General features: G+C 74.6%; 52 protein-coding genes (2 of these 52 running past the window's edge). 20 read left to right on the top strand and 32 right to left on the bottom strand.

Annotated elements, in window-relative coordinates:
* A protein-coding gene (locus MICAU_RS13620) for an SAM-dependent methyltransferase (protein ID WP_013285896.1) crosses the window boundary here: on the bottom strand, positions 1-382 show its 5' portion. Its footprint begins 86 nt before the window's first position; only the first 382 of its 468 coding nucleotides appear in the window; it begins with the start codon at positions 380-382; its stop codon lies beyond the left edge, outside the window.
* Between the two features lie 100 nt (positions 383-482).
* Here MICAU_RS13620 and MICAU_RS13625 point away from each other — a divergent pair, with 100 nt between their 5' ends.
* The 4 genes from MICAU_RS13625 (at position 483) to MICAU_RS13645 (ending at position 3,494) form a co-directional block, all read left to right on the top strand.
* Positions 483-1,340 (top strand): PhzF family phenazine biosynthesis protein, encoded by an 858-nt coding sequence (locus MICAU_RS13625; protein WP_013285897.1) that lies wholly within the window; start codon positions 483-485, stop codon positions 1,338-1,340.
* Positions 1,341-1,610: 270 nt separating this feature from the next.
* Positions 1,611-1,979 (top strand): YciI family protein, encoded by a 369-nt coding sequence (locus MICAU_RS13635; protein ID WP_013285899.1) that lies wholly within the window; start codon positions 1,611-1,613, stop codon positions 1,977-1,979.
* A 351-nt stretch (positions 1,980-2,330) separates the two neighbouring features.
* Positions 2,331-3,077, top strand: a complete 747-nt coding sequence (locus MICAU_RS13640; RefSeq protein WP_013285900.1) for a dienelactone hydrolase family protein — start codon at positions 2,331-2,333, stop codon at positions 3,075-3,077.
* 9 nt (positions 3,078-3,086) lie between these two features.
* Complete coding sequence (locus MICAU_RS13645) at positions 3,087-3,494, top strand: VOC family protein (RefSeq protein WP_013285901.1); 408 nt, start codon at positions 3,087-3,089, stop codon at positions 3,492-3,494.
* Positions 3,495-3,584: 90 nt separating this feature from the next.
* Here MICAU_RS13645 and MICAU_RS13650 read toward each other — a convergent pair whose 3' ends face one another.
* The gene (locus MICAU_RS13650; protein ID WP_013285902.1) at positions 3,585-3,974 is read right to left on the bottom strand and encodes a VOC family protein; all 390 of its coding nucleotides are present in this window, start codon (positions 3,972-3,974) and stop codon (positions 3,585-3,587) included.
* Between the two features lie 26 nt (positions 3,975-4,000).
* Entirely contained in the window at positions 4,001-4,195 is a 195-nt protein-coding gene (locus MICAU_RS13655; RefSeq protein ID WP_013285903.1) for a helix-hairpin-helix domain-containing protein, read from the bottom strand.
* Between the two features lie 214 nt (positions 4,196-4,409).
* Between MICAU_RS13655 and MICAU_RS13660 the strand changes: the two genes are divergently transcribed.
* The gene (locus tag MICAU_RS13660; RefSeq protein ID WP_425311449.1) at positions 4,410-5,801 is read left to right on the top strand and encodes an alpha/beta hydrolase; all 1,392 of its coding nucleotides are present in this window, start codon (positions 4,410-4,412) and stop codon (positions 5,799-5,801) included.
* A gap of 12 nt (positions 5,802-5,813) precedes the next feature.
* Here the strand turns inward: MICAU_RS13660 and MICAU_RS13665 are convergent, their stop codons facing one another.
* From MICAU_RS13665 to MICAU_RS13685, 5 genes are all read right to left on the bottom strand, one after another.
* Positions 5,814-6,881, bottom strand: a complete 1,068-nt coding sequence (locus tag MICAU_RS13665; protein WP_013285905.1) for a hypothetical protein — start codon at positions 6,879-6,881, stop codon at positions 5,814-5,816.
* Positions 6,882-6,914: 33 nt separating this feature from the next.
* Positions 6,915-7,235 (bottom strand): PadR family transcriptional regulator, encoded by a 321-nt coding sequence (locus MICAU_RS13670; protein ID WP_013285906.1) that lies wholly within the window; start codon positions 7,233-7,235, stop codon positions 6,915-6,917.
* Positions 7,236-7,276: 41 nt separating this feature from the next.
* Positions 7,277-7,774 carry a YcxB family protein gene (locus MICAU_RS13675; RefSeq protein ID WP_030269040.1) on the bottom strand — a complete coding sequence of 166 codons (498 nt, stop codon included), beginning with the start codon at positions 7,772-7,774 and terminating at the stop codon, positions 7,277-7,279.
* Between the two features lie 95 nt (positions 7,775-7,869).
* On the bottom strand, positions 7,870-8,613 hold the full coding sequence (locus MICAU_RS13680; protein WP_013285908.1) for an SAM-dependent methyltransferase: 744 nt from the start codon (positions 8,611-8,613) through the stop codon (positions 7,870-7,872).
* Positions 8,614-8,666: 53 nt separating this feature from the next.
* On the bottom strand, positions 8,667-9,443 hold the full coding sequence (locus MICAU_RS13685) for a hypothetical protein (RefSeq protein ID WP_030269041.1): 777 nt from the start codon (positions 9,441-9,443) through the stop codon (positions 8,667-8,669).
* Positions 9,444-9,749: 306 nt separating this feature from the next.
* Between MICAU_RS13685 and MICAU_RS13690 the strand changes: the two genes are divergently transcribed.
* Complete coding sequence (locus tag MICAU_RS13690) at positions 9,750-10,625, top strand: alpha/beta fold hydrolase (RefSeq protein WP_013285910.1); 876 nt, start codon at positions 9,750-9,752, stop codon at positions 10,623-10,625.
* Positions 10,626-10,649: 24 nt separating this feature from the next.
* On the opposite strand, the gene MICAU_RS13695 is transcribed toward MICAU_RS13690, so the two are convergent.
* The 3 genes from MICAU_RS13695 to MICAU_RS13705 all read right to left on the bottom strand — a co-directional run bounded on the left by MICAU_RS13695 (position 10,650) and on the right by MICAU_RS13705 (position 12,514).
* Positions 10,650-11,255: a YdeI/OmpD-associated family protein gene (locus MICAU_RS13695; protein ID WP_013285911.1), complete on the bottom strand. Its 606-nt coding sequence runs from the start codon at positions 11,253-11,255 to the stop codon at positions 10,650-10,652.
* Positions 11,256-11,284: 29 nt separating this feature from the next.
* Entirely contained in the window at positions 11,285-11,695 is a 411-nt protein-coding gene (locus tag MICAU_RS13700) for a hypothetical protein (RefSeq protein ID WP_013285912.1), read from the bottom strand.
* A 162-nt stretch (positions 11,696-11,857) separates the two neighbouring features.
* On the bottom strand, positions 11,858-12,514 hold the full coding sequence (locus MICAU_RS13705; RefSeq protein WP_013285913.1) for an HAD family hydrolase: 657 nt from the start codon (positions 12,512-12,514) through the stop codon (positions 11,858-11,860).
* Positions 12,515-12,576: 62 nt separating this feature from the next.
* On the opposite strand from MICAU_RS13705, the gene MICAU_RS13710 reads away from it, so the two are divergent.
* Entirely contained in the window at positions 12,577-13,158 is a 582-nt protein-coding gene (locus MICAU_RS13710) for a carboxymuconolactone decarboxylase family protein (RefSeq protein ID WP_236619308.1), read from the top strand.
* A gap of 234 nt (positions 13,159-13,392) precedes the next feature.
* Positions 13,393-14,037: an alpha/beta fold hydrolase gene (locus tag MICAU_RS13715; protein ID WP_013285915.1), complete on the top strand. Its 645-nt coding sequence runs from the start codon at positions 13,393-13,395 to the stop codon at positions 14,035-14,037.
* Between the two features lie 17 nt (positions 14,038-14,054).
* On the opposite strand, the gene MICAU_RS13720 is transcribed toward MICAU_RS13715, so the two are convergent.
* A complete protein-coding gene (locus MICAU_RS13720; protein WP_013285916.1) occupies positions 14,055-15,293 on the bottom strand; it encodes an MFS transporter in 1,239 nt (412 codons plus the stop codon).
* Between the two features lie 112 nt (positions 15,294-15,405).
* On the opposite strand from MICAU_RS13720, the gene MICAU_RS13725 reads away from it, so the two are divergent.
* Positions 15,406-16,332: a LysR family transcriptional regulator gene (locus tag MICAU_RS13725; RefSeq protein ID WP_174361709.1), complete on the top strand. Its 927-nt coding sequence runs from the start codon at positions 15,406-15,408 to the stop codon at positions 16,330-16,332.
* On the opposite strand, the gene MICAU_RS13730 is transcribed toward MICAU_RS13725, so the two are convergent.
* The 3 genes from MICAU_RS13730 to MICAU_RS13740 are packed head-to-tail and all read right to left on the bottom strand — an operon-like array spanning position 16,333 to position 18,454.
* Positions 16,333-17,100 (bottom strand): class I SAM-dependent methyltransferase, encoded by a 768-nt coding sequence (locus tag MICAU_RS13730; RefSeq protein WP_013285918.1) that lies wholly within the window; start codon positions 17,098-17,100, stop codon positions 16,333-16,335.
* A gap of 32 nt (positions 17,101-17,132) precedes the next feature.
* Entirely contained in the window at positions 17,133-17,903 is a 771-nt protein-coding gene (locus MICAU_RS13735; protein ID WP_013285919.1) for a maleylpyruvate isomerase N-terminal domain-containing protein, read from the bottom strand.
* Complete coding sequence (locus tag MICAU_RS13740; RefSeq protein ID WP_013285920.1) at positions 17,900-18,454, bottom strand: P-loop nucleotide/nucleoside kinase family protein; 555 nt, start codon at positions 18,452-18,454, stop codon at positions 17,900-17,902. The genes MICAU_RS13735 and MICAU_RS13740 overlap by 4 nt, the downstream gene beginning before the upstream one ends.
* A gap of 37 nt (positions 18,455-18,491) precedes the next feature.
* On the opposite strand from MICAU_RS13740, the gene MICAU_RS13745 reads away from it, so the two are divergent.
* Positions 18,492-19,256 carry a class I SAM-dependent methyltransferase gene (locus MICAU_RS13745; RefSeq protein ID WP_013285921.1) on the top strand — a complete coding sequence of 255 codons (765 nt, stop codon included), beginning with the start codon at positions 18,492-18,494 and terminating at the stop codon, positions 19,254-19,256.
* A 4-nt stretch (positions 19,257-19,260) separates the two neighbouring features.
* Here the strand turns inward: MICAU_RS13745 and MICAU_RS13750 are convergent, their stop codons facing one another.
* The 10 genes from MICAU_RS13750 to trxA all read right to left on the bottom strand — a co-directional run bounded on the left by MICAU_RS13750 (position 19,261) and on the right by trxA (position 27,655).
* A complete protein-coding gene (locus tag MICAU_RS13750) occupies positions 19,261-20,352 on the bottom strand; it encodes a winged helix DNA-binding domain-containing protein (protein ID WP_013285922.1) in 1,092 nt (363 codons plus the stop codon).
* Positions 20,353-20,507: 155 nt separating this feature from the next.
* Complete coding sequence (locus MICAU_RS13755) at positions 20,508-22,187, bottom strand: long-chain-fatty-acid--CoA ligase (RefSeq protein WP_013285923.1); 1,680 nt, start codon at positions 22,185-22,187, stop codon at positions 20,508-20,510.
* A gap of 100 nt (positions 22,188-22,287) precedes the next feature.
* Positions 22,288-22,467, bottom strand: coding sequence for a hypothetical protein (locus MICAU_RS13760; RefSeq protein WP_013285924.1), 180 nt, complete (start codon positions 22,465-22,467; stop codon positions 22,288-22,290).
* Between the two features lie 72 nt (positions 22,468-22,539).
* Positions 22,540-23,250: a polyamine aminopropyltransferase gene (locus tag MICAU_RS13765; RefSeq protein WP_013285925.1), complete on the bottom strand. Its 711-nt coding sequence runs from the start codon at positions 23,248-23,250 to the stop codon at positions 22,540-22,542.
* An 82-nt stretch (positions 23,251-23,332) separates the two neighbouring features.
* Positions 23,333-23,941: a class I SAM-dependent methyltransferase gene (locus MICAU_RS13770; RefSeq protein ID WP_013285926.1), complete on the bottom strand. Its 609-nt coding sequence runs from the start codon at positions 23,939-23,941 to the stop codon at positions 23,333-23,335.
* Complete coding sequence (locus tag MICAU_RS13775) at positions 23,880-24,776, bottom strand: sulfite exporter TauE/SafE family protein (protein ID WP_013285927.1); 897 nt, start codon at positions 24,774-24,776, stop codon at positions 23,880-23,882. Before MICAU_RS13775 ends, MICAU_RS13770 begins: the two co-directional genes overlap by 62 nt.
* Entirely contained in the window at positions 24,773-25,357 is a 585-nt protein-coding gene (locus MICAU_RS13780; RefSeq protein WP_013285928.1) for a rhodanese-like domain-containing protein, read from the bottom strand. Before MICAU_RS13780 ends, MICAU_RS13775 begins: the two co-directional genes overlap by 4 nt.
* Positions 25,358-25,442: 85 nt before the next feature.
* A complete protein-coding gene (locus MICAU_RS13785) occupies positions 25,443-26,843 on the bottom strand; it encodes an MBL fold metallo-hydrolase (RefSeq protein WP_013285929.1) in 1,401 nt (466 codons plus the stop codon).
* A 138-nt stretch (positions 26,844-26,981) separates the two neighbouring features.
* Positions 26,982-27,251, bottom strand: a complete 270-nt coding sequence (locus tag MICAU_RS13790; RefSeq protein ID WP_013285930.1) for a metal-sensitive transcriptional regulator — start codon at positions 27,249-27,251, stop codon at positions 26,982-26,984.
* Positions 27,252-27,304: 53 nt separating this feature from the next.
* Positions 27,305-27,655: a thioredoxin gene (gene trxA / locus MICAU_RS13795; RefSeq protein ID WP_013285931.1), complete on the bottom strand. Its 351-nt coding sequence runs from the start codon at positions 27,653-27,655 to the stop codon at positions 27,305-27,307.
* 258 nt (positions 27,656-27,913) lie between these two features.
* On the opposite strand from trxA, the gene eccB reads away from it, so the two are divergent.
* Positions 27,914-29,323 (top strand): type VII secretion protein EccB, encoded by a 1,410-nt coding sequence (eccB, locus tag MICAU_RS13800; RefSeq protein WP_013285932.1) that lies wholly within the window; start codon positions 27,914-27,916, stop codon positions 29,321-29,323.
* A gap of 39 nt (positions 29,324-29,362) precedes the next feature.
* Here eccB and MICAU_RS13805 read toward each other — a convergent pair whose 3' ends face one another.
* From MICAU_RS13805 to MICAU_RS13825, 5 genes are read right to left on the bottom strand one after another with little or no spacing between them, the layout of a single operon-like run.
* Positions 29,363-29,968 (bottom strand): class I SAM-dependent methyltransferase, encoded by a 606-nt coding sequence (locus MICAU_RS13805; protein ID WP_013285933.1) that lies wholly within the window; start codon positions 29,966-29,968, stop codon positions 29,363-29,365.
* A 32-nt stretch (positions 29,969-30,000) separates the two neighbouring features.
* Positions 30,001-30,603 (bottom strand): phosphatase PAP2 family protein, encoded by a 603-nt coding sequence (locus tag MICAU_RS13810; protein WP_013285934.1) that lies wholly within the window; start codon positions 30,601-30,603, stop codon positions 30,001-30,003.
* 22 nt (positions 30,604-30,625) lie between these two features.
* Positions 30,626-31,492, bottom strand: a complete 867-nt coding sequence (locus MICAU_RS13815) for a carbohydrate ABC transporter permease (RefSeq protein ID WP_013285935.1) — start codon at positions 31,490-31,492, stop codon at positions 30,626-30,628.
* Positions 31,492-32,451 carry a carbohydrate ABC transporter permease gene (locus MICAU_RS13820; protein WP_013285936.1) on the bottom strand — a complete coding sequence of 320 codons (960 nt, stop codon included), beginning with the start codon at positions 32,449-32,451 and terminating at the stop codon, positions 31,492-31,494. Before MICAU_RS13820 ends, MICAU_RS13815 begins: the two co-directional genes overlap by 1 nt.
* Entirely contained in the window at positions 32,448-33,839 is a 1,392-nt protein-coding gene (locus MICAU_RS13825; RefSeq protein WP_013285937.1) for an ABC transporter substrate-binding protein, read from the bottom strand. Before MICAU_RS13825 ends, MICAU_RS13820 begins: the two co-directional genes overlap by 4 nt.
* A gap of 121 nt (positions 33,840-33,960) precedes the next feature.
* On the opposite strand from MICAU_RS13825, the gene MICAU_RS13830 reads away from it, so the two are divergent.
* From MICAU_RS13830 to MICAU_RS13840, 3 genes are read left to right on the top strand one after another with little or no spacing between them, the layout of a single operon-like run.
* Positions 33,961-34,998, top strand: a complete 1,038-nt coding sequence (locus MICAU_RS13830) for a zinc-binding dehydrogenase (RefSeq protein WP_013285938.1) — start codon at positions 33,961-33,963, stop codon at positions 34,996-34,998.
* Entirely contained in the window at positions 34,998-35,816 is an 819-nt protein-coding gene (locus MICAU_RS13835) for a sugar phosphate isomerase/epimerase family protein (protein WP_013285939.1), read from the top strand. Before MICAU_RS13830 ends, MICAU_RS13835 begins: the two co-directional genes overlap by 1 nt.
* On the top strand, positions 35,813-37,150 hold the full coding sequence (locus MICAU_RS13840; RefSeq protein ID WP_013285940.1) for an MGH1-like glycoside hydrolase domain-containing protein: 1,338 nt from the start codon (positions 35,813-35,815) through the stop codon (positions 37,148-37,150). The genes MICAU_RS13835 and MICAU_RS13840 overlap by 4 nt, the downstream gene beginning before the upstream one ends.
* A gap of 47 nt (positions 37,151-37,197) precedes the next feature.
* On the opposite strand, the gene MICAU_RS13845 is transcribed toward MICAU_RS13840, so the two are convergent.
* Both MICAU_RS13845 and MICAU_RS13850 read right to left on the bottom strand, forming a co-directional pair.
* Complete coding sequence (locus tag MICAU_RS13845) at positions 37,198-37,902, bottom strand: CBS domain-containing protein (protein ID WP_013285941.1); 705 nt, start codon at positions 37,900-37,902, stop codon at positions 37,198-37,200.
* 94 nt (positions 37,903-37,996) lie between these two features.
* Complete coding sequence (locus MICAU_RS13850) at positions 37,997-40,111, bottom strand: molybdopterin-containing oxidoreductase family protein (protein ID WP_013285942.1); 2,115 nt, start codon at positions 40,109-40,111, stop codon at positions 37,997-37,999.
* Positions 40,112-40,259: 148 nt separating this feature from the next.
* Between MICAU_RS13850 and MICAU_RS13855 the strand changes: the two genes are divergently transcribed.
* The 6 genes from MICAU_RS13855 to MICAU_RS13880 form a co-directional block, all read left to right on the top strand.
* Positions 40,260-40,652, top strand: a complete 393-nt coding sequence (locus MICAU_RS13855; protein WP_013285943.1) for a DUF2267 domain-containing protein — start codon at positions 40,260-40,262, stop codon at positions 40,650-40,652.
* 329 nt (positions 40,653-40,981) lie between these two features.
* Positions 40,982-44,443: an AMP-binding protein gene (locus tag MICAU_RS13860; protein WP_013285944.1), complete on the top strand. Its 3,462-nt coding sequence runs from the start codon at positions 40,982-40,984 to the stop codon at positions 44,441-44,443.
* Complete coding sequence (locus MICAU_RS13865) at positions 44,440-47,550, top strand: thioesterase domain-containing protein (RefSeq protein ID WP_013285945.1); 3,111 nt, start codon at positions 44,440-44,442, stop codon at positions 47,548-47,550. Before MICAU_RS13860 ends, MICAU_RS13865 begins: the two co-directional genes overlap by 4 nt.
* Positions 47,547-49,850: a lantibiotic dehydratase gene (locus MICAU_RS13870; RefSeq protein ID WP_013285946.1), complete on the top strand. Its 2,304-nt coding sequence runs from the start codon at positions 47,547-47,549 to the stop codon at positions 49,848-49,850. Before MICAU_RS13865 ends, MICAU_RS13870 begins: the two co-directional genes overlap by 4 nt.
* Positions 49,847-53,350 carry a non-ribosomal peptide synthetase gene (locus MICAU_RS13875; RefSeq protein WP_013285947.1) on the top strand — a complete coding sequence of 1,168 codons (3,504 nt, stop codon included), beginning with the start codon at positions 49,847-49,849 and terminating at the stop codon, positions 53,348-53,350. The genes MICAU_RS13870 and MICAU_RS13875 overlap by 4 nt, the downstream gene beginning before the upstream one ends.
* 29 nt (positions 53,351-53,379) lie before the next feature.
* Positions 53,380-56,826, top strand: the 5' portion of a protein-coding gene (locus MICAU_RS13880) for a type I polyketide synthase (RefSeq protein WP_013285948.1). The gene runs 2,004 nt beyond the window's last position; 3,447 of the gene's 5,451 nt are visible here — the first part of the coding sequence; its start codon is at positions 53,380-53,382; its stop codon lies beyond the right edge, outside the window.

Here is a 56,826-nt window from a genome sequence, read left to right on the forward strand (position 1 = left end):
TCAGGTCGATGACGGGCGTGCCTGACACGGCGTCGAGGCCCACCACCGTCAGTTCGCGGCCGTCGACGGACTCGATCCGGCAGCACGTCACGCCGATCCGGTTCGGCCGGCGGGGGCCACGGCCGGCGAACACGCCCATCGGCGGCAGGTCGGCCCGGCCCCGGTAGGGGCGGGGCTCGCGGTGGTCGCCGTCGTCCGGGAACCGGTCGAAGACGAACAGGACCTCCACGTGGGAGAACTCCTCCAGGCCCTGGAGACATGCCTCGCCGAAGCGCTCGTCGACGACGATCGTGCTGCGGACGGCACCCCAGTTGTCGCTGTGCTGGATGTCCGTCCGGTCGTTGCGGACCGTGCCGATCGCAGTGATCTCGAAGCCGCTCATGACCGGAGACTAGTTCCGCATCGATCGCTCCGGGGCCCCGTGTCGCCGTGAGCCGGTCACGGGGCACACGAGCCGGACGGCCGGCGCTAGGCTCATGATCATGGACGTTCTCCGATACGCGGCGTTCACCGCCGACCCCGCCGGTGGCAATCCGGCCGGTGTCGTCCTGGACGCCACCGGTGCGGGCGACGCCGAGATGCAGCAGGTCGCGGCGCAGGTCGGCTATTCCGAGACGGCGTTCCTCGTGCCCGCGGGCGGGGACGGCCGGTTCACTGTGCGCTACTTCAGCCCGAAGGCGGAGGTGCCGTTCTGCGGCCACGCGACGATCGCGTCGGCGGTCGCGTACGCCGAGCGGCACGGCCCCGGCGTGCTGCACCTGGACACCCGCGCCGGACTGGTCGAGGTCGCCACGAGCGTGCAGGCCGACGGCACCACCACCGCCACGCTGACCAGCGTCGCGCCGCGCACCGAGCCCATGAGCGCTGAGGACCTCGCGGTGCTGCTCGCCGCACTGCGCTGGTCGCCGGACGATCTCGACGCGACGCTGCCGCCGCGTGTCGCGTACGCCGGGGCCTGGCATCCGATCGTGGCCGCCGCGACACGGCAACGCCTGGCGGACCTGGACTACGACATGGCGGCGTTGAGCGCGCTGATCGCCGACCGTGACTGGACGACGATCGACCTGGTGCACCGGGAGTCCCCGCTGGTGTTCCACGCGCGCAACCCGTTCCCGCCCGGCGGTGTGGTCGAGGACGCCGCGACCGGGGCGGCGGCCGCCGCGTTCGGCGGCTACCTGCGCGAGCTTGGCCTGGTGCAGCCGCCCGCGACCGTGACCGTGCGGCAGGGCGAGGACATGGGGCGTCCGAGCCTGCTCACCGTCGGCATCCCCGCCGGACAAGGTGCCGGGATCGCGGTGACCGGCACCGCCGTGCCCATCCCTGAGGAGGACGTGCGATGAGGCCGGACCACTACGGCGGTTTCGTCACTTCGACGGGCAGCGGGCCACGCTCACCTACTGGCACCGGCCGTTGCACGCGATGACGAAGGCGTTCACCGGCGCGGGTTTCCGCCTCTCGGTGATCAGCGAACCGCCCTCCTCACCCGACACCCCGCGCCGGTCGCAGAGCGACTGGACCCACTGGGTCCATGACGTCGGATACCGGGCGGCTCGTTCGTAGTACGGGTGAGAGGCGGCCTGACCGGGCCGCCCGGACAAGGGAGTCATGGCATGCCGCGGTACCTGATCTCGTTCAACGACGGCGCGATGGACCACATCCCCGTCGAGGAGATCCCCGAGGTGGGCAAGGACGCGCACGCGGTCATCCAGGAGGCCGTGAACGCGGGCGTGTTCGTGTACGGCACCGGGCTCGAACGCCAGCAGGCGAGCATCGTCGGTACGGACGGGGCGGTCACCGACGGGCCGTTCCCGGAGACCAAGGAGGTCATCGGCGGTTTCGTGGTCCTCGACGTGGCCTCACGCGACGAGGCGCTGAAGTGGGCTGCCAAGATCGCCGTCTCGTGCCGCTGCGCCCAGGAGGTCCGGGAGATCATGCCCGACCCCGAGACGGAGGCGATGCTCCGCACGGCGGGCCGGTGACAGGTCCGAAGTCGACGCGATGACGGGGTGGGCGTGGCACCGGACGGCAGCCATGCCCTCCGTGATCGTTAGCCAGGTCGCGGCAGTCGTCGAACCGCACCGGGAAAGACGCCCGGCCCGCTTGCGTGAACTCGGGAGCGAGTCGCTTCCCCTCGGTGCGCGTCGGATGGCCGGGTGCGGCGAAAACCGGTTGGCGGTCCCGGCGAGCGCTGTTAACTTGCCGATGGCCGTGCCGGAGAACGAGGGAGGTGGTACCCGTGACCGCAGTATCGACATGGGTGCTCCCCTCGGGGGTCACGGCCGGGCGACAGGTCGTCCGGGAGCGCCGTCGCACTCCCGAAAGGCACGACCATGCGATTCGTCTCCGACCAGCGCCTCGCCGACGGCGTCCGCGAACGTGAGTTCACCCTCGGCGAGATCCCGGGCATCCTGTGGACGCCCGCATCCGCGCCCACGTCGGCCCCGCTGATCCTGCTCGGCCACCCGGGCGGACTGCGCCGGATGTACCCCCGGCTGGTGGCCCGGGCCCGCGACTGCACGGCGCAGGGTTTCGCGGCGGCCACCCTCGAACTGCCCGGCGGCGGGGACCGGCCCGCGTCCGCCGCCGCCGAGCAGGCCCGCGCCGACCTGCGGCGGGCACTGGCGGCAGGCGAGCCGGTCACCGACGACATCGTCGACCGGCTCGTCCTGCCGCTGGTGGAGAAGGCGGTCCCGGAGTGGCGGGCCGTGCTGGACGCCCTCCTCGCACTGCCGGAGATCGGCGGTCCGGTCGGCTACTCCGGCGGGGTGATCTCGATCGGCGTACGGCTGGCGGTGGTCGAACCGCGCATCGTGGCCGCGGTCCTGTTCGCCGGGAGCTTCGTGCCGCGAGCGATGTTCGCCGAGGCGCGGCGGGTCACCATCCCGCTGCACGTCCTGTTGCAGTGGGACGACGAGGGCAACGACCGGCAGATGGCGCTGGACCTGTTCGACGCCTTCGGCTCGGCGGAGAAGACGCTGCACGCCAACATGGGCGGCCACACGGGCGTACCGCGGTTCGAGGGGGAGTCCGCGAACCGGTTCTTCGGCCGGCACCTGCGGACGCCGCCGAGCTCATAGGGTGGACGCATGACGCCCGTGACCGGACTGGACCACGTCGTCATCGCCGTGTCCGACTGGCGGGCCGCCACCGACTTCTATCGCGACGTCGTCGGCGCCGAGGTGATCGGCGTCGGCGGCGACCGCGTCGCCTTCCGGATCGGCCCCCACCAGTTGAGCGTGCACGGGCCGGGTCTCGACCTCGGCGGCAACGTCGCCCGAGTCCCGGTCCGCCCGGGCAACAGCGACATCTGCTTCGTCTGGGCCGGGCCGATCGAGGAGGCGGTGGCGCACCTGCGGCGGCACGACGTCGAGGTGGAGACGGGACCGGTCCGGCGGGTCGGCGCCGGTGGCGCCGGGACCAGCGTCTACTTCCGCGACCCGGACGGAAGCCTGCTGGAGTTCATCTCCTACCAGGATTCCTCGCAGCAGCCGTAGGTCCTTGCCCTGCCAGCTCGCGGTCCAGCTGTGCCAGGGGCCGCCGGGGTGCCTGAAGCGCGCGGAGCCTCGACGCCCGATCTCGGTGCGTCACGCGGACCCGCCCACCGGCGACGCCCAGGTGGGGCGCCGGATCAGGCAGAACGGGTGGCCCGCCGGGTCGGCGTACACGTGGTCGCCCGGCAACCGCCGCGCGCCCAGGGCGAGCACCGCCTCGCCCGCCGCGTCCTGGTCGTCGACCATCACGTCGAGGTGCATCTGCTGCGGCACGGCCGGATCCGGCCACGTCGACGGCGTCAGCCCGGGGGCGCGCTGGAACGCCAGCCCGGACGCCGCCGTACTCGCCGACACCACGGTGAAGTCGTCGTCCGCGTACGTGATCGGGTCGCCGAGGACCGCGCTCCAGAACCGCGCCTCGGCCATCGGATCCGGGCAGTCGACGATCAGATGGTGGAGCCGCCCGAGCGGCACAGGGATCACCCCGTTCCTGGCCGTGCTGCCGGGCGTCAGCTCAGCCGCAGGTCGTGCTCGTCGAGGGCGGCCTCGATGACGCCCAGCGCCTTCGGTCCCATGCCGTGCAAGCGAGCCAGCTCCGCGCGCGGCACTCCGGCGAGCTGGCGCAACGTGGTGTAGCCGGCGGCGGTCAGCGCCCGCGTGGCCGGTGCGCTGATCTTCGGCAGGCGGTCCAAGGACGAGGTCATCGCCCGATGCTAGACCGCTGGCACCCGGCCCGATGCCCCCCGCGAGCGCCCGGCCGGCAGATGCGGACTCGCCTCCGTCGATGCGGCACTCGGGGCGGCCTCGGGGAAAGGCCCGACGGGTATATCGGGGCGTTTCCGTATGGGACTCGGGTGGAGTGCCGCTGAAGAATCGATGAGCATCCAGACACCGGGAGGTGCCGTGTTCCGACGTACCATGGCCGTCGCTCTGGCCGCGCTCACCGTCCTGGCGGGACTGCCCGGCGCGGCGCGCGCCGGTCTTCCGTCGCAGCGGCTCGTCTGGACCGAGTGCGCCGACGACCTGCCGGACGTCCCGCCGGATCCGCGCGTGCGGTGCGCCCGGCTCCGGCTGCCGGTGGACTGGGCCCGGCCGAACGGCCCGGCGTTCGACCTCGCCGTGGCACGCCGGTCCGCGCGCCTGCCGGAGCAGCGGGTGGGCACGCTGGTGTTCGGGCCGGGCGGTCCCGGCGACTCGGGGGTGGAACGCATCCGCAGGGGCGACCGGTTCAGCGGCGAGTTGCTGGACCGGTTCGACCTGGTCAGCTTCGACCCGCGCACCGTGGCCCGCACCGCCGCGCCCGTCTGCACGCCGGATCCGGCGTTGCGCAGGCCGCCCGTCCCGCTGGCCGGCCAGGCCAACTTCGACGCCGCCGTGGCCTACAACCGGGCGCTGTGGAGCCGGTGCCGCCCGACCAGCCCGGTGTTCGACCACGCCGACACGCTCAGCACCGTCCGTGACCTCGACGCGTTGCGGCGTGCGCTGGGGGAGCGGCGGCTGTCCTTCCACGGCAGCTCGTACGGCACCCTGCTGGGCCAGCAGTACGCCGAGCGGTACCCCGGCCACGTGCGGGCCGTCGTGCTGGAGGGCGTGTTCGACCACAGCCTCGACGTGCGGTCCTTCGTGCGGACGCAGGCCGCCGCGTTGCAGGACGCGTTCGACGAGTTCGTGTCCTGGTGCGACAGGTCGGCGGACTGTGTGCTCCACGAACGGGACGTGCGATCGGTGTGGGCGCGGGTGCTGGCCCGCGCGGACCGTGGGGAATATGCCCCCCGTACCGCCTTCGACGTCACCGCCGTGGCGCTCGGTATGCTCGCCGGCCCGCGCTGGCCGCAACTCGCCGCGATCGTGCGGGACATGGACGCCGGTACGCCGCCACCGGAGGTGAATCTCTCGATCTCGGTCGCGGCGTTCTGCGCGGACTGGCCCGCCGAGGTACGCGACTACGCCGAGTACGCCGGCCTGGTCCGGGAAGCCAGGGCCGCCGCCCCGGACGTCCGGTACGGCGCTGGTCTGCTGGCCGTGCAGACCTGCCTGGGCCGGCCGTCCCCGGTCCGTAATCCGCCGCACGAGCTGAACGTGCACACCCGCACGCCGCTGTTGCTGCTCAACGCCCGGCACGATCCCCGTACCGGCTACGCCTGGGCGGTGAACGTCGCCCGGCAACTCGGCCGGCACGGACGCCTGGTCACCTACGAGGGCTGGGGCCACGGCACCTACCAGCGCAACGACTGCACGACCGCCGTGGTGGACCGGTACCTCGTCGACCTGACGGTGCCCGCCCCCGGCACGCGATGCCCGGCGAGCTGATCCGGCACGCCGCTAGACCGCCGGCCCCGGGTCCGGTGCCCCGGCGAGCGTACGGCCCGCCGGGCGCCGGTGCGGCAGCGCCGCCAGGCCCAGCGCGAGGAACAGCAGGACCGCACCGAGCAGGAACGGCAGCGACAGGGTGGGCTGGCCGAGCCACTCCCACGGCACGTGCCAGCGGGGATGCGGCTCGCTCAGGTGGTGCGTGAGCATCAGCGGCGCGCTCAGCAGGATCGGTGCGGCCCAGAACACCATCGCGACGCCGTACAGGACCTTCGCCGGGCCCTGCACCAGCGGGTGCCGTCCCTCGGTGCGGCGGCTGGCCCAGCCGAACAGCACCCAGCCGCCCAGCGTGCCCAGCGCGAAGGCGAGCAGACCGGCGGGGTAGGCGGCGGCGGGGGTGGCGCGGCTGAGGGCGAGGCTCATCGAGCCCTCGGCGTTGATCTGCACGGCGAGGATGTGGTCGCCGCGATCGGCGTACACGGTGATGTCGGAGGGGATGGACGCCGGGTCGCACTGCGGACTGCCGGGGACGCAGCCGTACGCGTCGGTGTGGACGGGCGCGCTCCGCTCCCACCCGGCGGCGTCCAGGCGTTGCCGCAGGTCGGTGAGGCCGCCGGCCGGTGCCTGGTCGAACGACGCGGTCAGCTCGGCCAGCGCGTACTCGCCGCCGTCGCCGAGCAGCAGCTCGGACAGGAGATCCTCGCCGAGCGGGTGGCCGTAGATGAGGAACACGGCGGGAGGGTCGTCCTGGTCGAGGTGGCTGACCTGCCGGTCCGGGTAGAGCTGCCCGACCACGGCGGCCAGGTCCCGGTGGTCGAGCGGGCGGGAGCCGAGCCACGCGAGCCAGGTGCCGAACGACGCGGCGAACAAACCGCAGACCACCGCGAAGACCGCCGCCCAGGCCACCACGGAACGGCTCGCCGGCCGTCCCAGCCGGGCACGCAGACCATGACGTACGAGATTCGCCGCGACCCGGCCACGCCGGTGGGCCGAACCGACGTCCCGTACCGTCTCCAGGATCTCGGCCCCGCGCGCGCGGCGATAGTCACGGGGGTAGGCCAGCAGCAGCCAGCGGTGCATGGGTTTCTCCCTACGGTGCCGCGACGGCGGGGGTCAGGCGGGGCGAGGGCGCAGAGCGCGCAGCCGGGTCTCGGCGGCGGACGCGAGCTGCCGCAGCCGCTCGGTCTGGCGTGCCAGTTCGGCCCGGCCGTCGGCGCGCAGCCGGTAGTAGCGGCGCAGCCGGCCGTCGACCACCTCTTCGTGGCTGAGTTCGACGAGGCCCTGCGCCACCAGCCGGTCCAGGGCGGCGTAGAGCGTGCCCGGCAGCAGGTTGACGCGACCGCCGGACAGGCCGGCGACCTCCTGGATGATCCCGTAGCCGTGGCGCGGCTCGTCGGCCAGCGCGGTCAGGATCAGGAAGGTCGCCTCGCGCATCTCACTCACCGAGGCAACATATACAGCCGATCAATACATAGTCAACGGTCGCCGAGTAGTTGCCGCTCGGCCATGAAGGCGCGCAACGTCCCGGCGTCCTCGGCGGACATCAGCCAGCGGGGGATCACCGTGGCCGGCATCCGCCCGACGTACACGATCCAGAAGTCAGGGGTCTCGGTGACGCGCGTGACGCCGTCCCAGGCGATGCCGCCGGACTCCGAACCGCTGCGCATCATGATGTTGCGGTCGTCGATGTCGTAGCCGCCCTCGACCGCGTAGCCGCCGGAGCGGCGCCGGGCCCGCCACCGCACCCACGGCGCGTACAGCATCGACAGCACGCCGGCCACGATCAACGCGGTCCACAGCGACGCGAAGCGGCCACCCCGCTCCGACGCCTGCGAGGCGACCCACCCGATCACCCCGATCGCGGCCAGGGCCGCGCCGATGTAGCCGAACCGGCGCAGCCGGGCGGCGGCCAGCGCGGCGGCCACGCGGGCCGGATAGGCGGGATCGGCCGGTACGGCGAAACGGATCTGCATCGGCACCGAGGACCACCCACCGGACTCGTGTTCTGGACGGCGGGAGCGCTGCCCCGCGAAGACGTGCGGGTCCACGGTACCGGGGCTTCCGGCTCTCAGATCCGCCGCAGCACGAACGTCACGAAGCCCAGCATGTTCCGGTACCCGCGCAGCCACTGGTCACGGTGCTCGCGGGCGGCCGTCAGCGCCCCGGCTGCGTCCGGGTGACCGGGGTTGTCCAGCGCCCACTCGGTGAGCGAACCGGTCCACGACCACTCGTAGTCGTCCCACTCGGCGGTGTCGCTGACGTGCGCGTACACCGGGGCCCAGCCCGCCTGCCCGGCGGCGTCGACCAGACCGGCGAGGTCGGCGTGGTCGTCCGGTTTCGCGCCCAGCGCCGCCAGCGCGTCCGGCGTCGGCGGCACCTGCCAGAATCCCTCACCCACCATCAGGATGCCGTCGGGGTTCACGTGCCGGCCGGCCAGCTCCAGCGCTCCACCGAAGCCGCCGAACGCGTGCGTCGACCCGACGCAGAGCACCAGGTCGTAGTCGCCGTCCGGCACGTACGACCGGGCGTCGCGCTCGTGCAGCGTGAGCCGGTCGGCGAGGCCGCGCTCGGCGGCGGCCTCGGCGGCGCGTTCGAGCGCGTACGGGCTGAGGTCCACGCCGTCGGCGTGCCCGTCCGGGTAGTGCGCGAGGGCCTGCAACGCCCAGGCGCCCTCGCCGCAGCCGAGATCGAGGATCCGGGCCGCCGGCCGCCGGCCCGCCCGGCGCAGCAGCCGGTTGAGGTTGAGACCGGAGATCGGGGCCGCGATCGGGTGGTGCGAGTGCGCGATGCTGCTCAGGCGTTGACGGTCCATCGCCGCAGTCAACACGAGGACTGCGGACCCGCGCACGCGGGTTGCCGCGCCGGTCAGTACCGGCAGACGATCGTGGCGTCGTCGGTGGCGACGCCCTCGCGCGCCTCGGCTTCGCGCACCCGGCGGACGACCTCGGCGGGGCCGTCGGTCTCCAGCAGGCGCAGCAGCCCCGGCCAGCCGGTCAGGCCGAAGGTGTCCACGAGGCGGCTCGCGCCGTTGCTGAGCAGAGCCGTCGCGCGGACGTCGTCGGCCGGGCACTCGCCGGTGACGGCCTCGCCGGCCACCCGCGGGTCGTCCTTGGCGACCCAGAACCCGCCCGGACTGTTCCGCCGGGCCCGCAGATCCATCAGCAGCCGCCGGTACTCGTCGCCGCCCTCGGGCACGTCCTTCAGCCGCTCCTCGAAGGACCGCGCGATCACCACCTCACGCGGATCATGGGCGGCGACGGGCTCACCAGAGGCCCGGCCGATCAGCGCGACCGCGTCGCCGAGGACCAGGTGCTCGACGGTCCCACCGGAGAATCGGAGCATCGCCACCGCCGCGAACGGGCTGATCGGATGGGCGACGTCGCACGTGCCGCGGTGCGCGTCGGTGACGTGCTCGATGCCCTCGGCCAGCACGTCGCGCAGGCTCCGATCCTGGGACAGCGCACCGAGCAGCGCGCCGCCGAGCCGGGTCGCGTACCAGGCGATGCCGTGGTGGCAGACCTCGTCCGCGCCGGCGATGCCGCCCGCGCCGTCGACCAGGACCATGCCGCACGGTACGGCGCCGGCGAAGTCCTCATTGGCGCGGCCCGGATGCCCCGCGTCGGTCGCCATCGCTACCCGCATCGGCTCATCATGCCGGGACCTGCCGGAACGCGATGCCCCTCGCGCCTTGATCTGCAGTCTGGTTGAGGTCCTGGCGTCGTGGGCACCCGACCACTGCCGGAGGCAGACCACCATGACGACGCCGAACCTGTCCGACGCCGAACTCGCGGGCCAGCCGGCCTCCTACTGGACGGGCGTCGCGGGCGACCTCCCACCGTCGGCTCGTTCGAGCGTACGCCCGGCTCACCCCCTGTGCAGCCGCCGGTCATGGTCCTGGGCCGCCGCGATTCGGCAGTGCGGGCGCGGCCGGGCGGCCAGGATGAGGTGATGCACGCCAGTCAGAAGATCCGCCACCGGCACGCCGACGTCGACGGTCTGGAGGTGTTCCTCCGCGAGGCCGGCCGCCCCGGCGACCCGGCGGTGCTGCTGCTGCACGGTTTTCCCAGCTCGTCGCACACGTTCCGCGAGGTCATGCCCACACTCGCCGAGGTCGCGTACGTGCTCGCCCCCGACCTGCCCGGCTTCGGCATGTCGTCGTCGCCCACAGTCGCCGAGTACGACTACACGTTCGAGAACCTGTCGTGGACGGTCGAGCGCCTCCTCGGACGGCTCGACGTGGACCGCTTCTTCGTCTACCTGCACGACTTCGGCGCGCCGGTCGGATACCACCTGGCCACCCGCGCCCCGGGACGGATCCGTGGCCTGATCGTGCAGAGCGGCAACACGCACGCCGACGGGCTCGGCGCGCAGTGGGACACCGCGCGGGCGTACTGGGCCGACCCGGGCGAGGCCACGCGCGCCGCGCTGCCGGACTGGCTGACCTTCGACGGCACCCGGGACCAGTACCTCGCCGGGCTGCCCGAGCACGTACGCCCGTTGCAGGCGCCCGAGGCGTGGCACCTGGACTGGGAACGGATGACCCGGCCCGGCAACGTCGAGGCGCAGTTCGCGCTGTTCACCGACTACGCCGCCCACGTCGCCCGGTTCGGCGAGATCGCCGGGTACCACAGCGCCCACCAGCCGCCGGCGCTCGTGCTGTGGGGCCGGCACGACGCGTACTTCGACGTGGACGAGGTGCTCGCGTACCACCGCGCGCTCGACCGGATGGACGCGCACATCTACGACGGCGGCCACCTGCTGCTGGAGACGCACGCGGCTGAGTGCGCCGCGCTCATGCGCGCGTTCGTCCTCGACAACTCGTGAGACGTGGCGGGGGCGCCCGCGACGTCACGGCGTGGTCGAGGGCTTCGCCTTCTGCGGGTGGATCGTCTCGTGGCGGGCCAGCATGGCGACGAACTCGCGGATCTTCCGCTCCCGGGTCTCCGCGCGCTTGACCGCGTTGAGCCGGTGGATGAGCGTGAACCTGTTGGCACTGGTGAGAACGTCGAACATGGCCTGGGCAGCGGGCTCGGCCGCGATGGCGGCGAGCAGGTCGGCGGGCACCTCGGCCTCCGACGGCGGTGCGTAGGCCGCCGCCCACCGGCCGTCCGCCTTCGCGGCCTCCACCGCGGCCCGGCCCGCCGGCGTCATCCGACCCTCCGACTCCAGCCGGGCCACGTGCGCGACGTTGCGTTGCGACCAGGAGCTGCGCGCCCGGCGCGGGGTGTACCGGATCCAGGAGCTCTCGTGGTCGCGCTTGCGGCCCTGCCCGTCGATCCAGCCGAAGCACAGCGCCTCGTCGACCGCCTGCTGCCAGGTCAGCGTGGTGATCGTGCCGCCCTTACGGCCCAGCGCGAGCCAGACACCGGGCGACGTGTCGTGGTTGGCGGACAGCCACGCGCGCAGCGCGTCCGCGTCGGGCACGATCAGCTCGTCCAGCTCGTCGCTCGCCATGGCCGGAAGGCTATGCCAGGGGTACGACGCTAAGGCCGGGCGCGCGGCTCAGCCGCCCGCCGGCCGCCGTCGGGCGACGGGTGGGCCGCCCGCCGAATCCGCCGTCCGGCCACCAGCATCGCCACGCCTGCGCCGGCGAGCCCCGCGCCGATCAGCCCGCCCACGATCCCCGCCGCCGGATCGCGCTCACGGAACGCGTACGTCACGGCCGAGGTCAGGATCGGCGCACCGAGGGCGATCGCCATCCACCCGCCGAGGATGTCCGCCTTGTCGGCGAAGGCGTTCGTGGTGACGAGGACGAGCAGAACCATGGCAGCGGCGACGCTGACGAGGAGCAGCGCCGCGAGGATCAGCGCCGGGTCGCGGGGGAGCAGCCCGGCGGCCGCGGCGAGCACGTAGACGATCGCCGCCGCGATGAGGTTCGCGAGGACGTTCGTCATCACGTTCGCGGCGAACCTGCGCAGGCCGCCGCGCCCGGTGTCGTCGTCGCTGATGGCGTCCCCCGATCGCCGTCGATGCCTTCGACGACGAGGCTAGGGCGACCGGGCGGCCCGGCACAACGCCCGGCGCCGGCCGGTGCGGTCACGACGTTCGCGACCGGCCTAGCCGCCCGCCGCGTTGTGCCGCGCGACCAGATCCGGCAGCTCGTCCAGCGAGTCGATGCGGAACAGGCACCGTTCGGCGACGTCCGGCATGTCGAGGATGTGGCCCCACGGTCCGCGCCGGATCAGGCACGCGGTCATGCCGGCGGCCATCGCCGGTGCGGCGTCGTTGTCCGGCCGGTCGCCGACGTACAGGATCGCCGATGCGTCGCCGCCGCCCTCGCGGACGACCCGGTCGAAGAACTCCGGCGCCGGTTTCGCCACGCCCCAGGCCGCCGACGTGCCGATCACGTCCACCGCCAGGTCGAGCGCCCGCAGCGTCGCCTCGGCGTGCTCCGGCTGGTTGCCGGCCAGGCCGACGCGCAATCCCTGCTCCCGCAGGGCGGCCAGGCACGCCCGCGCGTCCGGGTAGAGGTCGTCGGCGCCGAACGACTCCGGGTCGCCGGCCGCGACCCGGCGCGCGAGTTCGGCGGTGAGGTCGAAGTCCGGCCGGAACGCCCGGAACACCTCCTGGTAGTCCAGCCCGCGGGCGATCACCGCGCCGAAGACCGCGGAGAACGTGTGCCGGGGCACGCCGAGCCAGTCCGCCCAGGTCGCGAACTCGCGCGTCTCGTCGAGGATCGTCCCGCCCACGTCGAAGAAGACCGCCCGGATCATTCGCGGATCGTACTGTCGTTGATCAGCCTGTGGGGGGCGCCCGGGTGGCGCAGACTGCCCGCATGAATGCCGCCTTCCTCCCCGAACCGCCGCAGAGCCCGGCGGCGAAAGCCGCCTACGAGGACGACCTCGCCTCCGACGGCTACGTCAACAACCTCACCCGCGTCTGGTGCTGGCGACCTGACGTGCTGATGTCGTTCCAGAACACCCGCACCGAGCTGCTGTCCGAGTCCACGCTGTCCTCGCGTGAGGTGGCGGTGCTGGTCGCCGCCACGGCCGCCGCGCGGGGCGACTCGTACTGCTCGCTGGCCTGGGGCGCGCGGCTGGCCGGGATGAGCGACGAGGAGACAGCCGCCGCGGTGCTGCGCGGCGACGAGGCGGACCTGTCGGAGCGGGAGACGGCGCTCGCGGACTGGTCCCGCCGGGTCGTGACGGACCCGAACGCCACCACCGAGGCCGACACGCGACGCCTGCGCGAGGCCGGCCTGAGCGACCGGGAGATCTTCGAGGCGACCACGCTGATCGCGTTCCGGCTGGCCTTCTCCACAGTGAACGACGCGCTCGGCGCGCGGCCGGACGCGCAACTGGCGGAGAAGGCGCCACGGCTCGTCCGGGAGGCGGTCACGTTCGGCCGCCCGGTCTGAGCGAGCGGCCCTCGGCCCCGGGCCGCGCCTCGACCGGGGCGGTCTCGGGGCACCGGCCCGCCCCGGCTCGCCGCCCGCTGCCTCTACCTCGACCGGATCGAGAACACGATCGGGCGGCGTCAGGTCGTCACCCGCATCGAGGCGTTCCGCGACGAGCTGCCCGCCGCCCGGGTGCCCCGGGCGTGTCCGCACCGACGGCCACTGCATGTCGTACCGGTGTGGGAGGGTCCGGGCATGACGACGTTCGTACTCATACACGGCGGCGGGGGCAGCGCGTGGGACTGGCATCTGGTGGTTCCCGAGCTGGCCGCCCGGGGCCACGATGCGGTGGTGCCGGAGCTGCCCATCGGTGACCGGTCGGCGCGGTTCGCCGACTTCCGCCGGACGGTGGTCGACGCCGTCGGCGGCCGCGACGACCTCGTGGTGGTCGGGCACTCGTACGGCGCGTTCACCGCACCGCTTGTCGCCGACCGGTTGCCGGTGCGGCTGCTGGTCCTGCTCACCCCGATGATCCCGCGGCCCGGTGAGAGGCCGGGGGAGTGGTGGGGCAACACCGGCTACCGCGAGCCGGAAGGGCTCAGCGAGGAGCAGCAGTTCTACAACGGCGTGCCGGCCGAGATCGTCGCCCGGGCGCCGGCGCACGGCCGGGAGCAGGTCAGCGCGGAGTGGGACGAGCCGTGGCCGCTGGCCACCTGGCCGGCCGTGCCGACGGCGGTGCTCATCGGCCGCGACGACCAGTTCTTCCCCGCCGACTTTCAACGCCGGGTGGCCGCCGACCGGCTCGGCGTGGTTCCGGACGAGATCGACGGCGGCCATGCGGTGGCGCTCAGTCACCCGGGTCTGCTCGCCGACCGGCTGACCGCCTACCTGGCGTCCTGACCGTCCGGCCGCCGGTCCTACGAGACCGCAACGGCCGGGCGTGCGGGCTCCGGGTCGCGCGTGTGCCGGCGCGTCGGCAGCAGCAGCGGCGTGCCGAGCAGCAGCACCCCGGACACGGTGATCGCGGCGAGCGGGCCGACGACCGTGGCGAGGACGCCCCACACGGTCATCAGCGCGGCCTGGGTGAGCCGGCCGGTGACGCTCCACGCGGTCAGAACCTGCGCGGTGTGCGCCTGCGGGGTCCGGCGCAGGCGCTCGGTCGCGTAGATCGGGTTGAACACGCCCATGCACGTGATGAGCACCCACTCGACGGCGATCACCGTCAGCAGTCCGCTGATCCCCGGATGGGTGAACGCGAGACCGAGCGGGACGGTCGACCGCAGCCAGCCGGACACCGTCATCGCCCGGTGCCGTCCGTACCGCCGCACCAGGCGCGGGCTCAGCCGCGCGCCGAGCACGCCGCCGAGCGCGGACACGCCGAAGACCAGCCCGTACTGCCACGCCGCCACCCGGTACCCACCCAGCAGGAGCACGGCGAGCAGCGGCGCGGTCGCCATGATCAGGCCGCCGACCAGCACCGAGTTCAGGAACAACCGCCACAGCACCGGGTCGCGGCGCACGAACCGCCAGCCTGCGCCCAGGTCGGCGACGCGGGAGGCGCCCGCCGGGTCACGGGGCGCCACCGTGTCGCCGCTGCGGATCCGCCGTACCGCCAGCGCCGACAGCAGGTGGCTCACGGCGTCGGCGGTGATGGTGACGACCGGGCCGAGCAGCCCGACGAGCGCGCCCCCGAGCGGCGGCCCGGCCGCCGTCGCGGCCCAGCTCGCCGCCTCGAACCGTCCGTTCGCCGCCAGGAGCCGATCACCCCGGACCAGACTCTTCAGGTACGCCCCGGACGCGGCGGTGAACGTGATCGCGGCCGTCCCGCAGACCACCGCGACGACGAGCAACTGGCCGTACGACAGCACCCCGAGCGCGTACGCGGCCGGCACGCTCGCCAGCGCCGCGAACCGGACCAGATCCGTCGCGATCATCACCGGCAGCTTCCGCCGGTAGGCCACCCACGGCCCGAGCGGGACCGCCAGCACCGCCGCCACTGCCAGCCCGGCCGCCTCCAGGAGCGACACCGCGAACGCCGACGAGTCCAGCACCCGCACCGCGATCAGCGGGAACGCGCCGAACGCCAGCCATGTGCCGTACGTGCTCACCGCGTACGCCGACCACAGCCACCCGAAATCCGAACCCAGCTTCCGCACGCCGCCCCCGTCACCGATGCCCCGCGCATCAGACCGGCCGCGCGGACGCCGGAGCAAACAACCGCCGCCCGGCGCGCCACAACCATCGGCTGGGCCCGCCTACTGTGGGCCGGTGGACAGCGAGGCGGTGCGGTCGTTCGTGCGGGCGGCCGAACTCGGCCAGTTCCGGCACGCCGCCGACGAGCTGGGCGTCACCCAGCAGGCCGTGTCGAAGCGGATCGCCGCGCTGGAGCGGGAGCTGGGGGTGCGCCTGTTCACCCGTACACCCCGGGGGGTCGAGCTGACACACGACGGCCGGGCGTTCCTCCCGCACGCCCGGGGCGTCGTCGCGGGCGCGGACCGCGCGGTCGCCGCGGTCCGGCCCGGCGCGCGGGCGCCGCGCATCGACGTGCTCGGCCTGCGCAGCGCGCAAGCCGTCCTGCTGCACGACTACTGGCGCGCCCACCCGGGCGTCGACCTCGACGTGGTGACGCTGCGGGTCGACGACCCCCGGCAGGTCGCCGCCGCGGTCCGGGCCGGCGAGATCGACGCCGCGTTCCGCACCGTCACCGACCCGGCCGCGCTGCCGCCCGAGGTACGGATGGTCCGCGCCTTCGACTCGCCGCTGCAACTGCTCGCCGGACCCCGGCACCCGCTCGCGTCCGCGCCCACGCTCACACCGTCCGAGCTGCGCGGACACCGGCTGCGGGTGCCGGGCATCGTGCCCGGCAGCGAGTGGGGCGAGTTCTACGAACAGCTCGCCGACGCCTTCGACCTGTGGGTGGACGCGACCGGGCCGAACTTCGGCACCGAGGTGCTCCTCGACGAGCTCGCGGAATCCGCGGACGTGGCGACGCTCGTCGGCGCCCGGGACCGCTACCTCTGGCCCGCCGGCCACGACCTGCGCCGCATCCCGATCACGGGTCCGGTGCTCGCGTACCCGATCAACCTCATGCTGCCCCGGACCGGCCCGCATCCGGGGCTGCGGCCGGTGATCCGTCACTTCGCGGGCCTGCCGCCGCTACCCGGACCGGTCTGGCGGCCCGCCTGGCCCGGGTGATCAGGGCTGCGACGTCCGCCGCGCCAGGTGGACCGTGACATCCGAGGTGACCTCGACCGTGCCGGGCAGCACATCCCGGACGCGGCGGAACACCTGATCACGTACCGGCGGCGGCAGTTCGAGATAGGCCGAGACGGTCGACAGGAGACCGACGTAGTCGTCGGCGCTCATCGTGATCCGCCGCGCGATCTCCGACTGGCGCACGTCGGTGAACCACTCGGACGCGCGCAGCTCGGTGCCGGGCCACCGCATGCCGGCCTCCGGTGGCGTCCCGTCCGGCGACGGGATCTCGTCGTCGGCGAGGAACTCGGACCGGGCCGCGGCCACCGCGTCGCGCAGCGCCGGGTCGGCCAGCCGCATCGGCCCGCCGAACGACGCGAACACCCCACCGGACGCGAGCAGCCCGGCGATCCGCTCCCACCGCCGGTCCGGGTCGGTCCAGTGCAGCGCCGCCGCCGCGTACACCAGGTCGTGGCGCTCGCCGGCGCGCAACTGCTCGAACGCGGCCTGCCGGACCCGTACCTCGTCCGGGACGTGCCGGCGCAGTTCGGCGAGCATCGCGGCGTCCGGGTCGGTGGCGGTGACCGCGACGCCGCGCCGGGCGAACAGCCGGGTCGCCTTGCCGGTCCCGGCGCCGATCTCCAGAGCGGTCCGGACGGGCCGGCCCGCGTACGCCAGCACCAGGTCGGCCAGTTCCTCCGGATAGCCGGGCCGGAACCGCTCGTACGCCTGCGCTGCCGCTCCGAAGCTCAACGCACGATCCGGCATACCGGGCATCCTCCCACGATCAGGCCGCCGTCCTACGCGTCCGGATCCCACGCCGCGATCCGGTCGAGCACGCGCCGGTCGCCCTCGACGGCGAGCGCGTCCAGCGGTATCCGGCCGTAGAAGGCCAGGACCAGGTCACCGGCGGTGGAACGGGCGGTGGTGTCGGCCGGCTCCGCCCCGGCTCCGGCGGGCAGGCGGGTCACCCGTGCGCCCTCGGGAGAGAGCCGCGTGCGCCACGATCCGCCCTCGGTGACGTGGTAGTCGAGGACGGCTGGCTCGTACGGCCACGGCACAGTGGTCGCGCAGCAGGTGAACAGGAAGTCCTCCACGCCGTCGAGGGCCACCTCGACCGGCAACGGCTGCGGCGCGCCCACCGTGAGCTGGGCGTCGTAGGTGTGCACAGCGATCTCCTGGAGCTGGTGCCGGGCGACGGCGCCGCAGGTCTGCGGCGACTGCGACGTGTCCCACCACGTCCAGCAGCCACGATCGGGTCCGGCGTCGCGCAGCGCGACCAGCAACTGCTCGGTCGACTCGGCCAGCCAGTCCCGCAGCGCCGTACGCTCCCGGGGTGCGCCCGGACCGCCGGGCGCAGCCCGCCCGGACGCCCCGGGACCGGCGGCGACGGTGGCCGCCCACGAGCGGCGTCCCTCGCCGATGTGCCGGGCGAGGTCGAACAGCGTCCACTCGGGACAGGTGGGCACCGGCGCGTCGAGGTCCGGCGCGGCGGCGACCGCATCCCGGAACGCGGCCGACCGGTCGTCGATCAGCCGCAGCCGATCGGTAAACGTCAGGGGTTCGATCACTCAGGCTGTCTACCAGTGTGCGCGGCGGCCCGACAGCGAGTTTCGGCGAGCACATGCGCGGCGACGACGTCGGCCACCTGCGCGGGCGGGGCGGAGGCGTCGATCAGGCGGGCGTCGGTCACCGACGCGAACGTGACGAGCGCCCGGTCGACGTGGTCGTGCCGCCAGCCGCGCGCGCCGGACTCGACCTGGTCGGCGTCGATCCGAGCCCGCAGCCGGTCCTCGGGGAGCGTGAGCACCACCTCGCGGACGTCGACGCCTGCGGCGCGGATGCCGCCGAGGATCTCCGCGCGGTACGCCGGGTCGAGCAGGCTCATCGGCACGATCCAGACGCCCGCGTGGTGCCGGTCCAGCCCGGTGACCGTCTGTACGACGAGGTGACGCCACAGGGGCAGGTCCTGGAAGTCGCCGGTCGGCGGGGTGACGAACGCGGTGAGCATCGAGCCGAGGAACTCCGGGTCGAACAGCCGCGCGTCCGGCAGCGCGCTCGTGAGCAGCCGCGCCGTGGTCGTCTTGCCGACACCGAACGCGCCGTTGAGCCAGACAATCATGACGGTGATCGTGTCAGTTGGCGGCTAGCCTGGCGCGGTGGGATTCGACGTCGGCGCGGACGCGTACGGCCGTTTCATGGGCCGATTCGCCGAGCCGCTGGCAGTGCGCTTCGCCGGCGCCGCGGGTGTCACGCGAGGGCAGCGGGCGCTTGATGTCGGCTGCGGCACCGGAGCACTGACCGCGGAGCTGGTCGTACGGCTGGGGCCCGAGGCGGTGTCGGCTGTCGACCCGTCGGCTCCGTTCGTGGAGGCGGCCCGGGCGCGCTTGCCGGGGGTCGAGATCCGGCGGGCGGCGGCCGAGCTGCTGCCGTTCCCCGACGGCGGCTTCGACGTCACCCTCGCTCAGCTCGTCGTGCACTTCATGACGGACCCGGTTGCCGGCCTGCGGGAGATGGCCCGTGTGACCCGTCCCGGGGGTGTGGTGGCGGCCTGCGTGTGGGACCACGCCGGTGGGCGTGGGCCGCTGACCGTGTTCTGGCAGGCGGTCCGGTCGCTCGACCCGGACGCCTACGACGAGTCGGGGCTCGCCGGGGCGCGGGAGGGCGACCTCGCCGACCTGTTCGCCGCCGCCGGCCTGCATGACGTGCGGTCGTCCATGCTCACCGTCCGGACGAGTTACGCGAGCTTCGACCAGTGGTGGGAGCCGTACACGCTCGGGGTGGGCCCGGCCGGGGACCACGTCCAGCGGCTCGACGCGGCGGGCCGCGCGGCGTTGCGCGACAGGTGCGCGTCACTGCTCGGCGACCGGTGGCCGGTGGAGGTCCCGGCCTCGGCCTGGACGGCGATCGGCCGGACGCGCTAGGCGGTCAGCCGGCGAAGTCGACGCCGGCCAGCGGCACACCCCGGTACGCGGCGAGCCGCTCGGCCTCCACGACGACCGCGTCGCGTGCGCTGCCCGGGAGCTTGCGCCACGGCTGAACCGCGACCGTGAAGGAGCGGCCGGACTTGCGAGGCCGCCAGGTGCCGGCCAGCTCCCCGTCGGCCAGCACGGCGCCGGGGCGGCCCAGCACCGGCCACAGCTCCTTCGCGCGGGCCGCGTCCGGCACCAGCGTCGCCCGGTCCTTCGCCTGGAGGAACAGGTCGAACGGGCCGAGCAGGCGGGTCGTCGTGGCGTCCGCCGACGCCAGCGCCGCCTCGTCGGCCGCGAGCAGCCAGCGCGTCTCGCCGTCGACGCTCACCTCGACCGCGTCGTGCGGCCAGCGGGCCTTGACCTCCTTGACCGGAGCGTCGAGGTAATCGGCCACGTGCTTCGGGGTTGCCGGGCCGAGCAGCCGCAGGTAGGCGCGGATGAGCTCGAACCGGTCGCCGGGCGCGGCGGCCGGACGGAACCCGGGGATGCGTTCCAGGATCGGCGGTGACGTGTCGAGCCGCAGCTCCAACCCGGCCCGCACGGCGGCCAGCCGGAACGGCATCTCGTAGAGGTGGGTCGCGTTGCACGGCCGGCAGAACCGCAGGTAGGGCTCGGGCATCACGTCGGCGAGCCGCCCGGAGACCTCGCCCTTGACCGTCGGCTCACGGACGATCTTCCGCATCCGCGCGGCCACCTCGTCGAGCGCGGCGACGATGCCGACGCCGGCCGCCCTCAACGGCTTCGCCGCGTCGTAGATGCGCTTGCCCGCGTCGGCGTCGGAGAACGGCTCGACCGCGGCGGCCACCGCGCCCACGTCGGCGCGGCGGTAGAGGTGCGGGGCGCCGCGTACGGTCCAGAGCAGGACCAGGTCGTCGCCGGTCAGCAGGGCCACGTCGACGCCGCGCGCGGCGAGCGCCCACCGGCCGCCGTCGGGACCGGTGTCCTGCACGCCGATGTCGAGCGCGGCGGTGTCGGCGAGCGAGCCCTGCACTCGGTCGAGTTGTTGAGCCCGGACGCGGAAGTTCAGCACCTGACGCCTGTCGACCATCGACACAGCGTAGGCGGCGGTACCGACACAGCCGGCGCAGAGCGGCGCGTCAACCGCGGTGAGACCACCCGCCGGTGGAACGCTGTGGGTGTCTGGGGCCGCGTATGACACCCATGGCGTTCCACTCGTCGCCGGCCGGCGAGGGGGCCTGCGGGTCAGCGGCCGGCGAGCAGACGTTCGCGGACCTCGCGACGCAGGATCTTGCCGATCTGGGAGTAGGGCAGCTCGTCGACGATCACGACCCGGCGCGGCACCTTGTACCCGGCCAGGTGGGTGCGGCACGAGGTCCGGATCGCCTCCGGGCTGCCGGCCACCGCCGGGTCGACCACCACCGCGGCGACGACCTCCTCGCCGTCGTCGGTGGGCATTCCCACGGCGGCGGCCTCCCGTACGCCGGGGACGCGGCGCAGCGCCTCCTCCACCTCGGACGGGTAGACGTTGAAGCCGCCCGTGATGATCAGCTCCTTGATCCGGTCCACCACCGTCACGAAGCCGTCGGCGTCCATGGTGACGATGTCGCCGGTACGCATCCAGCCACCAGGCAGCAGCACCTTGGCGGTCTCCTCGGGCCGGTGCCAATAGCCGGTGAACACCTGCGGGCCGCGGACCAGCAGCTCGCCGGCCTCGCCCGGCGCACGGTCGCGGCTCGGGTCCTCCGGGTCGACGATGCGCACGTCGGTGGAGGGGAACGGCACGCCCACGGTGCCGGGCCTTCGGGTCGGCGCGACCGGGTTGCCCACTGTGATCGGGGACGTCTCGGTCATCCCGTACCCCTCGACCAGCAGGCCGCCGGTCACCTGCTCCCACAGCTCCACGGTGGCCGGTGGCAGCGACATCGCGCCGGACAGCGCGTACCGGATGGAGGTGAGGTCGACGCCGCGCTCGCGGGCGACGCTGGCCAGCTTCGCGTAGACCGGCGGCACCGCGGGCAGGAACGTCGGCGGGCGGCGGCGGACCGCGTCGAGCACCTGGTCGGCGTCGAAGCGGGGGAACAGCACCAGCGTCGCCCCGATGCTGACGGCGAAGGTGAGGCAGAGCGTCAGCCCGTAGGCGTGGAACAGCGGCAGCACCGCGTACACCGTCTCCGCGCCGTCGCGCAGGCCCGGCACCCAGGCCCGGCCCTGCGCGGCGTTGGCGCGCAGGTTGCGGTGGGTCAGCACCGCGCCCTTGGGCTCGCCGGTGGTGCCGCCGGTGTACTGGAGCAGCGCCACGTCCCCGGCCTCCGGCGCGGGATGCCCGGCGGGCAGCGGCCCGGCGGCGGCGACCAGCTCCGACCAGGGCAGCGCGCCGGGCGCGGGGGCGGTCATCGCGGCCCGGGCGGCGCGGACCTTCGGCAGCGGCACCCGCAGCGCCCACCGCTTGAGCCGCGGCAGCGCCGCGGTCAGGTCGACCGACACCACGGTACGCACGGCGCCGCGTCCCGCCACCAGCGGCGCGACCTTGTCCCACACGATCGCGACGCCTGCGCCGTGGTCGGTGAGCTGCCGGTCCAGCTCGTCGGCGGTGTAGAGCGGGTTGTGCTCGACGACCACCGCGCCGAGGCGCAGCACGGCGTAGAACGCGACCACGTGCTGGGGGCAGTTCGGTAGCACCAGGGCCACCCGGTCGCCCGGGCCGACGCCGAGCCGGCGCAGCGCCTCGGCGGCGCGGGCGACCTGGTCGGCCAGCTCGGTGAACGTGGTGGTGGCGCCGTAGAAGTCGAGCGCGACCCGGGGGCCGAACCGTCCGGCCGCCTCGGTGAGCAGGTCGACGAGCGAGCCGTCCGGCTCGGCGATGTCAGCCGGCACCCCGGGTGCGTAGCTACGGGTCCAGGGTCGCTGGGCGGTCGCGTCCATCGCCGTTACTCCTCGTCGCGCGGATGACGCCCCAGCCTAACTTAACCGCCCGGTAACCTACGCTTACGTAGGTTGCCGGGTCGGTCACACTCTCCGCAGGTCAGCGTCGGCGGGTCGAATGCTGGTGCACCACCTGCCGGCCCTTCACGATCCCGAAGATGATGACCGCGGCGAGCGCGATCACGCCGATGATGACGAGCCAGCGGACCGCCTCCAGCAGCAGCCCGAGCAGGATGAGCACACCGGCGACCACGCCGACCACCCAGAGCAACGCGCGCATGTCCCAGCCTCCCGTCGTACGGTGGGCCGTGCGCTTTCCCGCTGCTCGTGCGGCCATGCGCCGCCGGGTGGATCAGTGCCGGGCCACGTACACGGTGTTCGCCGCCTCCCGGCCCTGCAACGGGTTCGGGAACCGGACGACGTGCGCCACCGAGGTCGGGAACACCTCGGTCAGCGTGCGCTGGAACGCCGGATCCGGCGGGTCGTTCGACCACAGCGCGAAGACGCCCTCCGGATGCAGCAGCGCGGCCAGCCGCCGCAGCCCGTCGACCGTGTAGAACGCGGCGTGGCTGGGGTGCAGCACCTGGCGGGGGGAGTGGTCCACGTCCAGCAGGACCGCGTGGAAGCGGCGCCCGGGCTCGTCGCTGTCGAAACCGTCGCCGGCGACCGCGGCGAAGAAGTCCGCCCGGACGAACCGGGTACGCGGGTCGGTGGCCAGCCCGGCGGCGAACGGCAGCAGATCCCGCCGGTGCCAGTCGATCACGTCCTCGATCGCCTCCACCACCAGCAGCGAGCGCACCCGGGGATCCTCCAGCGCGGTACGCGCTGTGTAGCCGAGCCCGAGCCCGCCGACCACCACGTCCAGCGCGTCACCGGTCAGCGGAGCCAACCCGAGCCGGGCCAGTTCGATCTCCGCGACCGGGAAGGCGCTGGACATGAGGTACTCGTCGTCGAGCTTCACCTCGTACACGTCGGAGTCCAGTGCCGGGTCACGGCGCCGCCGCAGGCTGATCTCGCCGATCGGCGTCTCCCGCCAGGCCAGTTCCTCGAAACGCGCGCCCACCCGGTGTCCTCTCCGCCGATCCGTCCCCGGATGCTACCGGCCGGGGCTCGGCCCGGCCCGGCGAAACGGGGGCGGACGGCGGTCAGTCGGCGGGGCGGGTGGCCACCACGACGGTGTCCAGCGCGTCGACTGTGCCGCCGTCGGTGGCCGGGACCGGCCGGCGGGTCGTCTCGGCCCGCTGCACACGCAGCCCGGCCAGCCCGTCGACCACCGACTCCGGCGTGATCAGCACGTCCGGGTCCTGCGGGCCGCCGATGCCGCCGGAGAGGTTGGCCAGGTCGTGGCCCACCACGACGAGCGTGCCGCCGGGGCGCAGCGCGGACTTCGCCGCGGCCAGCACCCCGGCGAACTCCGGCGCGGGCAGGTGCAGGTAGCTGATCAGCACCAGGTCGTAGCTGTTCGGCACCGGCCGGTACGCGGTCGCGTCCGCGACCCGCCAGTCGACGGTCACGCCCCGCGCGGCGGCCAGCTCCCGCCCCCGGTCGACGGCCACCGTGGAGAAGTCCACCGCGTTGACCCGCCAGCCCTGACCGGCCAGCCAGACCGCGTTGCGGCCCTCGCCGGCGGCGATGTCCAGCGCTGACCCGGGGGTCAGCCCGGTGACCGACTCGACCACGAAACGGTTGGGCTCAGCGCTCCACACCAGTCCGGGCGTGTCGGCGTACCGGCTGTCCCAGGCGCTGCTGTCCACTGTGTTCCCTCCTCCGGCGGCCCCACACCGCCATGGTGACCGTACCGGCCACGGCAAGCGCTCCCACGGCGAGTCCCCACAGCGGCGGCAACTGCTGCGCGAGCACGAACACGCCCATCACCACGACGAACCAGCCGAACCCCCGGCGCAGCAGGTCGGCCGGGATCCGGCCGGCGAGCCGGCCACCGAGCAGGCTGCCGACGACGGCGGCGGCGGTGACCCCGGTGGCCAGACCCCAGTGGATCTGCACGCTGGACAGGTAGCCGGCCAGGCCGGCGAACGACTTCATCGCGATGACGACCAGCGAGGTGCCGACCGCGATCGGCATCGGCAGCCCGCCCAGCAGGGCCAGGGCCGGCACGACCAGGAAGCCGCCGCCCGCGCCGACCAGGCCGGTGACCAGGCCGACGACCACGCCGTCCCCGACCACCCGCAGCATCGGCAGCTCGTGCGGCACCGGGCGGCCCTCGGCGGACCGGCGGCCGCGCAGCATCGCGACCGCGGTGGCGAGCATCATCAGAGCGAACCCGGTGAGCAGGACGCCGGCCGGGACGAACTCGGCCAGCCGGCCGCCCGCGTACGCGCCGGTCATGCCGGCCACGCCGAAGATGAGCCCGGTGCGCCAGCGGACCCGGTTCGCCCAGGCGTGCGGCAGTACGCCGACGGCGCTGGTCACGCCGACGACCAGCAGCGAGGTGGCGATCGCCTCCTTGGCGGGCAGATCGGCGACGTAGACCAGCAGCGGCACGGCGAGGATCGACCCGCCGCCGCCGAGCAGGCCCAGCGTCACGCCGATCAGCACCGCGCCGGCCAGCGTCAGGACGAGAGTCGTCACTTGCGGCTCCCGTCACGCAACTGCCCGACGATCGTGTCGAGGTCGCAGCTCGCGCCGCGGTTGTACGGCAGCTTGCTCAGCAGCATGCCCATGGCGCAGGTGTTGGTGAGCGCGGCGAACGTGAGGCCCGCGCCGATGAACGCGGCGACCCACTTCAGGCCGGGCACGAACACCGACGCGACGATCGCGGCGAGCACGATCGAGCCGGCGACGAGGCGTACCTGGCGCTCCAGGTCCCAGCGCGGGCGGCCCTGGTTGACCGGCGCGTTGGTGGCCTGCCAGGCCAGCATGCCGCCGTCGAGCACCTTCACGTTGGGCAGGCCGACGGTGCCGAGCGCCTGACCGGCCTGGCCGGCCCGGACGCCGGAGCGGCAGATCAGCACCACGTCCTCGTCCAGGTGGCTGCGCAGCTCCGCGCGGTGCTCCCGGAGCAGGTCCAGCGGCACGTTGTACGCGCCGGGGATGTGCGCCGCCTCGAACTCACCGGGCGTGCGCACGTCGAGCATCCGGGGCGTACGGCCGGCGGCGATCAGCTCGCGCAGGGTCGCCGCGTCGATGGTGGTGGGGGTGGTCGTGGTCATGCTCTGTCTCCTTCACGGGGTGTTTTCGGGCAGGATCGGGCGCCGGCCGGCGTAGGGACACGCCGGCCGGGCGCTCGGGGAGAGGTCAGGCGGTGGGCGCCATGCGTACGCCGGCCTCCTCGGCCCGGCCGTACGAGTCGTCGATCAGCACCACGTCACGGCCGGCGTTGGCGAGCAGGGACGCGGCGGCGGTGGCCCGGTAGCCGGAGCCGCAGTGCACCCAGACGGTCCCGGCGGGGATGTCGGCGAGCCGCTTCGGCACGTCCGGCAGCGGCACGTGCACCGCACCGTCGATGTGCCCGGCCTTCCACTCGTTCGTCATCCGCACGTCGAGGACGACCTGCGGCTCGGGCAGCCCGGCCGGGGTCTTCCCGGCCTGCGCGGCGGCGAGCGCGCCGAAGTCGGCCACCGCCAGCTCCCGCAGCTGCGACGGGTCGCCGGTCCACTGCTCGGGCTCGCCGGTGGCCTGGGCGGCCGGACGGTCGATGCCGATGCGGACCAGTTCCCGCTGGGCGTCGGCGACCTGCTCCGGGGTCTGCGCCAGGAACGTGATCGGCACACCCCACTCGATCAGCCAGCCGAGCCACGTCGACATCGGCCCGTCCAGGCCGAGGCTGACGGTGCCGGCCAGGTGCGAGGCCGCGTACGCCTTGCGGTGGCGCAGGTCGACCACCCACTCGCCGGCGGCGATACGACGGCGCAGCTCGTCGGCGTCGGCGCGGGCCACCGGCGTGAGGTCGACCGGGGCGGGACCGGCGGCGTTGGCGACGCCCATGTGGGCGTAGTACGCCGGGTAGGCGTCCAGCCCGGCCAGCGTCTCGGTGACGAACTGGTCGGCGGCCAGCCGCAGCACCGGGTTGGCCTCCTTCTCCCGGCCGATCGTCGACTCGGGGGCGTCGGCCTGGCTGGCCGAGCAGAAGCTGCCGAAGCCGTGCGTGGGCCAGACCTGCGCGCCGTCGGGCAGCAGGTCGGCCAGCTTGCGCGCCGAGGCGTACTGGTGGTGCGCCAGTTCGTGCGCGTACTGCTGGCCGAGCAGGTCGGTACGGCCGGTGGTGCCGAACAGCAGCGAGCCGCCGGTGAACACGCCGGCCGCCGTCCAGCCGCCGTCGGTGGCCTCGTCGAGCGCGTACGACAGGTGGTGGAACGTGTGACCAGGGGTGCCGATCACCCGCAGCCGCATCGTGTCGGACACCGGCACGGTGTCGCCGTCGGTGGCCGGGGTCCGGTCGAACTCGACCGTGTCGGCGGCGGCCACCAGGTACTGCGCGCCGGTGATCCGGGCCAGTTCCAGGCCGCCGGAGACGTAGTCGTTGTGGATGTGCGTCTCGACCACGTGGGTGATCCGTACGCCCTTGGCGCCGGCCAGGTACAGGACGCGGTCGATGTCGCGCTGCGGGTCGACCACGATCGCCACCCGGCCGTCGGAGGCGAGGTAGCTGCGGTCGCCGAGCGAGGAGGTCGTGATGACGGACACGTCGAGAGTCATGCCGTTTCCTCTCATTGCCTATATACCCCCGGGGGTATGCGTGGGACAGTCTGCAGCCTGGGTCTCCAGGCAGGTGTTTACCCGCCCGCGTCGCTGTCACACGGCGCGGGCGGGACTCAGCCGGTCAGGCGGGCGTCGTCAGGCCAGGGACAGGAAGAGCTTCTCCAGCTCCTCCTCGGTCATCTCCGGCTCCTCGCCCGCCTGGCGGGCGGCGTCGCAGTAGCGCATGCCGGAGGCGATGATCTTGAAACCGGCCCGGTCGATGGCCTTGGAGACCGCGGCGAGCTGGGTCAGCGCGGCGCGGCAGTCCTCGCCGTTCTCCATCATCTCGATGACGGCGTTGAGCTGCCCCCGGGCCCGCTTGAGCCGGGTCAGCGCCTCGCCTGTCATCTCCGGTCGAAGATTCACGTCGTACCTCCTGCGCTCGAAGATACCCCAGGGGGTACCAGTGCCGCCACCCGTCAGGCGGTCTTGGCCCGGACCTCGTCCATGTCGAGGTCGCGCACGGCCCGGATCAGCTCCTCCAGTCCGGCCGTCGGCAGGGCGCCCGGCTGGGCGAACACCAGCACGCCGTCCCGGAACGCCATCAGTGTCGGGATCGACCGGATCTGGGCGGCGGCCGCCAGGGCCTGCTCGGCCTCGGTGTCGACCTTGCCGAAGACGATGTCCGGGTGCTGCTCGCTGGCCTTCTCGTAGACCGGCGCGAACGCGCGGCACGGGCCGCACCAGCCGGCCCAGAAGTCGACCAGGACGATGCCGTCCCGGTTCACGGTCTCCGCGAAGTCGGTGGTGGTCAACGCCACGCTCGCCATCAGTACCTCCGTCGGTTTCGGGTTCCGGCATGTGTAACACACCCCCGGGGGTATCCATTCCGGGGGGTGGTGCCGGGCCGCTGCCTTGATCGACTCCAGGTCGGGGAGGTGGTGTAGTCCGGATGGGTGTGATCCAGCCACCTCGGCGTACTGGCGGAGCGGGCCGACAACTGAGGGTCAGTGAGGGACACGCAGGGTCGCCGGAACATCGACGGAGCGCTTATCCTGTGCGCCGGCGATCCCGGCGGAAGGGACACGATGGCGTCGCGGCAGGACCAGCTGCACTCGTACCAGTTCACCGTCCAGCGGGCGGTCGCCGCGCTCGTCATGCGGGAGACGGACCCGCCGCAGTCCCCGTTCCGCCGGCTGGCCGGCGCCGGTCTGGCCAGCGTCCTGGTCGCGGCGATCGCGCTCGGCGGCGTCGCCCTCTACGGCCTGTTCACCGGCGGCGGTGACTCGTGGCGCGAGACGGGCGCGGTGATCGTGGAGAAGGAGTCGGGCGCGCGATTCGTCTACCGCGATGAGAAGCTGCACCCGGTGTCGAACTACGCCTCCGCGCTGCTGATCATCGGGGCGGAGCGGCCGAAGACGGTGCTGGTCAGCCGCCGCGCCATCGAGGGGGTGCCGCGCGGTCTGCCGCTCGGCATCGCCGACGCGCCGGACTCGCTGCCCGCGCCGAACCGGCTCGTCCGCGACGCCTGGACGCTCTGCTCGGTGGCGGGCGACGAGGCCGGGCGCGGCGAGACCGGGCGTCCGGCGGCGGGGCGCGGCGAGGCACGCTCGGTGCTGCTGATCGGGCGGGAGGCCGCCGGCGGCCGTGCGCTCGGCGACCAGGGCCTGCTCGCCTTGCACCCGGACGGCGGCCTGCACCTGCTCTGGCACGACCGGCGCTACCTGCTGCGCGACACGGACCGGGTGCTCGCCGCGCTCGCCGCCACCCGGGAGCGGGCGGTGCCGGTGGCGGCGGCGCTGCTGAACACGCTGCCGGCCGGCGCCGACCTGGCCCCGCCGCCGCTGGACGACCTCGGCGAGCCGTCCGAGCGGGTCACCGGTGCGACGGTGGGCGACGTCTACCTGGTGCGCAACTCCGGCGGCGGACGGCAGTACGCGGTCGCCAAGCGCGGTGGGCTGGCCGGCATCACCGAGTTGCAGGCGGCGCTGCTGCTGGCCCGCACCGGCCAGGGCGAGCCGGAACCGATCACGCTCGGCCGGTTCGCCGCGCTGCCGAAGCTCCCCGGTCTGGTGCCCGGTGGGGCGAGCGCGCCGCCCGCCGTACCGCCCCGGCTGGCCACCGACGAGGGCGCGCTCTGCGCGCGGGCCGCCGACGACACAGGCGTCCGCGAGCTGCGCCTGGGCGTCACCGCGCCGGACCCGAACGCCGCCGCGCGGACAGCCGGCGGCCGGGCCGGGCTCGCCGACGCGGTGGTGGTCGAGCCGGGACGCGGCGCGCTCGTGGAGGCGGTGCCCGCGCCGGGCGCGACCGGCGGCGCGATCTGCGTGGTCACCGACCTGGGCCGGCGGTACGCGCTGACCGGCGCGGACGTGCCGGGCATGCTCGGGTACGCGGGCGTGCGCCCGGCGCGGCTGCCGGCGGGCCTGGTGGACCTGCTGCCGGCCGGTAGCCCGCTCGACCCGGAGGCCGCCCGCACGGTCGCCGCGCCCGCCTGAGCGCCGAGCGCGCGATCCGTTGGGGAGAAAGAGCGGCGGTCAGCCGGCGGGGCGGCGCAGCACACTCACCGCGAAGTCGGCGTCGTCCCGCCACGGCCGCAGGTCCCAGGTGGCGAAGCGGTGCTCGGGGCGCAACCCGGCGGCGACCGCGTCGGCGTCCAGGTCGGCCACCGGGTAGCCGCGGTCGGTGCCGAAGCCGACCACGACCAGGCCGTCCGGGCGCACGTGCGCGGCGACGCGGGCCAGCACGTCGCGCTCGGTGCCGGGGGCGACGAAGACCATCACGTTGCCGGCCAGCACCGCGGCGTCGAACGGCTCGGCCTCGCCCTGGGCGGCCAGGTCCAGCTCGGCCAGGTCGGCGACCAGGAAACGGGGGCCGGGATGGTCGGCGCGGGCCGCCTCGACCAGCGTCGGGTCGGCGTCCACGCCCACGACGTCGTGCCCGCGCGCGGCGAGCGCGGCGGCGACCCGGCCGGTGCCGCAGCCGGCGTCCAGGACACGCGCGCCCGGCGGTACGAGCGCGTCGAGCAGCCGCGCCTCACCGGACAGGTCGGCGCCCTCGGCGGCGAGCTGACGGAACCGGTCCACGTACCACTGCGAGTGGCCGGGCTTCGTGTCGGTCACCCAGCGGGTCGGCTTGGCCATGGGGCCACCGTAGCTGATCTTGTGGCAACGGGTCAGGCGAGCGCCAGGAACGTGCCGGCGGCGAGCGGCCCGCCCAGCGCGACGCCGGCCAGCACCTGCGGCCAGGTGTGGTCGCCCAGCCGTACCCGGGACCAGCCGACGGCCGCGACGAGCACCCAGCCGAGGCTCGCGGCCGGGCCGGCCAGCGGCACCAGCACGGCGACGGTGGCGGCGGCCACCGCAGCGTGGATGCTCAGCTTCCACCAGTGGTTCACCAGCGCGCAGGCCGCGCCGACCACGAAGACCACGACGATCACGGCGAACAGTTCGGCCGGCGCGCGGACCGCCGCCAGCAGCAGCAACCCGGCCGCGACCGAGGCCAGCCCGATCGACAGCGGCCGGGCCCGCTGCGTGCGGTCGCCGACGTGCCGGTCGGTGAGGCGTCCCCGGCGTACGCCGTGCACGAGCACACCGATCGGGATGACGGCGCAGAACGTGAGCGCGATGCCGCCCCAGAGCAGGAACTGGCCCGCCGAGCGGCTGACCCGGGCGGCGGCGATCAGCGGCAGCGCGGTGACCAGGACGGTCGGGGCGAGCGCCTCGGTGAGCAGCCGGGCCGCCCGCGCGCCGGCCCGGCGCTCCCGTGATGCTCGCACCCGATCATCCTGGCACGGATGCTCAGCCCTTCTCGGCTCCGCTGGTGAGTCCCTCGGTGAGCAGGCGTTCCCCGGCGAAGAACAGCACCACGATCGGCAGCGTGAGGATGACCGAGCCGGCCATCAGCACGGTCTTGGGCACCTCCACGCCGTCGGCGAGCAGGGACAGCCCCAGCGACACGGTCCACCGGTCCGGCCGGTCGACCAGGAACAGCAGCGCGAACAGGTACTCGTTCCAGGCGATCATGAAGTCGTACAGCGCGACCGCCATCACCGACGGCGCCGCGAGGGGCAGGCTGACCCGGCGGATGATGCCGAGCCGGCCGGCGCCGTCGATCGCCGCGGACTCCTCCAGGCTGACCGGGATGGTCTCGAAGTAGTTCTTCAGCATGTAGACCGACACCGGCAGCGTCTGCGAGATGTAGACGAGCACCAGCCCGGTCAGCGACCCGCGCAGCCCGGCCCGGGTGAAGACCACGAACAGCGGGATCGCGATGACTATGGACGGGAACAGGTAGACCGCCAGGAACAGCGCGCTGACCTGCCGGCGGCCGAAGAACCGCAGACGGGACACCGCGTACGCGCCGGGGATGGCGATCACCAGGGTGAGCGCGGTGGCTGCGAGCGCGACCAGGCCGCTGTTGCGGATGAACGTGAGGAAGCCCTGGCCGCCGTCGGAGACGGACTTCAGCACCTCGGCGTACGTGGCGACGGTCAGCTCGCCGAACGGCACCCAGAGCGAGCCGGGTTCGAGCAGCAGGCGTTCGATCGGGCGTACCGACAGCACCAGCATGTACCAGAACGGCAGCAGCGTGACCACCAGGAACCCGGCGATCACCAGCCGGCGCAGCCAGCGCAGGCTCACCGTCTCGATCCGGTCCCGGTCCATCACGCCTCCCGTCGCGCGCCGAAGAAGCGCAGGTAGATCGCCACGAACACGAGCAGCACCACGGCGAGCACGACCGCCTGGGCGGCGGCCGCGCCGATGTCGGTGCGGGCGGTGAGGAACTGGTAGACCCGGACGCTGACCACCTCGGTGCCGGCGGCGCCGCCGGTGAGCAGATAGACGTCGTCGAACTTGTTGAACGTCATGATGAAGCGGAGCACGCCGATCAGCGCGATCACCGGCATGAGCTGTGGCAGCAGGATGTGCCGGAACCGCTGCGTGGGTGTCGCACCGTCGACCCGGGCGGCCTCCTCCAGCTCGCCGGGCACCGCCTGGAGCCGGGCCAGCAGGAACAGGAACGCGAACGGGAAGTAGCGCCACGCCTCGAACGCGATCACCGTCCAGAGCGCGGTGGACTCCTGGGACAGGAACGGCACCGGGGAGTCCCAGCCGAGGAACCGCCGCCCCCAGTCGTTGACGATGCCGAGCTGCGGGTCGAGCATCACCTGCCAGACGAACGTCATGGCGACCACCGGCGCCACGTACGGCAGCAGCATCGACGCGCGCACCAGCGTGCGGCCCCGGAACGGCCCGCGTACGGCCAGCGCCGCCGCGAGGCCGACCACGATCGAGCCGGCGGTGCCGCCGACGCTGTAGAGCACAGTGGTCCAGAGCGTGTCGGCGAACCCGGGCGTGTGCAGCACCCGGTCGATGTTGTCCAGGGTCAGTTCGCCGAACAGGCCGGTCTTGCGCAGCGTCGCCAGGCGTACCCGCTGGAAGGCCAGCACCACCGTCCAGACGATGGGTATGCCGATCACCGCGACCACGACGAGCAGGGTCGGGGTGACCAGCGCGAGCCCGGCGCGGGACTCGCGGCGGCGCAGCGTCAGCGGGCGTCGGCCGGGTCGGCGGGGTCGCTCCGGCGCGGGGGAGCGGCCGGCCTCCGGCGCGGTGGTGGTCAATTGACGCCCTTGGCTATCGCTTCGACGTCCTTGCGGGCGCGTTCGGCGGCGGCGCGGGCGTCGGACCTGCCGCCGACGACGTCGGCCAGCGCCTTGGGTACGGGCAGCTCACCGAGGATGGCGCCGACGAGCTTGCCCTGGTTCTCGGTCAGGCCCCAGCGCTGGAACGTGTCGGGGCTGCGCCGCAGCGTGGCGAGCACGTCCTCGCCGTAGACCTCCGACAGCGGCTTCTTGGTGTCCACCCCGGCCGGGCTGGTGTTCCAGGCGGTCCGGAACTTCTGCTTGTCCTCCGGGGTGCCGGTGCGCACCGGGAAACGCCCCTCGGGGGACATGCCGAACCAGCGCGGGTAGCCGTCGGAGAGCATGTACTCCACGAACGACTTCGCCGGGTCGGCGGCGCCGTCGAGCACCGCCCAGGAGCTGACCTCGCCGTACTGGGCCGGCTCGGTGCCGTTGGGGCCCTTGATCGCGGTGACGAACCCGCTGTTCTTCGCCAGCCAGGCCGGGTCGGACTGGCACTGCGGGCAGGTCGGCCGGGCGTCGGCGCGCAGCCCGGCCAGCTCGTCGAGGATGAACGGCGACCAGATCAGCATGGCCGCCTTGCCGGCGAAGTAGGTGGCCCGGGTGGTGTCGACGTCCTGGGCGCCCTTGACGGAGTTGTTCCACATCAGGTCGCCGTAGAAGCGGAACGCCTCGACGCACTCGGGGGAGTCCAGAGTGACAGTGCCGGAGTCGTCGGTGAGCCGGCAGTTGTTCGCCAGCGCCAGATGCTCGAACGTCTGCTGGGTGAACACGTCACCGGGGGAGGTGGCCGCGGTGATGCCGGCGACGCCGCCGGTGTTCAGCTTCGCCGCCGCGGCGGCGATCTTCTCGTACGTGTCGGGCGCCGGCAGGCCGGCGGCGGCGAACAGGTCCTTGCGGTAGACGAGCAGCTGGCCCCACCCGTCGCTCGGTACGGCGAGCTGCGTGCCGCCGTCGCTGGTGAGTTCCAGCGCGCGGGGCGTGAACGTGTCCCGGCCGAGCCGGCCGACGACGGCGGCGTTGGCGTCGGCGTCGAGGAGTTCGTTGGCGGACAGCGTGCGCACCCCGGCCAGTGAGACCGAGCCGACCACGTCGGGCAGGTCGCCGGCGGCGGCGCTGGAGGCGATCAGGGACGGGAACTGGTCCTCGTTGACGGTGACCAGGTTGACCTTGACGCCGGTCTTGGCGGTGTAGTCGGCGATGATCGCCTTGGTGGCGGCGACGCGGTCCGCCACGTCTTCCAGGCTCCAGACGGTGATCTGCGAACTGTCGGATTTCTGCCCGTCGTTGCTGCATGCGGCCACGCCGGTCCCGGCCAGTGCCAGGATCAGGCTGATTGCGAGCCGCCGCGTGGAGGGTGATGACATCGGTGGCACTCCTCTCGAAAGAGCACGGCCTGCCGCTAATACCCATCGATTCATCAATCGAATCACATATGCCCATTTTTTGGGTTAGAATCGGGGTCGGCACTTCACTCGGAGCGACGCCATGAGCAACTGGGTTGTCTCTCTGGCCGGGCCCGGGCACGTACGCCTGGAGCCCTGCCCCACCGACCGGCTCGGTCCGGGCCAGGTCCGCGTCCGCACCCGCTACTCGGGCATCTCCGCCGGCACCGAACTGACGCTCTACCGGGGCAGCAACCCGCGACTGCGCAAGGACTGGGACGCCGGCTCCCGCATGTTCGTGCCCCGCCAGGCCGCGCCCGCGTACCCGGTGGTGGGTTTCGGTTACGAGGAGGTCGGCGAGATCGTCGAGGTCGCCCCCGACGTGGCCGGGCGACGGCCCGGCCAGCTCGTCTGGGGGATCTGGGGGCACCGCGCCGAGGCCGTGCTCCCCGCGACGGCCGCGCATCCGCTGCCACCGGGCCTCGACCCGCTCGCCGCCGTGTTCGCCCGGCCCGGTGCCATCGCGCTGACCGCCGTGCTCGCCGGTGACCTGCACCTGGGCGACTGGGTGGGCGTGTTCGGGCAGGGCGTGATCGGGCTGCTCGGCACGCGCCTGGCCGCACTCTCCGGCGCCCGCGTCGTCGCCGTCGACCGGATGCCCGGCCGGCTCGCGCACGCCGTGCGGCTCGGCGCGCGCCGGGTGGTCGACGCCGCCGCCGACTCGCCCGCCGCCGCGCTGCGGGCCGCCACCGACGGCCGGGGCGCCGACGTGTGCCTGGAGCTGTCCGGGTCGTACCCGGCGCTGCACGAGGCGATCCGCGCCACCGCGCACGCCGGGCGCGTCGTCGCGGCCGGCTTCTACCAGGGGTACGCCCACGGGCTGGAACTCGGCGAGGAGTTCCACCACAACCGGATCCAGCTCGTGGCCGCCCAGGTCTCCGGGCCGGACCCGGCACCCGGCACGGCCGGCCGGTGGTCCGGGACGCGGATCGCACACACCTTCATGGACCTGGTGGCCGAGGGCAGCGTCGACCCGCTGCCGCTGGTGAGCCACGTCGTCGACGCGGGCGCGGTGGCCGACGCCCTGGCGTTGCTCGACCGCGGTGACGGTGACGTCCTCCAAGTGGTGCTGAGGTTCTGATGGACATTCCGCTCTCGTGCCAGGAGCAGTTGCTTCCCGGCGCCGACCTGATCCAGAAGTACGCCCTCGCCGTCTCCCTCGGCTGCCAGGGCATCGAGCTGCGCGGGCGGGGCGACCTGGCCCTGGCCCGGCGGCTGCCGGAGCTGCGCCGCGCCCGCGCCGCCGGCGTGGTCATGCCGACCGTCTGCGTCGAGATGGACCACTTCATCGGCGACTTCGACCCGGCCCGTTCCCGCGACGCGGTGGACAACCTGCGCTCCCAGCTGTCGGTGATCGCCGAGCTGGGCGGCGTCGGTGCGATGACCCCCGCCGCGTGGGGCATGTTCTCCCGCCGGCTGCCGCCGTTCGAACCACCACGCTCGGCCGACGGCGACCGGCGGGTGCTCGTCGACGCCCTGGGCGAGCTGGCCGGGCACGCCCGCGCCGAGGGGGTCACCGTGTTCCTGGAACCGCTCAACCGGTACGAGGACCACATGGTCAACCGGCTCGACCAGGCGGTCGAGCTGTGCCGCGCGGTCGGGTCACCGGCGCTGCGGGTGGCCGCCGACACGTACCACATGAACATCGAGGAGGACGATCCGCAGGCCGCGCTGCGCGCCGCCGCGCCGTACCTCGGGCACGTCCAGGTCAGCGACTCCAACCGGCACCAGCCCGGCGCCGGGCACCTGGACTGGGGTGCGCTGCTGGCCACGCTCGACGCGATCGGCTACACCGGCTGGCTGGCGCTGGAGTGCCGGCTGCGCGGCGAGCCGGTCGCCGCGCTGCGCCAGGCCGCCACCGCGCTGGCCCAGGCCCGTCCCCGGCGGGCCGCCGCATGACGCTGACCACCGGGGTACGCGCCGACGCCGACCGCCACGCCCGGCTGCGCCGCCTCGCGCTGGCCACCCTGGACGCCAACTGGGAACACGACCACACGGTCCCCTCGCGCACGCTCTACCCGCACCAGTGGAGCTGGGACTCGGCGTTCATCGCGATCGGCCTGGCCCACGTCCGCCCCGACCGGGCCTGGCGGGAGCTGCGCACGCTGTTCGCCGCGCAGTGGGTCGACGGGCGGGTGCCGCACATCGTGTTCAACCCGGCCTCGCGCGCCGGGCCGTACTTCCCCGGGCCGCAGTTCTGGGACTCGGCCCGCGCCGACGGCTCACCGGCCCGGGCCACCTCCGGGATCGTCCAGCCGCCGGTGCACGCCCCGGCCGCCTGGCTGGTGCACCGCCGCGCGCCCGGCGAGGCGTCGGTGGCCGCGCTGCGGCGGCTCTACCCGAGGCTGGTCGCGGAGCAGCGCTACCTGACCGGCCGGCGAGACGCCGGGGGCGGCGGGCTGGCGTCGATCGTGCACCCGTGGGAGTCCGGACTGGACAACAGCCCCGCCTGGGACGCGCCGCTCGCAGGGGTGCCCGCCGACGAGGCGGTGATGCGCGCGTACCGCCGGCACGACACCGCGCACGCCGACGCGGCGCAGCGTCCCACCGACCTGGACTACGCGCGGTACGTCGCGCTCGTGGAGAGCTACCGGGCCGGCCGCTACCGGGACGAGGGCCTGCTCGGACGGCATCCGTTCCTGGTGGAGTGCCCACTGGTGAACGCCGCGCTCGGCGTCTCCGAGTACGCACTCGCGCGCATCGCCGCTGTGATCGGCGCCGACCCGGGGCCGCACCGCGACCGGGGTGCCCGGATCACCGAGGCGCTCGTCACCCGCCTCTGGGATCCGGTCGCCGGCACGTTCCGTCCCCGCGACGTGCGCGCCGACCGGCTCGTGCCGGCCCGGACCGTGCTCGGGCTGATGCCGCTGGCGCTGCCCGAACTGCCCGCCGCACAGGTGTCGGCGCTGCTGGCCGAGGCGTGCTCGCCGCGCTTCGGGCTGGCCGCCCGGATGGACCGGCCGCTGCCCACGTACGACCGCACCGCGCCGGACTTCGAGCCGCTGCGCTACTGGCGCGGCCCGAGCTGGATCAACACCGGCTGGCTGCTCTGGCAGGGACTGCGCACCCACCGCCGCGTCGACCTGGCCGCCGGGCTGCGCGAGTCGCTGCTCGACCTGGTCGACCGGGCCGGCTGCCACGAGTACTTCCACCCGGACACCGGCGCCGGTCTCGGCTCACCGGCGTTCAGCTGGACCGCCGCGCTGGTGCTGGACGCGCTCGCCCAGGAGTGACAGCGGCGGGCGCCGGGCACGCCGGCGCCCACCGGGCCGTCCAGGGCTCAGGCGATGCCGGCCGGGGTGGCGCCGCCGATGCGCAGCGCCGACATCGGCGCGTCGTCGATCGCGTAGCCGAGCGCGTCGACCACCTCGACCACGCCGCTGACCTGCCGGGTCAGCCGGACCGCGAGCTGCGCGGTGGACCGGCACTCCACCTGGCCGGTGAGCGTCACCACGCCCCTGTCGACTGTCACGTCCACCACCCCGTCGCGGACGCCGAGGCTGCGCCACAGCACCTCCTCGACCACGTCCCGCCGGATGCCGGCGTCCGGGCGCAGGTGCACCTTGAGCAGGTCGCCGCGGGTGACGATGCCGACCAGCCGGCCGAGGTCGTTCACCACCGGCAGCCGCTTCACGCCGCGCGCGTCCATCAGCCGGGCCGCCTCCACGATCGTCGCGTCCGGCGTGATGGTGACCGGGGGAGCGGTCATCAGGTCGGCGGCGAGCGTCGCGCCGGCCTTCGCCCGCGCCTCGCGGCGGTGCCGGTCCGGCAGGATCCGCCGCTCCTGGGGCTGGCCCAGGAACTCCACCTTGTACATCAGGTCCGCCTCGGACACCACGCCCAGCACCCGGCGGGTCTCGTCCACCACCGGCGCCGCCGTGACGTGCCGCTCGGTCAGCACGTCGACGATCTCCCGGTAGTCAGTGCCCTCCCGTACCGACGCCACGTCCCTGGTCATCACGTCCTGCACCTGCCACGTACGCATGGCGAACCTCCCTGTGTCCGCCTCCGACGCTAGGCGGCGGCGACGGGCCGGAGCAGGGGCGCAAAGACCAGGTCAGGGGGCCGGAGGTCCCGAATCACCCAGCCGCGACGGGCTCCGCGACCTCGTCGAGGGGCGGCTCGGCGGTCAGCAACTCGGCCGGCACCGGCTCGACCTCCACCCGGCAGTCGTGGAACGTGGGCGCCTCGCCCAGGTCGGTGTCCCGGACGCCGGTGACCGCGTTGACGGTGGACCGCCCCGGGCTGCGTCGCGCCCAGTACGCCTTGTACGTGAACGCGCACCCCGGCCGGGTCGCCTCGTCCACCGCCACCGCGGCGAGGAACGCGCCCCTGTCGTTGTGCACCCGTACCGCGTCGCCGTCGGCGAGCCCGCGCGCCGCCGCGTCGTCCGCGTGCAGGTGCACCAGGGGCGGCCCGGCGAGGCGGGTGTGCCACGGCAGCGACGCGAACGTGGAGTTCATCAGGTAACGGTTGGCCGGGGTGAGCAGCGTCAGCGGGAACCGGCGGGCCAGCTCCGGGTCGGCCGCCTCGGCCGGTGGCGTGTATCCGGGCAGCGGGTCCACCCCGAGCGCGGCCAGCGCCGGGTCGTGCAGCCGGGCCCGCCCGTCCGGGGTGGGGAAACCGCCCTCGGCGTACGGCGCGGAACCCACCGGCACACCGGTGAGCCGGGCGTACGTGCGCTCACGCAGCTCCTCATACGTGATCGGGGCGTCGGCCAGCAACTGCCGGGCCAGGTCCTCGTCGCTGTCCCGGAACGCCGGGTGGTCGATCCCGAGCGCGGCGGCGATCCGCCGGAAGATCTCGGTGTTCGGCAGCGCCTCGCCCGGCGCGCGGGTGACCGGCAGGTTCAGCGTCGTGTAGTGGTGCCCGTAGGACGTCTGGAGGTCCAGGTGCTCGGGCTGCATGGTGGCCGGGAGCACCACGTCGGCGTAGTCGCAGGTGTCGGTCCAGCGCTGCTCCAGCACCACTGTGAACAGGTCGGCGCGGCCGAGCCCGGTCAGCAGCCGGGCCTGGTCCGGGGCGGTCGCCGCCGGGTTGGCGTTGAACACCACCAGCGAGGTGACAGGCGGGTCGGCCTCCCCGGTGAGCACGGCGGCCAGCCGGCTCATGTTCAGCGACCGGGCCGGCGGGGCGGGCATGCCGGCCGGCCGGATCACCGGGCCGTTGTCGACCCGGTGGTGGCCGCTGGTGGTCACCAGCGCCCCGCCGCCGGGGTACCGGAAGTCGCCGGTGACCAGCGGCAACGCGCAGATCGCCCGGATCGCCTGCCCGGCGCCGTGGTGCCGTTGCAGGCCCAGCCCGACCCGTACCGCTGTGGGCCGGGCGGTGGCGATCCGCTCACCGAGACGGCGGATCGTCCCGGCCGGCAGGCCGCACTCGGCGGCGGCCCGCTCCACCGGCCAGTCGTCGAGCCGGGCGCGCAGTTCCGGCCAGCCGGTGGTGTGCGCGGCCAGCCACGCCTCGTCGGCCGCCCCGGCGTCGCGGACGTGCCGCATCAGCCCGAGAGCGAGCGCCGCGTCGGTGCCTGGTAGCGGCGCGACGTGCTCGTCGCTGCGGGCCGCCGTGTCGGTGCGCAGCGGGTCGATCGTCACCACGTACGCGCCGCGCTCGCGGGCCTGCTGCACGAACGGCCACAGGTGCAGGTTGGTGACGAGCGGGTTGGCGCCCCAGAGCACGATCAGGTTCGCCTCGACGATCGACTCCGGTTCGAAGCCGACCGAGGCGCCGTAGAGCGAGCGCAGCGCCGCCCGCGCCGCGGCCGTGCAGATGGTGGTGTCCAGGCGGGACGCGCCCAGGTGGGCGAAGAGCCGGGGCCCCATGGTCCAGCCCTGGACCAGGCCCATCGTGCCGGCGAAGTAGTAGGGCAGCACCGACTCCGGGCCGTCCCGCTCGATGCTCGCGCGCAGCCCGGCGGCCACCCGGTCGAGGGCCTCGTCCCAGCTCGCCGGCCGGTACGCGACCCGGCCGGTGCCCTTCGGGCCGGTGCGGACCCAGGGCGTGGTGAGCCGGTCCGGCCCGTTCACCGCGTCCAGGTAGCGGTTCACCTTGCCGCAGAGCGCGCCCCTGGTGAACGGGTGGTCGCGGTCGCCGCGCAGCGCGACCGCCCGGCCGTCGTCGACTGTGAGCTGCCAGACGCAGGTGTCCGGGCAGTCCAGCGGGCAGGCGCCGGGGTGGGTCGTGACGGGGGCCATGGGCGGATGCTACCGACGCGACCGGCCACCTGCCCTCCGGCTTTTCCGCCTCCCGGTGGGTGGGGCGTTTGGCCGGGGTGGGGGCGGGTACCCGCCGGGGCCGACCGCTGTGGGCGTGGTGCCCGCCGGCGGCGAGGGGAGGGGTGGGATGCGGTTCCCCCTGTTCGTCGAGGCGGTGGCGCGGCGGGCCGAGTTGCCCGCTGACGAGGCCGCGACCGTCTCCCGTGCCGTGTTGCAGACCCTCGCCGACCGGATCACCGCGGACGAGACGACGGACCTGGCCGCGCAGCTGCCGGACGACGTGGGCGGCTATCTGGAGCCCGCCGGCACCGCCACCACCGGTGGCGCTGTCGACTTCCTGTACCGCGTGGCCGAACGCGCGGCGGTGGACCCGGCGGTCGCCGAGGTGGGTGCCGTCGCGGTGCTCGCGACGCTGCGCGACACGGTGACGGTGGGGGAGTTCCACGACCTCGTCGCGCAGCTCCCGAAGGGCTTCGACGCCATGGTGGACCCCATCCCACGACCGCCGTACGATGTCTGAGCAGGCTCCCCGCGATCCGGGTCGAGCTGCGGCACCGAGGCCGTCGCGGCGAAAGATTCCACGGCCTGGAAGTATTTTCACCGTAAAATAATTTGTCGGTTGTCACGTACGCTGAAAAACGTCTACGCGCTAGAGGGATGATCGGACGAATTCCTCCGTCCGAGGTTCCAAGGTGCCGTCCCCTCTTCGGCTCAAGCCTCATCGCCGCTCTTCCGGCGCACGGATCGAGCCATATTCTGCTTCCAATGTGAAGTCCTGGGGGGGATCAATGATCACATTCGTCGATTGCTGCCTGCCTGCCCTCTGTGGAGCGCAACCCGCTTCCTGACATGGCAGAGACGATGATCATCAATCGTTTCGGCGCGATCTCGGCGGTACACGGCGGACGTCCGGCACTTCTCGGTGAGACCCACGAGGTCACCTACACCGAGCTGGCCGGATCGGCCGGCGGGCACGCTGCCGTGTTCGCCGCCGCGGGCCTGCGCGCCGGAGACCGGATCGCGCTGCTCACCGCACACGGTGCGCCCACCGTGGCGGCGATGCTCGGCGCCCTCGCGACCGGATGCGCGTACGTTCCGCTGGACCCGGGCTTCCCGGTCGCGCGGCTGCGCCACATGGTCGACGCCGCCGGGGTCACCGCGGTGGCCTGCGCCGCCGAGCACCGCGACCTCGCCTCCACACTGGCCGCCGGGCGCCCGGTCGTAGCGCTGGACGAGGCGCCGCCGGCCCCGCTGCGCCCGGTCGCGGCCGACCCGGACGCGCTGGCGTACGTGCTGTTCACCTCCGGCTCGACCGGAGTACCCAAGGCGGTCGGACAGACCCACCGCAACCTGGCCCACGTCGTCGACAACCAGATCGCCGCGCTCGGCGTCGGCCCGGACGACCGGCTCAGCCTGCTCGCGTCGTTCAGCTTCGACGCCGCCATCCCCGACCTCTACCCGGCGCTGCTCACCGGCGCCGCAGTCGTACCGGTCGACCTGCGCCGCCAAGGGCTGGCGCACGCCGTCGACCAGCTCGACCGGCACCGCGCCACGGTGCTGCACTGCACGCCCACCGTCTACCGCTTCCTGCTCGACACGCTCGGCGCGCGCCGGCTGCCCACGGTGCGGGCGGTGCTGCTCGGCGGCGAGCAGGCCACCTGGGCCGACGCGGCCCGCGGCCGGGACCGCTTCGCCCCCGGCTGCGTGCTCGTCAACGGCTACGGCGCCACCGAGATGACGTTCGCCGCCCGGCACGTGCAGCAGCTGTCCGAGGTGGACCCTGATGCCCGCGGGCCGCTGCCGGTGGGCGTCGCGTTCCCCGGCTACCGGCTGGACCTCGCCCCGGACACCGGCGAGATCGTGGTCCGCAGCCGCCACCTCGCCCCCGGCTACCTCAACCAGGACAGCGACCGGTTCGGCGTCGACGCCGACGGGCTGCTGTCGTACCGCACCGGTGACCTGGGCCGGCTGCTGCCCGGCGGGGAACTGGTCTGCCTCGGTCGGCTCGACCGGCAGGTCAAGGTGCGCGGGCACCGGGTCGAGCTGACCGAGATCGAAGCGGTGCTGTCCGCCCAGCCCGGCGTGGCGGGCGTGCGCGCGATCGTGCGCGACGGCGAGCTGCTCGCGTACGCCCGCCCGGCCGGCGCCCGCCCGGAACCGGCGGCGCTGCGCGCGGCGCTGACCGCCGCGCTGCCCGACTACGCCGTGCCCCGCGCGGTGGTGGTGGTCGACGAGTTCCCGCTCACCGTCACCGGCAAGGTCGACGAGCGGGCGCTGCCCGACCCGGTCACCGAGGTGCCCGCCGAGGAGGCCCCGGCCACCGACACCGAACGCGCCGTGCACGACATCTGGTGCGCGGTGCTGGGCCGCGACGCGGTCGCCCGCACCGCCAGCTTCTTCGACGTGGGCGGGCAGTCGCTGCTGCTGGGCCAGGTGCAGCAGCGCCTCGCCGAGCGGTTCGGCGTACGCCTGCCGATGCTGCGCCTGTTCGACCATCCGACCGTCGCCACCCAGGCGGCGCTGCTCGACGCCCCGCCCGAGGCCGTCCGCGCCCCGGTGCTGCCCGCGCCCGCCGCGCCGGTGCGCGCCGCACGCGAGTACACCGGCGACGAGATCGCCGTGGTCGGCGTCGCCGGGCGGTTCCCCGGCGCGCCCGACGTGGCCACGTTCTGGTGGAACCTGTGCACCGGCGTCGACTCGGTGCACGACCACACCGACGAGGAGCTGGCCGCGCTCGGTGTCGGCCCCGCTCTGCGCGCGGACCCCCGGCACGTCCGCGCCACCGGCCGACTCGACGGGGTGGCCGACTTCGACGCCGACTTCTTCGGCTTCGGCGCCGACGAGGCCGCCCGTACCGACCCGCAGCACCGGCTGTTCCTGGAGACCGCCTGGGAGGCCCTGGAGGACGCCGGGCACGACCCGGCGCGCTTCCCCGGGCTGGTCGGCGTCTACGCCGCCACCTCGGCCAACCGCTACTTCCTGTTCCACCTCATGGACAACCCGGCGGTGGTCGGCGACGTCGACCCGGACGACTGGGAGGCCCGGCTCGTCGGCCGCCAGTTCACCGACCACCTGCCCGGTCAGGTGGCCTACCGGCTCGGCCTGACCGGCCCGGCGATGGCCGTGCAGAGCGCCTGCTCCAGCTCGCTCGTCGCGGTGTGCGTCGCCGCGCAGAGCCTCGCCGACTACCAGTGCGACCTGGCGCTGGCCGGCGGGTCGACGGTGATGTGGCCGCGGCACCGGGCGGGCGGGCTCGCCTCGCCCGACGGCCGGTGCCGCGCCTTCGACGAGGCCGCCGCCGGCTCCGGCTTCGGCTCCGGCGCGGGCGTGGTCGCGTTGCGCCGGCTCTCCGACGCGCAGGCCGACGGCGACCGCATCTACGCGATCCTGCCGGGCTGGGCGGTCACCAACGACGGCCCGGACCGGGCCGGCTTCGCCGTACCCGGCCCGGCCGGACAGGCCGCCGCCGTCGCGAACGCGCTCGCCACCGCCGAGGTCGCACCCGGCGAGGTCCGCTTCGTCGAGGGCCACGGCAGCGGTACGCCGCTCGGCGACGCCATCGAGGTCGCCGCGCTGCACGAGGTGTACGCGGGCGCCGCGCCCGCCGAGTCCACAGCGCTCGGCTCGGTGAAGACCAACATCGGTCACCTCGACGCCGCGGCCGGCATCGCCGGGCTGATCAAGACGGTGCTGGCCGTCCGGCACGGGGTGATCCCGCCGAACCTGCACTTCACCCGTCCGCACCCGGAGATCGACCTGGCCGCCGGACCCTTCTACGTGCCCACCAAGGCGCGGGACTGGCCGGACGACGCGCGCCGGGTCGCCGGAGTGAGCGCGTTCGGCCTGGGCGGCACCAACGCGCACGTCGTGGTGGAACAGCCGCCGCCCGCCGAGCCGGCCGACCCGCCCGGCGGGGGACCGTGGCTGCTGCCGGTCTCCGCGCGTACCCCGGCGGCGCTGCGGGCCGCGCTGGCCCGCCTGCGCAGCCACCTCGCCGGGGCCGCCCCGGCACTGTCCGACGTGGCCGCCACGCTGGCGCTGGGCCGGCGGGCGTTCGCCCACCGGGCGGCGGTGGTCGCCGCCGACCTGCCGGCCGCGCTCTCCGCGCTGGACGTGCTGCTGGACACCGGCGCCCGCATCGCCGGTGACGGCGGCCCGCTGCGCGAGACGGCCGCCGAGTGGGTCGCCGGGCGCGACGTCGACTGGCACGCGCTGCACCCCGAGGGCACGGTCCGGCGCACCGGACTGCCCACCTACCCGTTCCAGCGCCGCCGGCACTGGATCGACCCCGTGCAGAAAGGTCCGCGGTGAACTGGTTCGTCTCCGCCGGAAGCCGACCCGAGGCGCCGGTGCGGTTGTTCTGCCTGCCCTACGCCGGAGCGGGCGCCAGCGCGTTCCGGCGCTGGGCGGCCGAGTTCGGTCCGAGCGTCGACGTGGTGCCGGTGCAACTGCCCGGCCGGGAGAACCGGATCACCGAGGACCCGCGCTTCAGCGTCGCCGAGGTGGCCGACGCCATCGCCTCCCGTGCCGACCGCCCGTACGCGATCTACGGCCACTCGATGGGCGGACGGCTCGGCTTCGACGTGGTCCGTGAGCTGCGCCGCACCGGCCGCCCGCTGCCGCTGCGGCTCTACGTCGGCGGCGCGCGCGCCCCGCACGTCGCCACGCCCGGCCCGTTCGACGGGCTGTCCCGGGCCGGCGACGACGAGCTGCTGCGCCGCCTCGGCGAGGGCGGCGGCCTGCCCGCCGAACTGCTCGACCACCCCGAGCTGGTGGAACTGCTGCTGCCGCTGCTGCGCGCCGACTTCGGCCGGGTCGACGACTACCGCCACGTGCCGGGCGAGCCGCTGCCGGTGCCGATCGTCGTGTTCGCCGGTCGCACCGACCGGGCGGTCAGCCGGGAGCAGAGCGCCGCCTGGGCCGAGCACACCGCGGCCGGGTTCACCCTGCACGAGCTGGACGGCGGGCACTTCTTCCTGCACGACCGGCTGACCGAGCTGGCCGCGCTGATCCGGGCCGACCTGACCGCCGCGCCCACCGACACCCGCCCCGGCACACCGGACGCGGGTCCGGACCCGGTGCGCGCCGCCGGTCGCGGGACCGCCGGCGCCGCGCACCGGGTTCCGCTCGGCGGCACCGGCTGGTCGGTGTGGCGCGACGCGATGCTGCGGACCACCGGTTTCCCGGCCGACGGGCTGGAGCTGTTCACCGCGCCCCGGGCCGCCGCGGCGGCCGACGAGCTGCTGGCCACCGGCGCCGGTGAGGACCGGTTCACCAAGGAGTTCGAGGAGGCGCTGCGCGCCGGCGCGCAGCGGTTCAGCGAGCTGGCCGCCGACCCGCTGCTGCGCGAGGCGGTCACCTGGCAGAACCGGGGAGCGCTGGTGGCGTTCGACGGGCTGGTGCGCGGCGGCGCCGACGCGGCCCGCAACGTGCGCCGCCGCGACCGGGAACGGGCGCTGCTGAAGTACTGGCAGCGCTACTGCGGCAAGAACGAGACTGTGGGCTTCTTCGGCCCCAGCTGCTGGGTCACTGTCGATCCCGCACAGCCGGAAGTTGCCCGAGTCAACCCCGGCGACAGCCTGACCCGGCGGCGCTGGGTGTGGTTCGAGTCGTGGGCGCTGTCCGCGTACGCCGAACGGATCGGCGCGGACCTGGCGGTGCGGCGGTGGTGGCCGCCGATGCTGCGGGCCCACCTGGCCGTCCGGGACCGCGACGTACTGCGGCCCGGCCGCCCGCCGCTGACACTGACCCCGGTCGAGGCCGCGCTGCTTCGCGCGGCCGACGGCCGGCGCGCCGCCGCCGACCTGGTCGCCGACCCGGCGATCGGGCTGCGCCGCCCGGAGGACGGCTACGCGCTGCTCGACCGGCTCGTCGAACGGGAACTGATCACCTGGGACGCGGCCCTGCCGGTGAGCCCGGACGCCGAGCGGGTGCTGGCCGACCGCATCGACGCGATCGGCGACGACCCGGCCCGCGCCGCCGCCCGCGCCGGGTTCGACCGGCTGCGCGCCGCCCGCGACGACGTCGCCGCCGCGGCAGGCGACGCGGACCGGCTGCGGACCGCCCTGGACGCCCTGGACGCCACGTTCACCGAGCTGACCGGCGTGCCCGCGGTGCGCCGGGCCGGACAGATGTACGCCGGCCGCACGGTCTGCTACGAGGACAGCGCCCGGGACCTGGACGTGGTGTTCGGCGCGCCGCTGCTGGCCGAGCTGGCCGCCCCGCTGGACGTGCTGCTGCGCGCCGCCCGCTGGCTGGCCAACGCGCTCGCCCGCGCCTACCTGGACGTGCTGCGCGGCCTGTACGAGGAGCTGCGCGCCGAGTCCCGCGGCCCGGTGCCGCTGGCCGACCTGTGGTTCCTGGCCCAGGGGATGTTCTGGGGCGACGGGGACCGGCCGGTCGACGCGGTGGCGGCGGACTTCGCGGCCCGGTGGGCCGGACTGTTCGGCCTGGACACGCTGCCCGCCGGCACCACCGACGTACGGCTGCGCGCGGCCGACCTCGCCGGCCGGATCGACGCCGTGTTCCCCGGCGACGGTCCGGAGTGGTCCAACGCCGCCATGCACAGCCCCGACCTGCAGATCTGTGCCACCGACGCGGACGCGCTGCGGCGCGGCGACTACACGGTGGTGCTCGGTGAGCTGCACGCCGCCTGGTCGTCGTTCGACTGCGCGGTGTTCACCCCGTCGCACCCGGACGTGGAGCGGCTACGCGACGCGCTCGCGGTGGACATGGGGCAGCGGCGGGTGCGGCTGCTGTTCCCGGCCGACTGGCCGCGGCGCACCAGCCGTACCGCCGAGTCGCTGACCGGCCCGACCGACAGGCACCTGGCGTTCCTCGACGCCCCGGGCGCCGACCCGGCCCGCGTGCTGCCCACGGTCGACCTGGTCGTCGAGGAGGTGGACGGCGAGCTGGTCGCCACCGCCTCGGACGGGCAGCGCTGGCCGCTCGTCGAGGTCTTCGCCGAGCCGCTCAGCGCGCACGCCGTGGACGGGTTCAAGCTGGTCGCCGCCGCGCCGTACACGCCCCGGATCACCGTGGACCGGCTGGTGCTGGCCCGGCAGACGTGGCGGACCACGGTGGGCGAGAGCGGCCTCGCCGTGCCCGACGGCGAGCGGGCCCGCTTCCTCGCCGTCCGGGACTGGCGGCGCCGCCTCGGCCTGCCCGAGCAGGTGTACGTCAAGCTCGGCACCGAGACCAAGCCGTGCTTCGTGGACCTGTCCGCGCCTGCGTTCGCCACCACGCTGTGCGCGATGGTGCGCGCCGCCCAGGTCGACGGCGGCGACGACGTGTCGTTCACGGTCAGCGAGATGCTGCCCGCACCGGAGCAGGCGTGGGTGCCCGACGGGCAGGGCCGCCGCTACTTCAGCGAGCTGCGCCTGCACATCACCGACGCCCGGCGGGAGGACCACCGGTGAGCCATCTGCTGCCCCTGGGCGACACCGGCTGGTCGGTGTGGCGGGACGTGGTCCTGCGTACCGCCGGTTTCCCGGCCGCCGGGCTGGACCGGTTCGCCGCGCCGGACTGCGCCGCCGCCGCGGACGCGCTGCTCGCCGGCGACACCGGCCCCGAGGTGTTCGGCAAGGCGCTGGGCGACGCGTTCGCCGAGTCCTCCGCGGTGGCCGGCGAGCTGGCCGCCGACCCGCTGCTGCGCGAGGCGGTAACCTGGCAGAACCCGGACATGCTCATCGCGCTGGACGGGCTGCTGCGCACCGACCCGCAGGTCCGCAACGTCCGCCGCCGCAAGCGCGAGCTGAGCCTGCTGCGCTACTGGCAGCGCTACTGCGGCAAGGCCGAGACGATCGGCTTCTTCGGCCCGGTCTGCTGGGGCACGTTCGACGCCACCCGGCCCGGCGTGCACACCGCGCCCGGCGCGGCGCTGGTGCACCGGCGGCGGGTGTACTTCGAGGCGTGGGCGCTCATCGCGTACGCCGACCGGCTCGCCGACGACCTCGCGGTCCGCCGCTGGTGGGCACCCGCCCTGCAACCGCACCTGACCGTCGCCGGACGGGAACTGCGGGCGCCGCTGCACCCGCCGATCGCGCTGACCCCGGTCGAGGCGCTGCTGCTCGGCGCCTGCGACGGGCGGACCCCGGCGCTGGAGCTGGCGCACCGGCTCTGCGACGCCGGTGAGGTGCACAGTCCTGACGACGTCTACCTGCTGCTGGACCGGTGGGTGGAGCGCGGGCGGCTCAGCTGGGGCGCCAACCTGCCGATCGCGCCCGACGCCGAGCAGGTGCTCGCCGCGCGGATCGCCGCGATCGGCGACGAACCGGTCCGTGCCGCGACGGCGGCCGAGTTCGGCCGGCTCCGCGCCGCCCGTGACGAGGTGACCGCCGCGGCCGGCGACCCGGACCGGCTCGGTGCCGCGCTCGCCGCGCTCAACGCCGAGTTCACCGCCGTCACCGGCCGCCCGGCCACCCGGCACAGCGGACAGATGTACGCCGCCCGCACGGTCTGCTACGAGGAGACCGCCCGCGACCTGGAGTTCCGGATCGGGTCGGCGGTGATCGACGCGCTGGCCGAGCCGATGGCGGTGGTGCTGCGTACCGCCCGCTGGTTCACAGGCGAGGTCGCCGCCCGCTGCGGCGAGCTCTTCACCGAGCTGCACGAGGAGCTGGCCGCCGACGGCCCGGTGCGGCTGGCCGACCTGTGGCTGCTGGCCCAGGGCACGCTCGTGGCCCCGGACGGCCCGATCGGCCGGGCCGGCGCCACGCTCACCGCGCGCTGGGCCGAGCTGTTCGGCCTGGCCGACCTGCCCGAGGGGCAGGCGGAGCTGCGGCTGCGCGCCGCGGACCTGACCGAACGGGCCCGGGAACTCTTCCCGGCCGAGCGGCCCGGCTGGCCGTCGGCCCGGCTGCACAACCCGGACGTGCAGCTCAGTGCGGCCTCGCCGGAGGCCGTCGAGCGCGGCGACTTCCTGCTGGTGCTCGGCGAGCTGCACCCGGCCTCGGTCGCGTTCGACAGCGCGGTGCTCAGCCCGTTCCACCCGGACCCGGCCGCGCTGCGCGCCGACCTCGACGCCGACCTGGGTCCGGTCCGGCTGCGGGTGCTCTGGCCGGACAGCTTCCCCCGCCGCACCACCCGCACCACGTACGCGCTGACCGGCCCGGCGGACCGTCAGCTCGGCATCGACACCGCGCACGGCGCCGACGTGGACCGCCTGGTTCCGGCCACCGCCGTGGTGGTCGAACGCACCGGGGACCAGCTCACCGCGGTCTTCCCCGACGGCGCCCGCTGGCCGCTGATGGAGGTGTTCGCCACGCTGCTCGGCTCGCTGCTGCTGGACGCGTTCAAGCTGCTCGGCGCCGCCGCGTACACGCCCCGCATCACCATCGACCGGCTGGTCGTGGCCCGGCGTACCTGGCGCACCACGGCCGGGGCGTGCGGGCTGGGCGGCCACGCCGACGAGACCGCCCGCTACCTGGCGGTACGCCGCTGGCGCGCCGAGACCGGCCTGCCCGAGCGGGTGTTCGTCAAGGTCGGCACCGAGATCAAGCCCTGCTACGTGGACCTGACCGGCCCGCTGTACGCGCAGTCGCTGTGCGCGATGGTCGACGCCGCGCTGCGTACCGGCCCGGACGTGCCGGTGGTGGTCTCCGAACTGCTGCCCGCACCCACCGAGGCGTGGGTGCCCGACGCCCGGGGGCGCAATTACGTCAGCGAACTGCGCCTCCAGATCACCGACCCGGCCGAGCAGCTTGGAGCACTCCGGTGACCGACACCCTGACCGTCAGCGCCGTCCACGGCCCGGATCTGCCGTGGCCGGACGCCACCCTGGCCGACCTGGTCACCGCGCAGGCGGCCCGTACCCCGGACGCGGTGGCGGTGCGCCAGTGGGACACCCGGCTCACCTACCGGCAGCTCGTCGACCGGGCCGCCGGGGTGGCCGCCGCGCTGCGCGAGCACGGCGTCGGCCGGGGCGACCGGGTCGGCGTGTGCGGCGCGCGCACCCCCGACCTGGTGGTCACCGTGGTGGGCGTGCTGCTCGCCGGCGCCGCGTACGTGCCGCTGGAGCCGGGCGGCCCCCGGGCCCGGCTGCGCGGGATCGCCCGCGACGCGGGCGTACGCGTGGTGGTCGGTGACGCGGCGGCGGCCGAGCTCGGCGACGAGCCCGGCGTGACGGCGCTCGGCCTGCCCGGCCCGGCCCCGCTCGCGCCCTGCCCGGCCCGCCCCGGCGACCCGGCGTACGTGCTGTTCACCTCCGGTTCCACCGGCCGCCCGAAGGGCGTGCTGACCACCCACCGCAACGCCGTCGAGTTCGTCACCGGGGTGAGCGCGCTGACCGGCGCCGACGCGTCGGTCCGCAGCCTCGGCATCGCCTCGCTCGGCTTCGACGCGGCCACCATGGACCTGTTCGTGCCGCTCACGCTCGGCGGCGCGGTGCAGCTGCTCGGCGCCGACGACCGGGCCGACCCGGTGCGGCTGGCCCGGTTCGTCGCCGAGCACGAGGTCACCTGGGGCTTCATCACCCCGACCGTGCTGTCGCTGCTGGACCCGGCCGGGTTCCCGTCGTGGCGGGTGCTGCTCTGCGGCGGCGAGGCGGTCCCGGCCGAGCTGGTCGCCCGCTGGGCGCCCGGCCGGCGGTTCCTCAACGGCTACGGCCCGACCGAGACCACCGTGCTGGCGGTCACCTGCGACCTCACCCCGGCCGACACCGACCCGATGCCGATCGGCCGGCCGCTGCCCAACCACCGGGCGTACGTGGTCGACGCCGACCTGCGTCCGGTGCCGGCGGGGGAGACCGGCGAACTGCTGATCGGCGGGCCCGGCCTGGCCGACGGCTACCTCAACCGGCCCGGCCTCACCGCCGAGCGGTTCGTGCCCGACCCGTTCGGCGACGTCCCCGGCGAGCGGCTCTACCGCACCGGTGACCTGGTCCGGCAGGGCCCGGACGGCCGGATCGTCTACCTCGGCCGCGCCGACCGCCAGGTGAAGGTCCGCGGCCAGCGCATCGAGCTGGGCGAGATCGAGGCGGTGCTCGCCGCCCACCCGGGCGTCGAGCGCGTCGCGGTGGAGGCGGTACCCGGCCCGGCCGGCGCCGAGCTGGTCGCGTTCCTCACCCCGGCCGGCGCGCCCGACGACGACGAGCTGCGGGCGTACGCCGCGACGCGGCTGACCACCGCGATGCTGCCGGCCCGGACGGTGCGGCTGGACGCGCTGCCGGTCAGCGCGACCACCGGCAAGCTGGACCGGCCGGCGCTGCGCGAGCTGGCCGCGGCCACCCCGGCCGCCGTGGCCGACGCGTCCGCCGACGACGACCCGGTGACGGCGGCGGTCCGGCGCGTCTGGACCCGGCTGCTCGGCGCCGCGCCCGCCCCGGACAGCGACTTCCTCGCCGCCGGCGGCAACTCCGTCGCCGCGATGCGGCTGGTCGCCGCGCTGCGCGCGGAACTGGGCCGGCAGGTGGACACGCGGGTGCTGTTCGCCGACCGCACGTTCGCCGCGCTCGTGGACCGGGTCCGCGCCGCCGACCCCGCCGACGCCGACGGGCTCACCACAGGCAATCCGCCGACGCTGTCCCCGCCGCAGCGGCGGCTGTGGTTCATGGACCAGCTCGCCCCGTCCAGCGCGCCGTACAACATCGCCGTCGCGCACCGGCTGCGCGGGCCGCTGGACGTCACCGCGCTCGGCGCCGCGCTGCGGGCCGTGGCGGAACGGCACGACGTGCTGCGCTGGCGCATCCCGCAGAACGGCGGGGTGCCGTACGCGGTCCGCGAGGAACCCACCGATGTGGCGGTGCCGGTGGTCGACCTGACCGGCGCCGCCGACCCGGACGCCGAACTGGCCGGCATGCTCGCGGCCGGCGCCGGGCACGCGTTCGACCTGGCCACCGGCCCGCCCTGGCAGGTGACCGTGTTCCGGCTCGCCGCCGAGGAGCACGTGCTCGCGGTGACCGTGCACCACGCGGTCTTCGACGGCTGGTCCGAGGCGCTGCTCTACGACGAGCTGGCGCTCGCGTACGCCCGCGCGCTCGGCCGGTCGGTGCCGGGCCGCCCGCCGCTGCCCGCCACGTACGCCGACTACGCGGTGTGGCGCGCCGACCGGGACCGGCGCCGGGGCGAGACGGACCTGGCCTGGTGGACCGCGCACCTGGCCGGCGCGCCGACGGTGCTGGACCTGCCCCGCGACCGTCCCCGCCCGGCCGTGCAGACGTACGCCGGCGCGGAGGCCGCGGTACGGCTGGACGAGACCGCCGACCTGGCCGTGCGCGACCTGGCCGCGACGCGCGGCAGCACTGTCGCGGCGGTGCTGCTGGCCGCGTTCGGTGAGCTGCTGCGGCGCGTCACCGGCGGCGACGAGCACGTGCTCGGCGCGATCGTCGCCGACCGGCGGCTGGCCGCGTTCGACGAGGTGATCGGGTTCTTCATCGACACCGTGCCGGTGCGGGTCCGCTCCGGCGGCGCGAGCTTCGCCGAGCAGGTCGACCGGGCCGCCGCCGAACTGCACGAGGTCACCGCCCACCCGGGCGCGCCACTGGAACGCATCGTCGAGGCGCTCGGCGTGGGCCGGGACACCTCCCGCGCCCCGCTGGTGCAGGTGCTGTTCAACGTGCTCAACTTCGTCGCGCCCCGGCTGACGCTGACCGGCCTGGCCGTCGAGCCGGTGCCGGTACCGAAGCCCGGGTCGCCGTTCGACCTGACCGTCTACGTGGTGGAGCGCGACGGGCGGGCCGGCGTCGAGGTGGTGCACAACCCGGACCTGTTCGAGAGCGAGCGGATCGAAGCGCTGCTGGCCGACCTGGCCGCCCTGGTCGGCGCGCTCGCCGCCGACCCGGACGCCCCGGCCGCCGAGGTCGCGCCCGAGCTGCCCCGCCCGGCGGTACGGGTCGCGGCGCTCGGCGCGATGAGCGTCGCCACCGCCGAACCGGCCCGCGCGCCGCTGCCCGCCGGGTCGGACGCGCTCACCGCGACCGAGGAGCTGATCGCCGGGATCTGGCGCGACGTGCTCGGCCGCGACGCGGTCGGCGTGAGCGACAACTTCTTCGACATCGGCGGCCACTCGATGGCCCTGGCCGCCGTGCACGCCCGCCTCACCGAGGCCACCGGCCGCTCGATCACCATGCTCGACCTGTTCCGCCACCCGACCGTACGGGCGCTCGCCGCCAGCCTCGACGGGGCCGCCGACCGGCCGGAACTGGCCCGCGCCGCCATGCGCGCCGCCGCCCGGCGGGGCCGCGCCCGCCGTACCCCGCCACCACGCCGACCTCACCCGTGACGCGATCCCTTGTGAATGAAGGAACTCCCATGCAGAACGACATTCCCGCCGACGACGGCGTCGAGCCCATCGCCATCGTCGGGCTCGCCGCCCGCCTCCCCGGCGCGGCCGACGTCGACGAGTTCTGGCGCAACCTGGTCGACGGCGTGGAGTCGACGACCGAGCTGACCCGCGAGGAGCAGCTCGCCCGCGGCGCCCAGCCGCAGGAGGTCGACGACCCGGGCTGGGTCAACCGCGCCCCGCTGGTGGACGGCTACGACCAGTTCGACGCCGGCCTGTTCGGGATGACCGCCCGCGAGGCCGAGATCACCGACCCGCAGCACCGGCTGTTCCTGGAGACCTGCTACACCGCGTTGCAGGACGCCGGCTACGACCCGGGCCGCTACGACGGCGCGGTGGGCGTGTACGCCGGCACCGGCGGCAACACGTACCTGCACCGCAACGTGTTCCGCAACAAGCGGGTCGGGGGGAATCCGCACGGCGCCGTCTCGCTCGCCACCGGCAACTCGCCGAACTACGTGGCCACGAACGTGTCGTACCGGCTGGACCTGCGCGGGCCCAGCATGACCGTGCACACCGCCTGCTCCACCTCGCTGGTGGCGTTCCACCTGGCCTGCGAGGCGCTGCGCAACGGCGAGTGCGACATGGCCCTGGCCGGCGGCGTCAACATCGAGCTGCCGCACGTCGGCTACCTCGGCATGGACGGCTTCACCTCGCCGGACGGGCGGTGCCGGCCGTTCGACGCCGGAGCGAACGGCACGGTGTGGGGCAGCGGCGTCGGCGTGACGCTGCTCAAGCGGCTCTCCGACGCGATCGCCGACGGCGACACCATCCGCGCGGTCGTGCTCGGCAACGCGATCAACAACGACGGCGCCGGGAAGGTCGGCTTCACCGCCCCCAGCATCGACGGGCAGATGGAGGCCGTCGCCCAGGCCGTCGAGCTGGCCGGCGTCGACCCGCGCAGCATCAGCTATGTGGAGGCGCACGGCACCGGCACCGCGCTCGGCGACCCGATCGAGGTCGCCGCGCTGTCCGCCGTCTACACCAAGGACACCGACGAGCGCGGCTGGTGCGGCATCGGCTCGGTGAAGTCGAACATCGGCCACCTCAGCCAGCCCTCCGGCATCGTCAGCGTGATCAAGACGGTGCTGGCGATGGAGCACGGGCTGATCCCGCCGACCATCAACTACGAGACGCCGAACCCGGCCATCGACTTCGCCGACACCCCGTTCTACGTGGCAAACACGCTGACCAAGTGGGACACCGACGGCGGACCGCGCCGGGCCGGCGTCAGCTCCTTCGGCATCGGCGGCACCAACGCCCACGTGGTGCTGGAGGAGGCCCCGGCCGCGGGGCGGCACGAGCCGTCCGCCCGCCCGGCGCACCTGCTCCAGGTGTCGGCGAAGACGCCGACCGCGTTGGACACCGCCGTGCGGCGGCTCGCCGACCACCTGGAGAGCGGCAGCGACGTGGCGCTCGCCGACGTGGCGCACACGCTGCGCGTCGGCCGCCAGGTGTACGCCCACCGCGCCGCTGTGGTCGCCGGTGACCCGGCGTCCGCCGCCGCCGCGCTGCGCGAGCGGCGCAAGGGCCACCGGGGCGTCGCCGACGGCCCCGCGCCCCGGGTGGCGTTCCTGTTCAGCGGCCAGGGCTCGCAGTACGCCGGGATGGGCGCCGAACTGTACGGGCAGGACAGCGCGTACGCCGCCGCCGTCGACGAGTGCGCCGAACTGCTCCGCCCCGAGCTGGGCCTGGACATCCGCGACCTGATCCTCGGCCGCGACCCGGAGGCGGCGGACAAGCTCACCGAGACCCGCTACACCCAGCCCGCCCTGTTCACAGTCGAGTACGCCCTCGCCGCCGCCTGGCGGGCCGCCGGTGTGACCCCGGCCGCGATGATCGGCCACTCCATCGGCGAGTACGTCGCCGCGACGGTCGCCGGGGTGCTCGACCTCGCCGACGCGCTGCGCGTGGTGGCCGCCCGGGGCCGCCTCATGCACTCCCTGCCCGCCGGCTCGATGCTGGCGGTCACGCTCGACGAGTCGGAGGTGACCGGCAAGCTGCCCGAGGGCCTGTCGGTGGCCACGGTCAACGGCCCCGGCACCTGTGTGGTCGCCGGTGAGACGGCGCTCGTGGAGGAGTTCGCGGCGAGCCTCGGCGGCAAGAACAAGTCGAAGCTGCTGCGCACCTCGCACGCGTTCCACTCGCCGATGACGGACCCGATCCTGGACGAGTTCACCGCGCTGATGGCCACAGTGCCGCTGCGCGCCCCGGCGGTGCCGTTCGTCTCGAACGTGACAGGCACCTGGATCACCGAGGCGCAGGCCACCGACCCGGCGTACTGGGCCGCGCACCTGCGCCGCCCGGTCCGCTTCGGCGCGTGCGTGGCCACGCTGCTCGCCGAGGGCACCTGGGCGCTCGTCGAGTGCGGCCCCGGCCGGCAGCTGGCCAACCTGGCCCGGATGCAGGTCGCCAAGGCCGGCGAGGCGCAGCGTGCGCTGACCCCGCTGGGCAGCCTGCCCGGCCCCGGCGAGCAGACCGGTGACGTGGCCGCGCTGCTCGGCACGGCCGGCGCGCTGTGGTGCGCCGGGGTGCCGGTGAGCCTCCCGGCCGACCCGCACGCGCGGCGGGTGCCGCTGCCCACGTACCCGTTCGAGCGGCGCCGCTACTGGATCGACCCGGACCCGGAGCAGGAGGTCGCCGCGGCGCCCGCCGAGACCGGCCCCCGCCCGCTGCCGGAGTGGTTCGCGGTGCCGGCCTGGCGGCAGGCACCGCCGGTCCGCACGGCCGAGCCGCTGGGACGCTGCCTGGTGCTGGCCGACGGCCCGCGCGGCGAGGCGCTCGTGGCCGCGTTGCGCGCCGCCGGTGACGACCCGGTCGAGGTACGCGCCGGCGAGGCGTTCACCGCCACCGCGAACGGCTTCCGGCTGCGCCCCGGCGTACGCGCCGACGCCGAGGAACTGGTCGCCGCGCTCGGCGCCGACCTGCCCCGGCGGATCGTGCACGCGTTCGCGCTCGACGGCGAGCCGGCCGGCACCGACCCGGCGGCCGCCTGGGCGGCGCAGGAGCGCGGCTTCTTCGGCGCGCTGCACCTGGTGCAGGCCCTGGCCGGTGCCGGTGTCACGGCCGACGAGGCGGGCGTCCGCCTGGACCTGGTCACCGCCGGCATCGGCGACGTACGCGGCGACGACCTGACCCGCCCGGAGCACGCCACGCTGGCCGGCCTGGCCCGGGTGCTCCCGGCCGAGCTGCCCGGCCTGACCGTGCGGCTGCTCGACACCGACCCGGCCGCGCGCGGCGTGGCCGCCCTGGTGGCCGAGCTGCGCAGCCCGGTCGACGCCGAGCACCCGGAGGTGGCGCTGCGCGGCGACCGCCGCTGGCTGGCCGGCTACGAGCAGGTCACAGTTGCCGCCGAGGACGAGCCGGGCGTGCTGCGCGAGGAGGGCCGGTACCTGATCACCGGCGGTCTCGGCGGC

Source organism: Micromonospora aurantiaca ATCC 27029 (assembly GCF_000145235.1).
Classification (GTDB): Bacteria; Actinomycetota; Actinomycetes; order Mycobacteriales; family Micromonosporaceae; genus Micromonospora; species Micromonospora aurantiaca.

Excerpts from the sequence above, each read along its gene's own strand:
- MICAU_RS13695 (WP_013285911.1), bottom strand. The coding sequence starts at position 11,255 with ATGGCGAGCGACGAGCTGGACGAGCTGATCGTGCCCGACGCGGACGCG.
- MICAU_RS13690 (WP_013285910.1), top strand. The coding sequence starts at position 9,750 with ATGCACGCCAGTCAGAAGATCCGCCACCGGCACGCCGACGTCGACGGT.
- MICAU_RS13740 (WP_013285920.1), bottom strand. The coding sequence starts at position 18,454 with ATGATTGTCTGGCTCAACGGCGCGTTCGGTGTCGGCAAGACGACCACG.
- MICAU_RS13640 (WP_013285900.1), top strand. The coding sequence starts at position 2,331 with ATGCGATTCGTCTCCGACCAGCGCCTCGCCGACGGCGTCCGCGAACGT.
- MICAU_RS13780 (WP_013285928.1), bottom strand. The coding sequence starts at position 25,357 with ATGACCACGACCACCCCCACCACCATCGACGCGGCGACCCTGCGCGAG.
- MICAU_RS13755 (WP_013285923.1), bottom strand. The coding sequence starts at position 22,187 with ATGGACGCGACCGCCCAGCGACCCTGGACCCGTAGCTACGCACCCGGG.
- MICAU_RS13860 (WP_013285944.1), top strand. The coding sequence starts at position 40,982 with ATGGCAGAGACGATGATCATCAATCGTTTCGGCGCGATCTCGGCGGTA.
- MICAU_RS13845 (WP_013285941.1), bottom strand. The coding sequence starts at position 37,902 with ATGCGTACGTGGCAGGTGCAGGACGTGATGACCAGGGACGTGGCGTCG.
- MICAU_RS13830 (WP_013285938.1), top strand. The coding sequence starts at position 33,961 with ATGAGCAACTGGGTTGTCTCTCTGGCCGGGCCCGGGCACGTACGCCTG.
- MICAU_RS13705 (WP_013285913.1), bottom strand. The coding sequence starts at position 12,514 with ATGATCCGGGCGGTCTTCTTCGACGTGGGCGGGACGATCCTCGACGAG.
- MICAU_RS13635 (WP_013285899.1), top strand. The coding sequence starts at position 1,611 with ATGCCGCGGTACCTGATCTCGTTCAACGACGGCGCGATGGACCACATC.
- MICAU_RS13785 (WP_013285929.1), bottom strand. The coding sequence starts at position 26,843 with ATGACTCTCGACGTGTCCGTCATCACGACCTCCTCGCTCGGCGACCGC.
- trxA (WP_013285931.1), bottom strand. The coding sequence starts at position 27,655 with ATGGCGAGCGTGGCGTTGACCACCACCGACTTCGCGGAGACCGTGAAC.
- MICAU_RS13710 (WP_236619308.1), top strand. The coding sequence starts at position 12,577 with ATGAATGCCGCCTTCCTCCCCGAACCGCCGCAGAGCCCGGCGGCGAAA.
- MICAU_RS13825 (WP_013285937.1), bottom strand. The coding sequence starts at position 33,839 with ATGTCATCACCCTCCACGCGGCGGCTCGCAATCAGCCTGATCCTGGCA.
- MICAU_RS13655 (WP_013285903.1), bottom strand. The coding sequence starts at position 4,195 with ATGACCTCGTCCTTGGACCGCCTGCCGAAGATCAGCGCACCGGCCACG.
- MICAU_RS13665 (WP_013285905.1), bottom strand. The coding sequence starts at position 6,881 with ATGCACCGCTGGCTGCTGCTGGCCTACCCCCGTGACTATCGCCGCGCG.
- MICAU_RS13730 (WP_013285918.1), bottom strand. The coding sequence starts at position 17,100 with ATGCCGGATCGTGCGTTGAGCTTCGGAGCGGCAGCGCAGGCGTACGAG.
- MICAU_RS13645 (WP_013285901.1), top strand. The coding sequence starts at position 3,087 with ATGACGCCCGTGACCGGACTGGACCACGTCGTCATCGCCGTGTCCGAC.
- MICAU_RS13660 (WP_425311449.1), top strand. The coding sequence starts at position 4,410 with ATGGCCGTCGCTCTGGCCGCGCTCACCGTCCTGGCGGGACTGCCCGGC.
- MICAU_RS13625 (WP_013285897.1), top strand. The coding sequence starts at position 483 with ATGGACGTTCTCCGATACGCGGCGTTCACCGCCGACCCCGCCGGTGGC.
- MICAU_RS13855 (WP_013285943.1), top strand. The coding sequence starts at position 40,260 with ATGCGGTTCCCCCTGTTCGTCGAGGCGGTGGCGCGGCGGGCCGAGTTG.
- MICAU_RS13700 (WP_013285912.1), bottom strand. The coding sequence starts at position 11,695 with ATGACGAACGTCCTCGCGAACCTCATCGCGGCGGCGATCGTCTACGTG.
- MICAU_RS13805 (WP_013285933.1), bottom strand. The coding sequence starts at position 29,968 with ATGGCCAAGCCGACCCGCTGGGTGACCGACACGAAGCCCGGCCACTCG.
- MICAU_RS13670 (WP_013285906.1), bottom strand. The coding sequence starts at position 7,235 with ATGCGCGAGGCGACCTTCCTGATCCTGACCGCGCTGGCCGACGAGCCG.
- MICAU_RS13750 (WP_013285922.1), bottom strand. The coding sequence starts at position 20,352 with ATGGTCGACAGGCGTCAGGTGCTGAACTTCCGCGTCCGGGCTCAACAA.
- MICAU_RS13850 (WP_013285942.1), bottom strand. The coding sequence starts at position 40,111 with ATGGCCCCCGTCACGACCCACCCCGGCGCCTGCCCGCTGGACTGCCCG.
- MICAU_RS13815 (WP_013285935.1), bottom strand. The coding sequence starts at position 31,492 with ATGGACCGGGACCGGATCGAGACGGTGAGCCTGCGCTGGCTGCGCCGG.
- MICAU_RS13715 (WP_013285915.1), top strand. The coding sequence starts at position 13,393 with ATGACGACGTTCGTACTCATACACGGCGGCGGGGGCAGCGCGTGGGAC.
- MICAU_RS13685 (WP_030269041.1), bottom strand. The coding sequence starts at position 9,443 with ATGCGGGTAGCGATGGCGACCGACGCGGGGCATCCGGGCCGCGCCAAT.
- eccB (WP_013285932.1), top strand. The coding sequence starts at position 27,914 with ATGGCGTCGCGGCAGGACCAGCTGCACTCGTACCAGTTCACCGTCCAG.
- MICAU_RS13835 (WP_013285939.1), top strand. The coding sequence starts at position 34,998 with ATGGACATTCCGCTCTCGTGCCAGGAGCAGTTGCTTCCCGGCGCCGAC.
- MICAU_RS13680 (WP_013285908.1), bottom strand. The coding sequence starts at position 8,613 with ATGGACCGTCAACGCCTGAGCAGCATCGCGCACTCGCACCACCCGATC.
- MICAU_RS13840 (WP_013285940.1), top strand. The coding sequence starts at position 35,813 with ATGACGCTGACCACCGGGGTACGCGCCGACGCCGACCGCCACGCCCGG.
- MICAU_RS13675 (WP_030269040.1), bottom strand. The coding sequence starts at position 7,774 with ATGCAGATCCGTTTCGCCGTACCGGCCGATCCCGCCTATCCGGCCCGC.
- MICAU_RS13760 (WP_013285924.1), bottom strand. The coding sequence starts at position 22,467 with ATGCGCGCGTTGCTCTGGGTGGTCGGCGTGGTCGCCGGTGTGCTCATC.